We start from the raw sequence: 57671 nt of genomic DNA, 5'->3' as shown, positions 1-57671 counted from the left end.
AAAGCCGGCAGATTTGTGATGTGTTAATGTGGAATTGACAATACCGTTTACTTTTTCAGGAGCGATAATTTGCAACAACGGAAATGCCCCACGATAAATATCCCAAATGGATAGAGTAGAGTAGTATTCCTTATTTGGAGCTTTTGTTATAACATCATTTGCACCACGGTATCTTCCGTCAACATCTGCAATGTTTGAAGGTTGTAAAAACAAATGATACAATGAGGTATAAAAGATTTCTTTTTGCTTTTGTGGAGCTTCAATATCTATTCGATTAAGATAGGTATTCCAAGCATTGATATTCTCATTTTTTACTTTTTCAAAATCCCAATGCGGAATTTCGGTTTGCAAATTATTTTTGGCACCTTCTACTGAAACCGTTGATAAGGCAATTTTGACTTTTAAAACTTTAGTTTCATTTAGGGTAAAAGACAAATTGTATTTAGGTGCATTCTCTTTTTTGCCCATTGGTAGTTTTTCTTGTTCAAAAAAAGGAGTATCAAACTCTATAGTAAAAAAGTATTTTCTGGTGACCCAATTTTTGGTTTTACAATAGCCTGAAATAGTGTGATTGTTTTCAATTTTAACATCGCTTTCAAGTACTAAACTATCCGTTAAAAAACGTAAACCATGTTGTAAATCAACTAATACATATGCATTTTTAGTGGGATAGGTATATTGATGAAAAGCTACTCTGTCCGAGCAAGTGAGTTCTACTTTTACATCATCTTTTTTGGTAACGGTATAATAACCAACACTGGCTTTCTCGGTTTCTTTATAATAATAACTTTGCATTTTTGGTTTAGTCTTTGAATAAGGTAATAGTAGAATATCGCCCATTTCACCTATGCCTGTTCCGCTAAACCGTGTTTGTGAAAATCCCATCAATAAAGTGTCTTTGTATTGATAACCGCTCGTATGGTTCCAACCCTCATCACGATTATCTGGACCAGGTTGTACCATTCCGAATGGTTTTGATGGTCCAGGAAAAGTATGTCCCGTTCCGTCTGTGCCTATAAATACATTGACGAAATTGGCATTGTTTTGTGCAAAGCATAAAGAAGTAGAAAGGAAGAAAAAGAATGAAATAAAACTTTTTTTATTGATTGTCATAGATAAACAATTTGAAATATATCCAAAAATAGCTTTTATACACTTAATTCAATAGTACAAAAAATGAAATTTATAATACTATATTGTTTAGTTTTGATGCAATAGTTAAGTATTAAGATAAATTCGGTGTTATGAAAGCCTTTTTAGAAACGATTACTGTTGAAAATGCCATTCATGCTTTCGCTTTTGAAATGCCTTTTTTTGAATTCAAATGGCATTATCATCCTGAATATGAATTGACTTTAATTGTAAAAGGAAATGGAATGCGGTTAGTAGGTGATAGCTATCTGCCTTTTCAAGCTGGCGATTTAGTTTTGTTAGGTTCTGGAATACCACACACATGGGAAAGCGATGCTAACTCACATGAAGCTGTGTCAGCCGTAGTTATTCAGTTTTCGGAGGATTTCATTGCAAACTATATGAATAGTGAGGCATTTTATAAAATAAAAAAGTTGTTGCAAACGAGTTTAAGAGGATTATTTTTTCCAAATCCATTGGCAAAGAATATAGAACAACAAATGATGTCCATTGCTACTGAAAAAGGAGTAAAACAAATTATAGCTTTACTGAATGTTTTAAATGATTTAACTTTTGAAAATTATGAACCATTAGCGTCTGCGTTTTATTCGCCAAAGAATTCAAAAGAAAACGAAACCCGCATTAATATGGTGTTTAATTATATTAAACAAAATGCGGCTTCTACTATTTTGTTAGAAGAAGCAGCGGAGACTGTTCATTTAACTACAGGAGCATTTTGCAAGTTTTTCAAGAAAATGACGGGAAAAACTTTTTCAGATTATGTAAATGAAATTAGAATTGGCAATGCTTGTACTCTTATTGCGCAAACGGATAAAACAATTGCCCAAATTGCTATTGAGTCGGGTTTTGAAAATCAAACCTATTTCAATAGAGTTTTTCTTAAAAAGAAAAATTGCACCCCAAAACAATTTAGGATGCAATTGAGATAGTATGTTGTATTAGTTTTACTTTTTATCCTGCATAGCAAAAACTTGCTGTAACAAAGGTGATGTTCTCGCTTTGATATCGGTACGGATATTTTTTTCTTCTATGGCTATCATTTTAAAAACTCCTTCCAAAGCTTTATTGGTAGTATAATCCGTTAAATCTGGGTTCACTTTTTGAACCAACGGAATACTATTGTATTTGGTAATAATGCTTGTCCATACTTTATCGGCACCCACTTTTGAAAAGGAATTTTTAATTACAGGATTAAATTTGGCATACAATTGTGTTGTCGTAGTGGTTTGTAAATACGTAGTTGCGGCACTTTCGTTACCCAACAAGATATTTTTGGCATCGGTAAAACTCATATTTTTTACTGCATCCACAAAAATAGGAGTTGCCTCTTTTACAGCATCTTCGGCAGCACGATTGAGCATCAAAATTCCTTGATCTGCTAGAGAACTTAATCCTACTCTTCTCAAAGCCGTATCTACTTTTTTTAATTCATCGGGCATCAAGATTTTTACAGCCGTGTTTTTATAAAAACCATCAACAGCAGTTAGTTTTGTCACTTGATTTGTAATCCCATTGTTGAGTGCTTCTTTTAAACCTGCACTAATATTTACGCCACCAATAGTATTTAATTCAGGAAATTGATTAGCCATTTGCTGCATTTCTGCACAACCCATAAAGCTGAAGGATAAAACAAAGGCAAGAGTTAGAGAAAGGAATGTTTTCATAAAAATGTTTTTTTTCTTGGAGTAACAAAAATGAAGCCAATAAATTTTTTTAAGAAAACACCACCGTTTTATTATTGTACACTATCGTTTTTCTTTCGGCATGTAATTTTATTGCTCTTGCCAGTACCATACGTTCTAAATCTCTTCCTTTCATAATAAAATCATCGATGGAATGAATGTGCGAAACTCGTGTAATATCTTGTTCAATTATTGGACCTTCATCCAATTCAGCAGTAACATAATGACTGGTTGCACCAATAATTTTAACCCCACGATTAAAGGCAGAATGATAGGGTTTTGCACCTGGAAAAGCAGGTAAAAAGGAATGATGAATATTAATAATTCGGTTTTTATAATGTTGAATTACAGTAGGTGTAACGATTTGCATATACCGCGCCAAAACAATAAAATCAATGCTATAAGCGGCTAATATTTCTAATTGTTTTTTCTCTGCTTCATCTTTAATTTCTTTGGTAAACGGCACATGATAAAACGGAATATCAAATCTAGTAGCAATGGATTGTAAGTCTGGATGATTACTTAAAATTAAAGGAATTTCTACATGCAGTTCTCCGGTACAATAGCGAGATAAAATATCATACAAACAGTGATCGTATTTTGAAACTAATAATGCCATCTTGGGTTTTTGATTACTTTCATAAAGTTCCCAAGACATTTCAAATTGGTTTGTAAATTGGGTTTCAAAATCTTTTTGAATACTTTCAACTGTGAAACCATTTTCTTGAAATTCACATTCCAATCGCATAAAAAATACGTTTTGATCAGCATCTACATGTTGGTCTAGGTAAACAATATTGCCCTTACTTTGCGCTATATAATTGGTTATCGTAGCAATAATCCCTTTTTGGTCTTTGCAGTGAATGAGAATAATTATCTTTTTCATTAAGTTCAAGTTTATGGTTTTGAATTTCTTACCTATTGTTATCAAAACTACAGTATTTTTTTAGATAACAAAATGCTTGAATTATTTTTATGTTTTCTACGAAATCGTTGTAACAATTTTTATTTATTGCGTAAATTGCGCACTCAAAATTATCATATTCTCAAAATGGAACCACAAACGCCTTATATTCCAAAAAACAAAGTTCGAATTGTTACTGCCGCTTCTCTTTTTGATGGTCACGATGCTGCCATCAATATCATGCGTCGTATCATTCAAGCGACTGGAGTTGAAGTCATTCACCTTGGTCATGACAGAAGTGTGGAAGAAGTCGTGAATACTGCGATACAAGAAGATGCGAATGCCATTGCTATGACTTCCTATCAAGGTGGACACAATGAGTATTTCAAATACATGCACGATTTGTTGAAGGAAAAAGGCGCAGGACACATCAAGATTTTTGGTGGTGGCGGTGGTGTAATTTTGCCTTCAGAAATAAAAGAATTGCAAGATTACGGAATTACAAGAATATATTCTCCAGATGATGGTCGTGCGATGGGATTGCAAGGCATGATTAACGATTTGGTTAAACAATCCGATTATCCTGTTGGCGATGTTTTGAATGGTGAAATCAATCATTTGGAAGAAAAAAATCCAACGGCAATTGCGCGCGTGATTTCTTCGGCTGAAAATTTCCCTGAAGTAGCTAAAGAAACTTTAGATAAAATCCACACGAAGAATGAAACTTCACATATTCCTGTTTTGGGAATTACTGGAACTGGTGGTGCTGGAAAATCGTCTTTGGTGGATGAATTGGTGCGACGATTTCTTATTGATTTCCCAGAAAAAACTATCGGATTAATTTCGGTTGATCCTTCGAAACGTAAAACTGGTGGCGCTTTGCTTGGTGATAGAATTCGTATGAACGCTATCAACAATCCTAGAGTGTATATGCGTTCGTTGGCCACACGTCAATCCAATTTGGCGTTGTCAAAATATGTGAATGAAGCCATTCAAGTATTGAAAGCGGCTAAATATGATATTATCATTCTTGAAACTTCAGGTATTGGACAAAGTGATACTGAAATTATTGAACATTCTGATGTTTCGTTGTATGTGATGACACCAGAGTTTGGTGCAGCAACACAATTAGAAAAAATTGATATGTTGGACTTTGCTGATTTAGTAGCATTGAACAAGTTTGACAAACGTGGTGCGCTTGATGCATTGCGCGATGTAAAAAAACAATACCAACGCAATCATAACCTTTGGGATACCAATCCTGATGAAATGCCTGTTTTTGGTACGATTGCTTCGCAGTTCAATGATCCAGGAATGAATACGCTCTACAAGAAAATCATGGACAAAGTAGTGGAAGTAACTGGAGCTGATTTGAAATCGACTTTTGAAATTACCCGTGAAATGAGTGAGAAGATTTTCGTTATTCCACCACATAGAACGCGTTACTTATCTGAAATTGCAGAGAACAACCGCAAGTATGACGAAACCGTTTTAACGCAAGTTGAAGTAGCGCAAAAGTTATATGGTATTTATAAAACCATTGAAAGTGTTAGTAAAAAAACAGCCCAAATTGATAGAGCAGGAATTGACGCTAGTAGTTTGAATATCAATGAAGATAATAAAGATTTCTTAAACCTATTGGTGAAAGAATTTGATCGCGTAAAAATGAACCTTGATCCGTTTAATTGGGAAATTATTCTCACTTGGAACGATAAGGTCAACAAATATAAAAACCTTGTTTATAGTTTCAAGGTACGCGACAAGGAAATAAAAATCCAAACCCATACCGAAAGTTTATCGCACACTCAAATCCCTAAAGTGGCGTTGCCAAAATACCAAGCTTGGGGAGATATTTTGAAATGGAATTTGCAAGAAAACGTTCCCGGAGAATTTCCGTTTACATCTGGCTTGTATCCTTTTAAACGTGAAGGAGAAGATCCTTCGCGTATGTTTGCAGGAGAAGGCGGACCAGAACGAACTAACAAACGTTTTCATTATGTGAGTGCTGGATTGCCTGCCAAAAGATTATCAACTGCTTTTGATAGTGTAACTTTATATGGAAATGACCCAGATTTGCGCCCTGATATTTATGGAAAAATCGGAAATGCAGGCGTTTCTATTTGTTGCTTGGACGATGCCAAAAAATTGTATTCTGGTTTTGATTTAAGCCATCCGTTGACTTCGGTATCGATGACGATAAATGGTCCAGCGCCAATGCTACTGGGTTTCTTTATGAATGCCGCTATCGACCAGAATTGCGAAAAATACATACTTGAAAATAATCTTCAGGTTGAGGTTGAAGAAAGAATAAACGAAATCTATAAAAAGAAAGGATTACAGCGTCCAAAATACAATGGCGAATTACCACAAGGGAATAATGGTTTAGGTTTGATGCTTTTGGGCGTAACTGGTGACCAAGTATTACCGTTGGATGTGTATCAAGATATAAAATACAAAACATTATCGCAAGTTCGTGGAACTGTTCAAGCCGATATTTTGAAAGAAGATCAAGCCCAAAATACGTGTATTTTCTCAACGGAGTTTGCGTTGCGATTGATGGGTGATGTACAGGAATATTTTATTCAAAAAAATGTGCGCAACTTTTATTCGGTTTCAATTTCAGGTTATCATATTGCCGAAGCTGGAGCCAATCCTATTACGCAATTGGCATTTACGTTGTCAAATGGCTTTACGTATGTAGAATATTATTTAAGCCGAGGCATGAACATCAACGATTTTGGTCCTAACTTGTCGTTTTTCTTCTCTAATGGTATTGATCCAGAATATGCGGTGATTGGAAGAGTAGCGCGTAAGATTTGGGCAAAAGCCATGAAGCAAAAATATGGCGCCAATGAAAGAGCGCAAATGTTGAAATACCATATTCAAACATCAGGTCGTTCGTTGCATGCGCAAGAAATAGACTTTAACGATATTCGTACTACGTTGCAGGCGTTGTATGCTATTTATGACAACTGTAATTCGCTACATACCAATGCTTATGATGAAGCCATCACTACGCCAACCGAGGAAAGTGTGCGTCGTGCTATGGCAATCCAGTTAATTATTAATAAAGAATTGGGCTTAGCCAAAAATGAAAACCCGATACAAGGTTCGTTTATTATTGAAGAACTAACCGACTTGGTAGAAGAAGCCGTTTTGCTTGAATTTGATAAAATTACGGAACGTGGTGGTGTGCTTGGCGCTATGGAAACCATGTACCAACGCAACCAAATTCAAGAAGAAAGTATGTATTATGAAATGCTAAAACATACGGGTGAATTCCCAATCATTGGGGTGAATACTTTCTTGAGTTCCAAAGGTTCGCCTACGGTGTTACCGGCTGAAGTAATACGCGCTACCGAGGAAGAAAAACAATTCCAAATTCAAACTTTAGAGAATTTGCACAAAGTCAATGCCAATAGTGTAGAAGAACAACTCAACATACTGCAAGAAGCCGCCATCAACAATCAAAACATGTTTGAAAAACTAATGGATGCTACCAAGGTGTGTACGTTAGGACAAATTACGAGTGCGTTGTTTGAAGTAGGAGGGCAATACCGCAGAAACATGTAGATGTTATATTTTTATATAATTCAAAACCTCACAGTGATGTGAGGTTTTTTTGTTTCATGATATTATTGTAAATTTCCATGTGTAAAATTGTAAGTATGAACGATAAATTCCAAAATAAATACCGCATTCCTTCCGCACGATTGCAAAATTGGGATTATGGTTCCAATGGTGCCTATTTTATTACCATATGCACCCAAAACAGAACACATTATTTTGGAGAAATTAAGGATGCAGCCATGCAATTATCCACAATAGGGGAATTGGCAGAACAGTATTGGAAAGAAATCCCCAATCATTTTCCGTTTGTGGAATTGGGAAATTTTGTGGTGATGCCGAATCATGTTCATGGGATTTTGATAATAAATAAATTGCATGATGATATTGCGATAGAGACGCGATTAATCGCGTCTGTACAGAATGAAATCGCGACTGAAAATGATGATAATATGGCAGAGACGCGATTAATCGCGTCTGTACGGGATAATATTTCGCCATATACACGATTAATCGCACCAGAAAATGATGATAATACGGCAGAGACGCGATTAATCGCGTCTGTACGGGGTGATGAAATAAATATCGGGGGTTTTGCAGGTGATAAAAATCCCATGTTCCATGATTCTATTTCCAAAATTATCCGATGGTACAAAGGGAGGTGTTCTTTTGAAATCCGAAAATCCCATGCCAGTTTTGAATGGCAATCCCGTTTTCATGATCACATCATTAGGAATGCCCATTCTTTTGAAAACATTCAAAATTATATACGGGATAATCCCGAAAAATGGAAAGAGGATAAATTTTTCTAGCATATTTCTTCTTGGGATTATAAAAAATGGTGTGTAGTTTTTCTTTATGGGCGACTTTGTTAATTTATATTAAATGAAAACCTCACGGTGATATGAGGTTTTTGTTTTATAAATTTATCTTCTTGTTTTTAGGATATTTTACTTGATAAGCTAGTTGTTTTTTTGCAACTTGCTTTGGAGAAATTGGTAACTGCCAGTAGAGAATACCTGTTTTTTCGTCAAATGTTGCACCGTCTATATTTTCTTTTTCTACTTTTATTTCCTTGTTTTCACTAATTGGAATTCTGTCATAAACTTTCATCATAATGTCGTTGGCTTTGTTGTTTCTAACTGTTATTTCATAGTTGCGATCTACTATCCGCGTGCCACCAAGAAAAGATTTATCTTTTGTATTATTTAATTGTTTACGTTCGATAATCAAATTGCTATCTACTCCCATTGAAATAACTAATTCTTCTTCTGTTTGATAAGGGTCTATATAGGTAGTGCCTGCGTAGCTTCCTTCGGTATATATGCTTGCATCGCCAGGCAGCAAATCATATTTGTTCCAATCTTTTACTTTGGCTGTTAAGAATACATTTTCACTCAATATTGGCGCTGAATAATATTCGAACTCAGCTGGAATAGTAAAGTTATCAATCTCAATAATGGATGGTGTATCAAGCGATGGGATGCTGTAGTTCTTTTTAATTTTGAATGTTACGGTATTCATAATGATTTCTTTTTCATCACCAGAACCAGTAATTAGTTCTTCTTTTTTGGACTCTATATCTTCGGAAGAATCAATTGCTAAAGGCATAGATCTATATCCTTGTACAACCACTTCATCTAACTTAATTCCATCCATTAAAACTACATTCATGTTAGTACTATATATTGGGATAACTTTATTATCATATCCTGTAAAAGAATATACCAGTTCTTTTCCTTTAGGAATTTTTATGGTATATCTTCCATTAAAATCTGCTTGAGCAGAAATATTGGTTCCTTTCACAACTATGTTTGCACCAGGTAAAGGACCTGTTTTATCTGAAACAATACCAGTTACTTCTTTAACCATTGGGTTATAGACAAAGTTTTGACTTTCTTTATCTTTATTGCCACTATATGTATAGGGATTAATAAAGTTTAAGTATTGCGTTTCTAATTTAGGTTTATCATTATTGAAGTTTGGATTTCCTGTTGATAAGGTTAGTTTGATATCATTCCAATCTTCACCTGTATTTTGATATACTTGGGCTTTATATGCAAATTGCAGGGCATCTTTAGTATTCTTTGCTTTTATTTCGTAGGATGGAACCCATCCAGCATTAGAAACAATATATTTGACTGTTAAGTTTAACGCAACGGCATCGTTAGGATTGTTTAATTTTAAAACAATTTCACCTTTAGGTTCATCAATGTTACTATTAGTGTTATTTAATTCTTGTTGCATAGCATTTAACTCTATTTGCAAATCACTAATTTTTTTATTTAAATCAAAAATTTCAATTTTAATTACAGGTATTCTATCTCTATAAAGTTTACTATGTTGTAGCAATTTTTCTAAATTCACTGCTTGTTGTGAACTACTTAAATTTTTATTTTCTTTTAATATACTTTCTTCTTCTTCAAGTCCTTTTATTTGACTTTGTAAAACGGCAATTTCTCTTGATTTATTGAATATCTCTTTTTTTAATTCTTTTACTTTATTGGAAACTTCTTTTTTTGGATAAAATACTATATCAAATCCAATGGAAATAATAGACACTTCTTTTAAGCCGCTGATTTGTATAGTGTTTTGACTAATATATTGTGATAAATCTGTTATTCGTACTATACTACTTCCTTTAGGAATGGTAATAGCGACATCAGAAGTTATTTGTGCGCCTTCAGTATAAACAATGACTTCTTTTGGAGTAGCTTTTGTTTTAAGTTCTGTTGCAAAAGTAGAAGAGAAGCAAAGTAGGAATAAAATAATCTGTTTCATGGCTTATCAAATGTTAATTTTTAAAATAATACGTTTCAAAGAAGTCAAAGATAACTAATAAATAATTTTTTAATTTTCCCAATTACAAGAATCCTTTCGTTTGTTATATCAAATCCCCTCCCGCTAATATATAAAAAATACCACAAAAACTCAATTATAGTCAGTTCAAACCAAAAAAATACCTCATCGCACCAAAAAAATACCGGTGTAATCCAAAAAAAATGCAGTGAAAACCAAAAAAAATGCAGTTTAAACCAAAAAAATACCTGTGTAAACCAAAAAAAATGTGGTTATTTTTTCAAGCGTACTGAGAGAAATATAATATTTAACACTTTTTTAGTAAACTTCCTATACAATTTTTAAAATTCTTGCGTTATAGATTTATAACCTACTGTTGTAAAGCAGTCTATAACTAAATAAATTTTAATGAAGTGATAATTACTTGGTACAATCTCCTAGGAAAAGAACCCGCTATGTGGTAAAAAACATGCGGTTGCCAGCAGAGTTTTAAAAAGAATTAGTAACGAATTAAATTTATTAAGTATGAACAAATCGTATTTCCCGCAACAAGATGCGGCGTTGTTAGTATGGGCATTCAACTATGCTGAAAAAATTCCAAGTTTTGCTACTGAACTAGGCATGACCCCAGCGGAAGTAGAAGCAGAGGTTGCTATTTGCAGAAGCATAATCAACAGTATTAATCTGGTCAATACCCAAAAAAATCTATTAAAAGGTGCCGTGGATAGTCGCGATACTACCATTGCTAATGAAGGTGGTGTGTTGCGCTTAGACATAGCACGTCATAAAACTGCCAAAGATTACACTGAAGCCATTGGGCAGGATTTGGGTATTATTGGAACTTCTACAGAGTTTGACCCTGCAACCTATAAAGCAGAGATTTTCACAGAACTTTTTGGTGGAAACATTCGCATTAGGTTCAAAAAACTAGGTGTTGATGGCATCAATATCTACAAACGTCAGAAAGGAAACCCTGCGGGTGCTATTAACTCGCGCTACTAAAAGTCCGTATGATTTTCATCCGGTTTTAACCGAACCTAACAAACCAGAGCACTGGGAGTTTAGAGCATTTGGCGTGATTAACGATATAGAAATAGGGCTAGCCAGCGATATTGCTGAGATAGTGTATGGAGAATAAGATTTGCCATGGTCTTGTGTACTTGAAATGGATACCTACTAATGTTATTTCAAGGGGAAAAGTGAACGAAAGTTCACTTTTTTTATGTTGGCTAGTTACTCTTTTGCCTTATTCTCATTAAACTTTTTCACAATCGCTTTGAGTTGTTCGGCACGCGTTGCTTTTTTAGCTTTTTCCTTATCTTGCGCCTTGTGAAGTTTGTCGTTATGTGCTTTGATATTTCTTGGATTATTTCTTCCCATGGGTCAAAAGTACAAAATTTTGGCAAAAGTAATTTTTGGCACAACAATTGAATAGTAACTACTATTATCAATCATTAAATTATAAAATCATGAAAAGAATTACAATAGTTTTAGCGTTTATCGGGATGATATCGCTACAAGGTTGTACCACCAATGACGATATTGACAACGATACTATAAGTCAAGTTTTTGAGTTAAGAAATGTAAGTTTTGGTTATAATCCTAATGACGGTTATACTATTTACCAAACATTTAATCCACAAATTTTTTCTTCGGATGTTGTTTTGATTTATAGACTTACGGGTTTAATTAATTCAAATACGCCTATATGGCAATCCATTCCAAGAACTTTATATTTGCCTGAAGGTGAACTAGATTATGATTTTGATTTCAGTAGTGTTGATTTTACAATCTATGCAGGTGGGACTTATAATTTGGGATTAACTCCAAGTTTTATTACCAATCAAACGTTTCGAATTGTCATAGTTCCAGGATACTTTAGTAAAAACAGTTCATTAGACTATAATGATTATAATGCGGTAGTGAAAGCTTACAATATTGATGAAAGTAAGATAAAGAAATTGAATTAAAATTAATTTCTTTTCACATATAATTATTAAAAGCAGACGAAAGTCTGATTTTTTGGAGTTTTAATGAGGAATGATAAAAAAAACCTTGAAAGTATTTTACTTTCAAGGTTTACTGTGGAGTCGCCGAGTATTGCACTTTTTATTGTTTATTAATATGTTTATAACTGTTTAATGCGGTTTAAGCCCTATTAATAAAGAAATGTTTATCTTTGTTATCATTTAGTTTTATAATGATATATAACAAAAATGGCAACTAAAATGGCAACGATATGAAATACAGTTTTAAACTCAAAGAACCGAACTCAAAAAATGAAACCTTAATTTTGTTTTCATGCTTTTTTAAAAATGAACAAAAGAAATTTATCTTTTCAACAGGGGAGAAAATAAATCCTATTAATTGGGATAAAGAAAACAAAACACCTTTCACAAGTGGCAAGAATAAATCCAAGTTTGCAGAGAGTATTAAAATGCAAATGAATAGGTATTCAAATTTGATGCTGGAAACTGAAAGTTTATACAAAAGGATAAATGAAGAGTTTACTTCGAAAACTTTAAAAAAGGTTTTTGATGAAGAGTTTAAAGTAACACCCAAAGGAAAAAATATTTTCTTTGAAGCATACGATGAATTTACTTCATACAAAACAAAGGGTAAAGATTGGTCGCCATCAACTGTAAAACGCTATGAAAATATAAAAAACATTCTTAAAAACTTTGAAAGCAAAAAGAGTTATAAATTAACATTCAGTACAATAGATGAAACATTCCATAGAGAATTCACTTGTTATTGTATGGATGATTTAGGACATATAAACAACACCTATGCAAGAAATTTAGGTTTATTTAAATCTTTTATGTTTTGGGCAAAAGATATGAAATACACTTATAATGATGCTTTTGTAAAGTTCAAAAAAGTAGATAGAGTTATTACTAATCAAATTGCATTAACTATTGAGGATTTAAATAAATTAATGAAGCATGAATTCAAAAGCAATAGATTGGAAAAAGTAAGGGATGTTTTTGTTTTCGCATGTGTTACAGGGATGCGATTTGGAGAACTTTCTTTGATTAGTAGAAGTAATGTAACAGATAATTTTATCATTCTTAAAGAAGAGAAAGAAACCACAAAAGAAGCTCGAGAAATACCATTAACCGCCCTTTCAAGATACATTCTTTTGAAGTATGATTATCAACTACCATTAATAGCAAATCAAAAACAAAACGATTATATTAAAGAAGTTTTTGAAGAGCTGGAATATACTAATAAGGTGCAAAAGGTTACCACCAAAGGAAAAGAAAATATAAAAGTAGATATGATTTTCAAAGATAGGATTTCGACTCACACCGCTCGGAGAACCTTTATAACTATGATGAAACGACAAGGCAAATCAGATAAGTTAATCGCTTCAATTACAGGCCACAACGACATGAAAACCTTAAATCAATATTACCAAGTAAGCGAACCCGAAAAGAAAGAAGCGATGGATGAAGTATTTAATGTTGAAATCCCTTTGTTAAAAGCTAAATGATTTTATTATTTCTCTTTCGAACTTATAATTATAAAATATGCTTTTTTTAGTTTGAATTTCTACATTCATCAACCTATCAATATATCGTTTATTTGAATTTATTTTTTTAATAAATAACCATGCGGTTTTTTGTGTTATTTCATATTTCTTTGAAATAGCTATGCTGGATAAATATTCTTTTGAAGTTTGAATATCATAAACGATATTCATAGCTTTCACAATCCCAAATCTTACGTTTTCAAAAATAGTATTCTTAGTAGTACTATGTATCTTTTTACAGGAACTGCAAATCTTTTCGTAGTTGCTATTTAAGAAATAATCCCCATCTATTTTTTTACATTTTTTACAGTCAAAATTGGTAGTATTCATTGAATACAACACCCTAAAACATTTCTCTTTTGTATTAATATTTATTCTTTTCAAGTGGATTTAAGTATATAATTTTATGCAAAAATAATGATTTTATTTATTTATATATCAATTACTTATAAATAACATATAAAAAAATCAAAAAAAAATAAGTACTGTTTTTTCGCTTATATGATTAGAAAGAAGTTGATAATCAATTTCTATTAAAAACTATTTAAAATGAATAATCCATTTGAAGCATTAGAAACGAGATTAAGTAACATAGAAGCTATGTTATTTGAAATTAAAAACAGAGAGGCCAAAGAAGAGCCAAAACTTTATTCAGTTACTGAAATAGCAAAATATGCTGGAGTAAGTGATTTATCAATCCGTAATTGGATAATTGAAGGCAAAATTAAAGCAACACGAATTGGAAGGAGAATTTTTATCGACCAAAAACAATTTGATGAAGGGCTTAAAGAAGTGAAATCATTAAAGTATAAAAGATAAAAAAGAGCTATGAGTAACACAACCCAAAGCCCTGATTTATCGATAGTAACACAAGGCAAATATAAACAAATTGATTTAATATTGGAATGGAAAACCGAGTTTTCTATACGAATGAAATTATTAAGCAAAAGCACAAAGCAAACTTTCACTTTTACGGATGCGGTTAATAAAACCGATTTTCACACAAAACGAGATTTATGCTTTTTAGAAACATTTAGATTTTTAAATAAAAATCCTTTGCAAAATAATGACTATGTAAAATATGTTTCATGCTACATAAAAGAGGGGAGAAAATTAGATTTAAAATACTTTCGTAATAATATTGAAAAGCTAAACGATTATTACACCAAAGTTGATGAAACAAAAGCAAAAGGAATAAATTACAACCCTTTTAATTTGGTTTCTTACAGAAACTATGTTTTGTATATGGTTTTGAAGTTAAGAGGCGAATATATTAAAAGCGATGATATTCTTTTTAATGTTGAGTATATCGATAATAGAGAATACAACCCACTAAGCAAAACACCAAGCGTGATGCGTGGCGAATTACCTTTTAAGGTTAAAGAATATGATATAAAACGGGCTTATCCAACCTTTATTGATATTGAATTAAATACAAACCATAGAAGCACTATTTATGATAAAATTGATAAGCGAACTTTTGCTATTCTTTTAAATTCAAATAGAGAAAATCCAAAGAATAAAATTGATAGTTTACGAAATCAATTAAGCGTGGTTTATGGTAATGATGCTAAAAAGGTTTTGACTGATGAACGTTTCAATAAAAAAGGAAAAGCATTTTTAGACTTTTCAAGCTACGAAAAGAAATATATAAACCAATTTGTTAAAAAGAATGAATTAGTTAATTATGTTCGCCTACATGATGGAGTTTTTGTGCTTAATGATATTGACTGTAAAAATCTAAATTTTGATATAGTTGAATTTGCGATTAAAGAATGTATTAAGCCACCGATTGAAAATGAAACGATTAATTTTTATTCATTTGATGGATTTGGCGAAGTTGTAACTTCTCGAGTTATGTATGCAAATTTTTTTGTACAAGAAAAGTTCAAAAGAATTTCAACACCCGATGATAAAATTCAATTATTAGTTGATACAAATAATGTAATTGATTTTTTTAATCATAAAACTGATATAGTTTCTTTCTTAGAAAGCAATATAAACGAATGTAAGCACGAAACGGAATTAGTTAGAGAAACAATAGCTCGTGAATGTAATAGTTTAATATATCAATCCTATACGCTTATTCCACCAACTGAATTGAAATATTATTCAGATACTAAAAACAGTTTCGGTTTACCTTTTAAAAATGGTTTCTTTTACTTTGACGATGATACTTTTAAAATCAAAAGAAAAGAATATTCAGAGGTTAATGGTTTCTTTTCACCACATAAAATTCAAACCCGAGAATTTGAATATACAAAAGAGATTGGAATGTTTCAAGAATTTTTAACAAGGGCGGTTTTAAATGCTGATAATGATACAATCGTAAATGAAAACGATGATACAAAGTTCAGAACCCTTCTTGAATTTGGTAAAATGATTGGTTACTTGTGTCATTCTCACAAAAGCCAAATTAACAACCCTTGTATTATTTTAACAGATGAAAATGCAAACGATGAAAACCGAAATGGTCGAAGAGGTAAAACGCTAATTTACAAAGCTATAAATGAAGTAACCACCACAATGTTAAAAGGAGGTAATGAATTTGATGCTGGTTATACTCATGTATTTGCAGATTTACAAAGAAAACATAAAGTTTATGCTATTGATGATGTTCCAGCGGGTTTCAAATATGATGATTTATACACTAATATTTTAGGTGCAATTAATTGCCAAAGAAAAGGTTTAACCGCTGAATTAATCCCTTTTGAAGAAACGCCAAAATTTATGATAACTTCAAATTGGGTTGTTAGGTATGATGAAAAGAACGCTTCAACTAATAAACGTTTTTTAGAATATAAATTCACAAATTACTACAATCAACACCATTCGCCAAAGGATGATTTTAACTGCGAATTTTTTACTGATTGGGATGTTAAGGAATGGAATAGATTTTATTCATTCATTTTTAATTGTGTTTCAATTTATTTACAATTTGGTATAAAACAAATTTCATACGATAAAACAAGAGATAATTATTTGGTTGCTTTTGATAATAATTCCATGAGCGAGGAATTCGAAAGGATTATTAATGATTTGATTAATTTAAGAGATTCATTTTCGGTTAATGACTTCTTAAAAATCTACCAAGAATATGATAATCCGATGCGAAATGAACGTTTTTTTCATAGTAAAAACGTAAAAAAGCTAATTGAAACGTGGTTTTTGGAACAAATTAGACAGGGTAAATCGCTGGAATGGAGCTATTCAATAGGCAAAAGGCGATGGATTAAGTAGTTTATGTGTAACAAGTGTAATAGCTACACACATAGAATTACAAATAAATTAGGTTTTAAGTTATTGATAATTAGTTTATTAGATTGCTTTATTACACTTGTTACACATAATTACTATTGCAGAATTCAAAAGTCATTTTTTTTTATAGAATAAAATATCATCTTTTATTTTAGTATTAAATTTTAACTGTAACAAGTGTAATAAAGATAAACAAAATCAATAAAATAGATACTTAACAAGCTTTTCCAAGTGTAATTCCAACTGTAATAGCATTACACTTGTTACACTTAGAAATCTAAAAATGAATTTAAAAAAATAGTATAAAATGAAATCAGATATAACAGTAAAAAGAGCGAAAGAAGTTATTAATATTTTGGGATTGGTAGCAAAAATTGAATATTTAAAAGAGTATAAAAACATTGTACAATTAGAAAGGTATTCAGAAAACTATGTAAAAAAACGAATATTATATTTAGCTGAAAACGAAAACGAAATGAATTATTTGTTTGTCAATAAAGTATTAAAGCAAATTGATTTGATGCTACTATAAAAAAAGGGAGCTGACATCCAGTCAACCCCCAAAGCAAAGACCAATTTACTTATATCAAAGATAATAAATAAAATCTATAAAAATACTTTTTTGTATAAGAAATGTTTATTACATTTGAATAGTTAAAATGTAAGACAATGGAATTAATAACAATCAGATTGAGTGCATTGGATAAAGCAAAGTTAATTTATATCAGTAATAGAAAAAAGCAAACTTTGAGTAAAACGATAAGACAATCAATAAAAAAGATAATAAATGAAAACTAAAATTTACTATGATGAGTTAAAGCATATTACTCAAAAAAATGAAGTGTTTAAGTATGCTGAAATATATCGCAAGGCAAAAGAACATTTAGAGCAAATAACAAAACAACCTATTAACGATGCTTTCTATAATGATATGCAAAGCTATTCTATTGAGGCAATCAAACAAGCTTATCCAAAACCGTTTGAGTTAGGCCTTGAATTGGATGTTACTTTAAATATGATAAAGATTGATATTAAACCAATTATAGAGGCACAAGCTAAATTACTTCTTTGCAAGTTACCTACAAAGCTGGTTAACGGTGCGATTGAATTAGATAAAACCGAAGCGGATTTCTATGTTTATCTAAACCCAGCAAAAGCGGATGAGTATAACAATATCAAAACCATTATAGACACTTTTAAAATAGTAGATAGACACCAAAACGGACTGCATTTATTGAGAGCATTGGGAACTGACAGAGTTAACATTCAAGGTTATGATGTTAATATCAATCCGAGTTACTTCGCAAACTAAAATAGTTTTCAATAGTTTATAAAATGGCAAACACAACGGGACAAAAATTTGGAGGCAGAACCAAAGGAGCAGTAAATAAAACGACTGCAGAAATTCGGGATGCGTTTTCTTTACTTGTATCAAATAATTTAGATACGCTGGATGCGGATTTGAATAGTTTAGAACCTTTGCAACGTTTAAAAATGATAATTGAACTATCAAAATTTGTAGTACCTACATTGAAAGCTACTGAATTAACAGTAGAACCAAACAATAGATTTGAACCAATAATATTTGAATTTAGCTAAATGAAAATTGAAATTAACAACTATACGGATTTATTGGAGTTCATCAAACGTGGGGATGTAACAGTAAAACAAGCTACTCAAATAGTATGTAAGTGTCTTAAAGTATTAGTAATTTTTGAAATGACAAAAGAGAATTTAATCAAAGAAACCGAATATCATATTAACACCTTTTGCAATAACGGACAATTTGAAAGACCTATCTTTTTAGGCCAATTAGAATTGGATGTTAACATTAAAGATATTTTCAAAGCAAAAAACTAATTTTACTCATTTATTAGTTTTTTGCGATTAAAGTACTTCAGGGATGAGGTGCTTTTTTCTTTTAAGTAATAATTATAAACACCCTAATTGGCAACTAAAATGGCAACTGAAAAAATAAAACCCTATAAATCAAATACTTATAGGGTTAAAAGTGGAGTCGCCGAGAATCGAACTCGGGTCCAAACAAGCAACTAAAGAGCTTTCTACACGCTTATTTCCTGATTGGGTTTTCGTCATTTTGCTAGGCCAGAAACAGCCACAAAACACTTATCTTCTTAAATTTTCGTAACAGTCCCAAAGCGCAACTGTTCTTAGGTTCGTATTTACGATTTACCTTTATCGACCGCCACAAACCAAAGCTTTCGAGGTAAATCCTGCTTTCCTACCTTGTAGGACGAGGCTAATCTTACTTTAATTCAGATTATGCAGCAAGAGCGTAGTTTCCTTCGCCGTTTATGTTTTTGTACCTTTGGATTTACGAGCAAAAAAGTACAATGCTCGACGTGCTTACTGTTCAATTCGACTTGCTGTCAAAACCAGTCGACCCCAATAAAATATTAAATATTTGATATATAATTTCAGATATAAAACTTTTGCAAAGATATGCTATTTTGAAGGCTATGTCAAGTATTTTAAATGGGAAGCAATTTTATTCGTCGCTGTTGTCATTCAATTTGAATGGATAATCACCGAACAAACTAGAGAGTTTTTTTGTTTGGTATGTTTTTTTGGTAAACTTATTGGACAAAACTATCATGGTAACTTTTTCTTTTCTTAAGGTTATTAGAGAAGAAGTGTTGCCGTGCCACCATCCGTTGTGATAATAAAAAGGTTCGCCTTTTTCAAATTCAATTATTCTGACACCAAGACCATAATTTCTAGTGCCTTTACTTTCATAGCTGTATCCTTTATACACTTTTTTTAGCAATTCTGGATTAAGAAAAAATGGAGCATAACGCGCTTTATCAAATTTTAATAAGTCTCTTGGAGTGGAATAAATATTTTTGTCACCATAAATTCCATCGAGGTAATCTGTTCCAATCTCCACGTTATTTCCTTTATAAGATGGGACAATATTTTGGCTGTCTTTTTCAAAATCACATACATGCGTATTGGTCATACCTAGTGGTGCAAAAATCATTTCTTTGAGAGCCACTGGAAACTTTAACTTGGTAATTTTTTCTACAATCAATGCTAAAACGGCATAATTGGTATTGCAATAGCTAAATCTTGTGTCGGTTTTTGTTTCTAGTGGAATTTCTTTTTCTACCATAACCTTTATGATATCTTCATTGGTGAGTAGTTTTTTCTTATCCCAGTTGTTATTTTCATAAGTGAAATAGGCATAATTTTTCATACCACTTCTATGATTTAAAAGCGTTTGAATAGTAACATCGGGATAAGGAAAGTTTTTAATTAGGGTAACTACTTTTTGGTCAAGTTTGATTTTTTTAGCATCAATCAACATCAGAATAGCTGTTGCTGTAATCACTTTGCTTACCGATGCTATGTGAAGCGGAGTGTCTTTGGTGATTTTCTCATCGGTACTTTTGTTGGCAAACCCCATGTAATTTTCATAAATTATCTGACCATTTTTAGCAACCAGAAAACTAACATTATCGTTTCTTTCGGACCATGTTTTTTCAAAATATCTTGAAATACTAAATTTTTTGTCATTTATAAAAGCAGTAGAGAGTAATGGCAATTCTTCTTGCAAGGGTTGCATAACGGGAATTCCTTTATCATTAATTTTTATAATGCCATCATCTGTTTTTTCTTGTTTTGAACACGATACAGTTACAATAAGCAGTAATAGAACTAAGATTTTATGTTGGGAAATTTTTAATATCATTTTTGAAATAGTTGAGCAACAAATATAAATATTCATACAAAAGGTAAAGCAATATTTGCATAAAGCTATCAACAGGTTTTTCACAATTTTATTTTTGATAAAAGCTTTGAAATCGATTTCGTTACTGCTACTTTTGGTGCAATAAAAATTGGAATGATGAAATTTGGAATAGTTAAAGAAAGAAAAAATCCGCCAGACAGAAGAGTAGTTTTCACACCTGAAGAATTAGTCCGTTTGCAGCAAGAACATCCTGAGGCAAATGTAAAAGTAGAGTCTTCAGATATTAGAGTTTTTAGTGATGAAGATTATTCAACATTAGGTATTGAAGTGTCTAGTGATATATCAGATTGTGATGTATTTTTTGGAGTAAAAGAAATTCCAGTTGATGCATTAATTCCTAATAAAAAATATTTTTTCTTTTCGCATACTATCAAAAAGCAATCTCATAATCGAAAATTATTACAAGCTGTCCTTGCTAAAAACATTGAATTGTATGATCATGAAACTATAGTCGACAGTGATAATAAACGCTTAATAGGTTTTGGTCGTTATGCCGGAATTGTAGGAGCTTATAATGGTTTTAGAGCTTTTGGGATTAAATATGATTTATATAATTTGCCCAAAGCCGAATCACTTAAAAGCAAAGAGGACTTAATCATTCGATTGAAAAGACAAATTCTACCCAATATCAAAATTGTTTTAACCGGTTATGGAAAAGTAGGAATGGGCGCTAAAGAGATTCTTGACGGTATGAAAATCAAACAAGTTTCTACAGAAGATTTTTTGAACAAAATATATTCACAACCGGTTTATACTCAAATCGATGTTTTGGATTACAACAAACGTTTGGATGGAAAAGTTATAGATAATAACGATTTTTATAAAAATCCTCAAGATTATACTTCCAATTTTGGACGTTTTGCCAACGCAGCAGATATTTTTATGGCGGGACATTTTCACGGGAATAATGCTCCCGATATTTTAACAAAAGAAATGTTGCAGTCACCCAATTGTAAAATAAAAGTAGTTGCTGATATTTCTTGTGATGTTGATGGGCCAATAGCATGTACAATGAGAGCGTCAACTATTGCAGAACCTTTTTATGGTTATTTGCCTAGTGAGAATAAAGAAGTTCCTTATACACATCCAGGATCAATAATGGTAATGGCTGTTGATAATTTACCCTGTGAATTACCCAAAGATGCTAGTGAAGGTTTTGGTGAAATGTTTATGAAACATGTAATTCCAGCTTTTTTCAACAATGATAAAGACGGAATTCTTGCCAGATCCAAGATGACTGAAAACGGTAAACTAACGCCTCGTTTTGAGTACCTTCAGGATTATGTTGATGGAAAGTAATTTAATTTGAAGGGCATTTTTTCATGTTTCTTTTAAAATGAAGCTTTTCTACAATATCTTTTTTACATTTGAATTATAATTTTTAATTCGGTGAAAAAGATATTTATTAATTTTTCTTTACTACTTGTTTTTATTACTGTTCAATCTCAAGAACAGCTTCCTTTTGTTGAAAATTTCACCAAGTCAAATTATTCGGGTGACAATCAAGTGTGGAGCATTGCTCAAGGAAATGACAACGCTTTTTATTTTGCTAATAATCATTATTTTCTAAGGTATAATGGTGTTAGATGGGAAAAATATGATTTACCAAATAAAACAATAATACGTTCTGTTTTTGTTGATGGAGACCGAGTTTATTGTGGTTCATACAATGAATTTGGTTATTGGAGAAGAATAAATGGAAAAATGATTTATTCATCATTATCCAAAAATAGAAATCTCTTTTCCGGAGTTTCTATTAATGAAGAGATTTGGAAAATTTTTAAGCATGATGATGCTATTTATTTTCAATCTTTCAATGAACTTTTTATCTATAAAAATAATGATATACAGAAGGTTAGAATTCCATTTCAAATTTCCTATTGTTTTGTAGTAGACAATAAAATATATGCTGCATCAGTCAGAAACGGGGTTTATTTATATCAGAATAAAAAATTTAGTAAAATTGATAAATGGCAAGGTTTAGAAAATACTATTATACATGCCATTGCAAAGAATAATAATTCAAACTATATTTTCACCCAAAAAAACGGAGTTTTCGTTGAAGAAAATGGTAAACTTGTGCCTTGGCAAAATCCATTGAATGCCGTTTTAAAGAAAGAAATAATCATCACCGCTAAATTTATTGATAAAGATAGATTGGCTATTGGAACTGCTTTTCAGGGATTATATATCGTTGATTTAAAGATGAATAGTTTTAAGAATATCAATCGTAATAATTCCTTGAAAAACAATTCGGTTTTATGCATTGGATTTGATAAAGAAAATGATTTATGGCTGGGTTTAGACAATGGTATATCGCATATCGAAATCAATTCGCCTTACAATATTTTTTCAGACAATACGGGTGTTTTGGGCTCAGTCTATACAATGGCTTCTTTAGATAATGGTTATTTGTTGGGTTCTAATCACGGTGTTTTTAAGTACCAAAATAAAAAATTGCAGTTGCTTCCTAATTCGCAAGGGCAAGTTTGGGATATTCATAAAATTGGTACAAAATACATCATTGGTCACAATGATGGGACTTTTATATATGAAAATGGTTCGTTGCAAAAAGTAAATTCCATTAGTGGTGGATGGAAGTTTCAAGAAAGTGATTTTGATAATAAATATTTTCAAGCCAATTATTCGGGAATTATTTTATACAATGCACCAATAGATTTGACACGATATAGTATAATTGGAAATTTAACCAAACCAATTAAAAATATAGCTCAAAATCGCCCAAAAGAATTATGGGCTGTGGACAATTACAGGAGTTTGTACCGGATTACATTCAACAACTTGTATGAAGTAAATAAAGTGGAAAACATTACGCAACAAAACAAAATAGTGAATGATTATGGCGTAAAGATTTTTGATTTTAAGAATGAGATATTGTTTTTCATCAATGGTATTTGGTATAATTTTAATAGTATCTCAAACAAGCTGGAAAGAAATGAAATATTTAATAAAAATTTCGCCAACATTTCTGAGATTATACCAGTAAACACTTCAAATTTCATTGTACTAAAAGATAAACTACTCTACATTATACATCAGGTTGGTAATAAATTCATTTGGGAGTTGATTCCAGAGAAATATTATGAAGGAAAGATAATCAATCAGGATACGAAAGTTTTCATTGATGGCAACAAGTTGATGATGAATCTAGATGATGGATTCTTTTCTTTTTATTTGAATAATAACAAAATTAAAAAACAAAATATTTCAATTGAAGGTTTTTATCAAAGTAAGATTATCGATGAAAATACTTCAATACAGTACAATCAGTCTATAGAAATTGATATTATTTCCGAGTTTTATGGATACAATCATCTCGGATTGTTTTATAAATTGAATGACTCGAATGATTACACACCAATCAAGAATGGAACTATAATTTTAAATAATTTTTCTAGTGGAAAACAGAAATTAAAGGTTTATTATCATGATGGAGAAAATTATGTTTTCTTAGATGACTATCAATTTAGTGTCGATAAACCTTGGTATTTTTCTGCTTGGATGGTTTTGATATACTTCTTAATTATTTCAGGTATCTTTTATTTGTATTATAAATGGAATAAAATAAGATACGTAGAAAAATTAAAATTAAAAGAAGAGGAATTAAAACATCAAAAGGAAATTATTCAGTTGGAAATGGATGCTCAGAATAAATTAAAATTGCAAGAATATGAAAAACATATCCTTGAGGTTCAAATTCAAGCAAAAGCATCTGAAGTGGCAGGAAAGTCTTTATCTATTGCAAAACAATCAGAAATGATTGAAAGTATTTTAAAAGCGTTAGAACGAGAAAATGATATTAGCAACTTGAGAAGTAGCATTAAAAAAGCAATTAAAATAAATGCTATCAATAAGAATGAATGGGAAAGTTTTGAGAAAAATTTACTTCAAAGCAATGAAGATTTCGTGCAACGTTTATCAAAGAAATATCCAATTCTAACTTCAAAGGATATTAAATTATGCATTTATCTCAAAATGAATCTTTCTTCAAAAGAAATTGCTCCGTTAATGAATATTTCTTTCAGAGGCGTAGAGCTTCATCGCTATAGATTGCGAAAAAAAATTGGATTATCTCCAGATGATAGTTTGTCTAAATTTATGATTAACACATAAAATTATTATATTTTTTGTTGATATAATAATTTTAAACACCAATCTTTATTAATTATTAACTCATCATTGCTACATCATATTCAATTTGTTTAGATGTGTTTTTTAGTGCCTTTATATATCATAAAGTGATGTAAATCAATTTTTTGTATTTTATTATTTTTATTATGATGTAGATGTGTAGTGAATTTCATGTCATTACTACATCGATTTAGTTAGTATATTAGCACAAACAAAAAATAATACTCTCATGAAATTTATTTTTACTTATTTTTTATTATTTACTTTCTATTCATTTTCCTACGGTCAAGAAATCAAAGGAAAGGTTGTTGACGTTAACGGATTGCCTATGCCTGAGACAAATATTGTTGTTAAAAATAAAAATATCAGTACTAAAACTGACTTTGATGGAAACTTTGTTATAAAAGCTGAATTAGGAGATTTACTTGAGTTTTCAATGATTGGTTTTGAGACCGTGACTTCCAAAGCACAAATAAATATGGTTATTGTTTTAAATGAGAGTAATTTTTTATTGAAAGAAGTAGTAGTTGTTGGATATGGAACAAAAAAAGCGGGATCAATTACAGGTTCAGTGGCACAAATAAAAGCTTCCGAAATTGTTAAAACTCCATCGCAGTCTGCAATACAAGCTATTCAAGGTAAAGCTGCTGGTGTTAATATTGTGACCAATGATGAACCAGGCGCAAATCCTTCTATCAGAATAAGAGGTTTAGGAACTGTATTGGGTGGAAGAGATCCATTATATATTATTGATGGTTTAGAAGCCTCAAGTTTGAATGGTTTAAGTCCAAATGAAATTGAAACTATTGATATTTTGAAAGATGCTTCTTCTTTAGCTATTTATGGACAAAAAGGTTCGAATGGTGTTGTAGTTGTTTCTACAAAAAAGGGTAAGAACGGTAAATTAAAGATAAATTATGATACTTATTTTGGGATAAGATCAATTCAAAGAGAGGTTAAAATGTCTGAACCTTATCGTTATGTTTATTACAATAATACTGCTTTAGGTTCTTCTTCTTATTTTAATTTTACACAGCCATATGAAACCAATTGGTTAGATGAAATTACCAGTACTGGCGAAACATATAGTAATTACCTATCCATGTCTGGTGGTTCAGAAAATATTAATTTTTACTTTGGTGTTACCAATTTGAAAGATAAAGGAATTTTAAATGGGACTCAATTTGAAAGAACTAATGTAAATTCTCGCAATGAGTTTACGTTTCTTGAAAAACGATTAAAAATTTCCCAATCATTTAATTTATCTATTGTTAACAATACACCTAAACCTTTAAGTGCTTTTACTAATGCTTATAAACAAGCGCCAATTGTTCCTGTAAAATTTGAAAATGGACGATGGGGAGTTCCGCTACGAAATCCAGAAACTGGTCAAGTGGATATAAATGGAAGCGATAGGTTTAATAATGTTGGGAATCCTGTTTCTCAATTGTATTATACTTTTGAGGAAAATAAAAACGTTGTATTGTTTGGTAATATTGGTGCTGAATTATTAATAGTTGAAAACTTAAAATTTAATACCAATTTCGGTGCTACTTATGATACTTCAAAAGGTTACACCTACACACCAAGTAGAGATATTTGGTTATCTCAAAATCCAACTCAAGACGCTAGTGATTATCCTTCTTCAAACCCAATAAATACACTTCAACAAAGAAGAGGAGATAGTTATAGATGGAATTGGGATAATTTTTTCACTTACAGTAAAGTATTTGGAAAACATGATATCAAAGCTACTTTAGGTATGTCGAGAACTACTTCAAATGTAACCGAAAATCTTAGTGCTATTGGTTGGAATGTGCCAGAACAATCTAATTATTGGTCATTAGATTTAGCCACCTACAATGATGAAGTTCCACCAGACTCTTTTATTGATAACAGAAAAGAAACACCACTTGTTTCATTAGCCTATTTTGGTAGAGTTGATTATGAATATAATGATAAATATTTATTCAGTGCTTCTTTGAGAAGAGAAGGAATAAGTACTTTCCAAGAGTCAAAACGATGGGCTTTGTTCCCTGCTTTCTCTGGAGGTTGGATTATGTCTAATGAGGATTTTTTAAAAGATGTTACTTTTATTAATTTCTTAAAAGTAAGAGCTGGTTATGGTGAAGTAGGTAATGGAAATAGCTTATATGCACTAAATATTCCTGTTTTTGCCTCTGGTTTTAATTATACTTTTGGAGCAAATGAAACTATTTATCCAGGAAATAATCAACCTTATCAAGTAGACCCAAATTTAACTTGGGAAACCATGAAAGAAATTGATTTTGGTATTGATTTCAAGATTTTAGGAAATAAATTATCAGGTTCTATAGATGTATATGATAGAAAATCGGATAATGTAATATTACCTGTTGAATTGCCAGATGTATTGTCACCAGATCCAGTTACCTTAAATACGGGAACTGTTTCTAATAAAGGAATGGAGCTTTCCTTAAAATGGACAAAGGAAATTAATGACAATTGGAGCTATTCTATTAATGGAAATATTTCATTTAATAAAAACGAATTGACAGGAGTTAATAATGATTATTTCGCTGATTATATCGGCGGAAGTATTAATAATGGTCAATGGACAAAGCAAGTATTGGTAGGTGAAGCATTAGGAAGTTTTTATGTATATGATGTAACTGGCATTGATGGTGACGGAAATTTTACCTATAGTGATGAACGTGTAGTGGCAGGTTCTTATCTTCCTACTTACACTTATGGATTGAGTTTTGGTTTGAATTACAAGACGTTTGATTTCTCTGTTGATACTTATGGCGTTGGTGGAAATAAATTATACAACGGTAAAAAGGCACAACGCTTTGGTGGTGAAAATGTTGAATTTGATGTGCTTGAAGATTTTTGGACACCTTCAAATCCCGATGCATCAAATCCAAAACCATTTAATGAAGTACCTCGTTCTTCTACTTATTATATAGAAGATGGTTCATATCTTAGAATTAATAACATAACACTAGGATATACTTTGCCAAAGTTTTATGATAAGATTGATAAAGTGAGGATATACGCAACAGCACTCAATCCATTTATTTTCACAAAATTCTCTGGATATTCACCTGAATTATCAGGTAATAATAATGCTGATCCAATGGGAAGTGCCGGCATTGAATTGGATGCATATCCAACAAATAAAACATTTTTAATGGGTTTAAATGTTAGTTTCTAAAATGTACGTTATGAAAAGTATTTTAAAATATAAATTTTTGTTTTTAACATCAGTATTTTTTGTTTTCTCTGCATGTGAAGATGATTTGAATGTAGAACCAAATACAGCTTTATCTGAATTTGATTTCTTAAATAATCCTGAAAATGCCACTAATTTGGTTAATGGTGTTTACAATAAACAATTGGATTACAATATGTATTCCTTTTCTTGGATAGGCATTACAAGTATAACTTCTGATGATGCAGACAAAGGTTCCACATCTACTGATACGGGAACTGACAAGCACAAACTAGATAATCTAACTTTTGATGCTACCGATATTTCTTTTAATGATGTTTGGGAAGGAAGATATGCAGGCATTTATAGAGCCAATAATGCACTGTTTTATTTAGAGCAACTTACTATAGATGCCAATTTAAAAAATAGATTAATCGGCGAGGTAAAGTTTTTAAGAGCATTATACTATTTTGATTTAGTACGTTGTTTTGGAGGTGTTCCATTAGTAACCTCTAAAATTGATATTAATGATACCGAAACTATTAATGACGTTGTTTTTAATAGAAAAACAAAAGAACAAACCTATGCTTTAATTGAAACAGATTTATTAGATGCTATTGAAAGATTGCCTCTAAAATCGCAATACAGTAATAATGATTTGGGAAGAGCTACAAAAGGATCAGCCCAAGCATTATTAGCCAAAGCCTATTTGTACCAAACAAAATGGCAATCAGCCTATGATATGTCTGGTAACGTAATTGCTTCAAGTCAATATTCCTTATTAACAGATTACGCTAAAGTATGGAGAGAATCAGGGGAAAATGGCACCGAGTCAATTTATGAAGTTCAAGCCTCTTTAACAAATGGACTTAGGGATTATACTAATGTTCAAGGACCAAGAGGAACTCCAGATTTAGGTTGGGGTTTTAATACACCTTCTTTAAATTTAGTCAATTCTTATCAATCTGGCGATGTTAGAAAAGCAGGAACGGTTATGTTTGTTCCTTCCACACTTTGGGATGGTTTCCAAGCGCCAACATCGTGGACAAATCCTAGATATAACTACAAAGCTTACCAAAGTCAATCTGCCGAATCTTGGAACGGAGATAAAGGAAATACAGCCAAGAATCTACGAATTTTAAAATACAGCGATATTTTGCTTATTAGAGCAGAATCTGCTTTTCAATTAGGTTTTTCAGGGGAAGCTAAGGACAGAGTGAATGAATTAAGAACAAGAGCAGGTTTAGATCCACTTACAAGTGTTGACTTGGCACAAATACTAAACGAAAGAAGATGGGAAATGGCAATGGAACACGATAGATGGTTTGATTTAGTTAGAACGGGTCGAGCACAGTCTGTAATGGCATTGGATGGAAAAACATTTATTATTGGTAAACATGAACTATTTCCAATCCCTAGTGAACAAATTATAGCAAGCGGTGGAAGATTGACTCAAAATCCTGGATATTAAAATTAAATAACTTAAATATTAACATTAAACAAATTATTAAACACTAAATTTTATTATTATGAAAACGAACAAAATTTTTATTTCGGCAATTGCCCTAACTTTTGGACTTGCAGCATTAAACAGCTGTAGCAGTGATGACTCAAGTTCTTTACCTCCAATTGGTGGTTACAACAATGCAGACGAAGTTGCAGCAACTTCTCTAAAAGCCTATTGGCCTTTAAATGGAAATGGAAAAGAGTCTATCTCCAATACCTCGCCAACATCAACAGTTGCTACAACCTATGTAGAAGGAATTAAAGGACAAGCAGCTAGCTTTAACACTGGTTTTATGGCATATCCTGCAATTACTGCTTTAAACACAACTTCTGGAAGTGCTTCAATTAGTTGTTGGGCAAAAATTTCAAATACAAAATTGGTAGCTGGTGGTCCAAGTAATATTTCACCAATTTTCTCTTTGACAAGAACAGGGGAAACTTTTGGAAATCTTAATTTATTGGCAGAAACACATGGTTTAGTAACTAGTGATTCCATCCAAATGAAAGGGGTTTTTAGAATCAAAAATGCAGATGGATCTGAATTTGGTGGAGATGCTGTAAACATGCTTAAACAAGAGCCATGGATGGATGCAACTCACACATGGGCAGCTAATAAAATTGGCGGTCAATGGGCACATATCGTTTATATTTTTGACGGACCAACTGGAACAAACAAACTTTATGTAAACGGTGTGAAAATTTCCAATTCAGCATGGGAAGTTAGAAATGGTGGAGCTGCTAAACCTTTGAATCATTTTTTACCAACAAGACCAGTAATTGGTGCTCTTGAAACGGTTGCAAATGGAACAAATACAGATGCTTGGAATGCAGCATTGAAAGGTCAAGTAGATGAATTAAGAGTTTATGACAAAGCATTAACTCCTTCTGAGATAGGAGCTTTATATGAATTAGAATTAGCAGGAAGATAATTTATCTAATATTTTAATGAAGTCTGGCGGTCAAACCGTCAGACTTTTTAATTCTGAATGAAACATAATTCACAATCATGAAATATATTTTCAAATCACTTTTTATTTTACATTTTTTTCTCATCTCTTGTTCGTGTTCAGATAAAGGTACATCAACATCAGAAATTCCTACTCAACTTACTGATGATGAACTACTAGATTTGGCACAAAAAGATGCTTTCAAGTATTTTTGGGATTACGCTGAGTTTAATTCAAAGCTTGCTCGCGAAAGATACCATACTGATGAAACGTATGTTGATGCAAATCTTGTTACTACAGGTGGTTCAGGATTTGGTTTAATGACAATTCTTGTTGGTATTGAACGTGGCTTTGTGTCAAGAGGAGAAGCAGTTTCGAGACTAACTACTGCACTCACATTTCTTGAAAATGCGGATAGATTTCACGGAGCATGGCCACATTGGATGAATGGAACAAATGGTGATGTCGTTCCTTTTGGAACTATCGATAATGGAGGTGATATAGTTGAAACTTCATTTCTATGTCAGGGATTAATTTGTATTAGAGAATATTTCAAAAATGGAACTCCAGAGGAACAAGCACTCGCACAAAAGGCAGATAACTTGTGGAAAGGAGTTGAATGGAGTTGGTATACTAGAGGTGAAAACGCTATGTATTGGCATTGGTCTCCTAATTATGGATGGCAAATGAATTTTAAACTTGAAGGATATAATGAATGTTTGATTACCTATGTAATGGGCGCCTCTTCACCAACGCATCCAATTCCCTCAGCGGCCTATCATCAAGCTTGGGCAAGAAATGGTGCAATTGTAAATCCTGGATCTAGTTATAACATTCCTTTAATACTAAAATATAATGGTACGACTTCTGTTGGACCCATGTTTTGGGCACATTATTCTTATTTGGGACTTGATCCTAGAGGACTAACAGATCAATATGCTAATTATTGGGAACTTACTAAAAATCATGCTCAAATTATGTATACCTATTGTTCAACAAATCCAGTTGGATGGATTGGTTATAGTCAAGATTGTTGGGGATTAACGGCTAGTTATACTAGAAACCCAAATGGAACGGTTGGTTATACTGATCATCGACCTGGTAATGATAAAGGAATAATATCACCAACAGCGGCATTATCTTCTTTTCCATATACGCCTGAAGAATCAATGAGAGCTTTGCGATTTTTTTATGAAAATGCCGACTGGAAAGACAAATTAATTGGTGTCGCCGGACCATATGATGCTTTTTCGCCTCACTATGATTGGGTGACCAAAAGATATTTAGCCATAGATCAAGGCACGATTGTTCCAATGATTGAAAATTATAGAACTGGTTTTCTTTGGAACTTATTCATGCAAGCACCAGAAGTACAAACAGGATTGCAAAATTTAGGATTTTCATCCACTCAACACGGATTTTAAAATTAAAAATAGTTAGTTTCGTCATTTTTTCGATAAATCGCAATCAAACCCTAGAATAGATTATAATGAAATTTAAGTTTAGCCTTATACTATTAGTATTTGTTGGGATATTTTTATCCTATGGACAAAAAAGTAAAATAGCTACTATTGCTCCAAAAGAAATCTTTGTTTCCGAATTGATTTCAAAAATGACTTTAGAAGAAAAGTTAGGTCAGTTAAATTTGCCAACTTCTGGTGACATAACCACTGGTCAAGCTAATAGTTCAAACGTTGCCAAAAATATCGGGCAAGGCAAAGTGGGCGGTTTGTTCAATATCAAATCGGTTCAAAAAATTAAAGAAGTACAAAAAATTGCCGTAGAAAGAAGTCGTTTGAAAATTCCATTACTTTTTGGAATGGACGTCATTCACGGGTACGAAACAACCTTCCCAATTCCGCTTGCCTTATCGTGTACTTGGGATATGAATTTAATAAAAAGAAGCGCTCAAATTGCTGCCCAAGAAGCCAGTGCCGATGGAATCAACTGGACATTTTCACCGATGGTTGATATTTCCCGTGATCCTCGTTGGGGAAGAGTTTCTGAAGGTTCTGGTGAAGATCCTTATTTAGGAAGTCAAATTGCAAAAGCCATGGTAACAGGTTATCAAGGCGATGATTTATCAAAAAATAACACCATTTTATCGTGTGTCAAACATTTTGCTCTTTATGGTGCGCCCGAGGCAGGACGTGAATATAACACGGTTGATATGAGCCGAATTAGAATGTACAACGACTATTTTCCACCCTACAAAGCCGCAGTAGATGCAGGTGTTGGAACCGTGATGGCTTCCTTTAATGAAGTTGATGGCATTCCTGCCACTTGCAATAAATGGTTAATGACCGATGTACTCAGAAAACAATGGGGTTTCAAAGGTTTTGTTGTTACAGATTATACTGCAATTATGGAATTGACCGAACATGGAATGGGCGATATGCAAACAGGTTCTGCATTATCATTAAATGCTGGTACAGAAATGGATATGGTTAGCGAAGGATTTTTAAACACACTACAAAAATCATTACAAGAGGGAAAAGTTACGATAGATGAAATAGACAATGCTGTTAGACTGATTTTAAACGCTAAATATGATTTAGGATTATTCCATGATCCTTATAAATATTGTGATGAAAATAGAGCTAAAACAGAAATTTTTACCAATTCGAGTAGGAGTGAAGCTAGAAAAATTGCTACAGAATCATTAGTTTTATTAAAAAATGAAAACCAACTTTTACCGTTAAAAAAATCGGGTACAATTGCCATAATTGGTCCTTTGGCTGATGCCAAAGAAAATATGGCAGGAACTTGGAGTGTAGCCACAAAACAGGAAAACTCTATCTCGTTACTAGCCGGAATAAAAGCTATTGTTGGAACTTCTGCTAAAATTCTTTATGCTAAAGGAAGCAATTTAGATTATGATGCTGCACTTGAAGAAAAAGCCACCATGTTTGGCAAAACTTTGAACAGAGATAATCGAACCAATGAAGCAATACTAGCTGAAGCTTTGAAGATTGCCAATCAATCTGATGTAATTGTTGCAGCACTTGGAGAATCGGCTGAATTCAGTGGAGAATGCAGCAGCAGAACCAATATTGAAATTCCACAAGCCCAAAAAGATTTATTAGCGGCATTATTGAAAACAGGAAAACCTGTAGTGTTGGTTTTATTTAATGGAAGACCGCTAGTTTTAACCGATGAAAATGCTACCGTTCCAGCTATTTTAGATGTGTGGTTTGCTGGTAGTGAAGCAGGTTATGCTATTGCTGATGTGTTATTTGGAAATGAAAATCCATCAGGGAAATTAACCACAACATTTCCAAGAAGTGTTGGTCAAGTGCCTATCTATTATGCCTCAAAAAATACAGGAAGACCATTAGGCAACAAAGAAGGAAAATTTGAAAAGTTCAAAACCAATTATATCGATGAAATAAACGAGCCATTATTTCCTTTTGGTTATGGTTTGAGTTATACTACTTTCGAATATACTAATTTTAAAGTGTCCGCTTCAAAAATTAATTTTAATGAGTCTTTGATGGTTACAGTTGATGTAACTAACACAGGAATTTTTGACGGAAAAGAAGTGGTTCAATTGTATACTAGAGACTTGGTAGGTTCAGTAACAAGACCAATAAAAGAGCTCAAAGGCTTTCAAAAAATTGCTCTTAAAAAAGGAGAAAAACAAACCGTTACCTTTAAAATTTCGGCAGAGGATTTGAAATTTTACAATTCCGAATTGCAATTTGTTGCTGAGCCAGGAGAATTTGAAATTTTTATTGGGAAAGATTCTAATACAGCTATTAAAACTAAAATTGAGTTAGTTAAATAGATTTTTGGTTTAATTAGTTAAAAACCCTTTGGTAATTACTAGAGGGTTTTTAAAATTCAATGTTATTTTTATCTTAGCAAAAAAAATATATTATGAAAAATTGGATTACCATTGCCTTACTTCTTTTTACTTATACTTTTTCGGCACAAACAGCATTTTCTCCGTCAAAACAAATCACACTTACTTTTTTTTTAACCGCTAATGGAGAACCAGTTTATGAAGTTTTGTATAAAAACAAGTCAATAATTAAAACAAGTTCTTTGGGTATAAAACTAAAAGAAGGAAATGATTTAACTTCCGGTTTTAGCATCGATAGTATAGGAAATTGGACTGTTAATGAAGCGTGGAAACCTGTTTTGGGCGAACAATCAACTATTAAAAATCATTATAATGAAATGTCTGTTGCGCTTTCACAAAAAGCATCAGAAAGAAGGATGAATATCATTTTTAAGGTATTTGATGAAGGTGTAGCTTTTCGTTATGAGTTTCCAAAACAAAAGAATTTGAATTACTTCATCATAAAAGACGAAAAATCAGAATTCAACTTAACAGGAAATCACAAAACGTTTTGGATACCTGGAGATTATGACAGTCAAGAATATCCTTATATGGAAACTAAATTTTCTGAAATTAACACCGATAATCTCAACTTAAACAATGGTATTGGTTTAAAAACTATTTTCAGTAAATATGCTGTACAATCGCCTTTGATGATGAAATCGGAAGATGGAATTTATATTAATATTTTTGAAGCTGCAGTTGTCAATTATCCTGTCATGCAATTGGATGTAATTCCAAGTCAATACAAATTGACATCACATCTTGTTCCCAATGCTATTGGCGATAAAGCCTATTTGCAAACACCTTGCGTTTCGCCATGGAGAACGATTATGGTTAGCGATGATGCTCGAGATATTGTGAGTTCCAAAATGATTTTAAACCTTAACGAACCTTCCAAAATTGAAGATACTTCTTGGATAAAACCCATGAAATATGTGGGTGTTTGGTGGGAAATGCATGTCGGAAAAGCTACTTGGGATTATGCAGGTTCACAAAATGCACAAAACGTATTGACCAAAGATTTAATTCCTTCTGGAAAACATGGTGCCACTACTGCCAATACAAAACGCTACATTGATTTTGCTGCCAAGCACGGTTTTGATGGTGTTTTAGTCGAAGGTTGGAATGTAGGATGGGAAGATTGGTTTGGCAATTGGAAAGAAGACGTTTTCGATTTTACCACACCGTATCCGGATTTTAATTTGGATGAAATCAATGCCTATGCCAAGTCAAAAGGCGTGAAAATGATAATGCATCATGAAACTTCGGGTTCTGTAGCCAACTATGAAAGACACTTGGACAGAGCATTGGAATTGATGAAAAAATATGGTTATTCTGCTGCCAAATCAGGTTATGTAGGTAGAATTATTCCTCGTGGCGAATTTCATGACGGACAAACCATGGTCAACCATTTCAACTTTGTTGCTCGTCGATTTGCCGATTATAAAATGATGGTCAATTCACACGAAAGTTCTCGACCAACAGGTTACAGCAGAACGTATCCCAATTATATTGCTGCAGAAGCAGCAAGAGGTAACGAATTCAACGGTTGGAGTAACGGAAATCCGCCTATGCACGAGACCATTTTGCCATTTACCAGATTGCTTGGCGGACCAATGGATTATACTCCAGGGATTTTTGAAGTGAAAATGAGTTTGTATGACAAAGCTAAAAAAGAGCAAGTTCATACGACTTTAGCAAAGCAATTGGCTTTATATGTTACTATGTATTCGCCACTACAAATGGCTGCCGATTTACCTGAAAACTATGAAAAATATCTCGATGCTTTTCAGTTTATCAAAGACGTAGCAGTTGATTGGCAAGAAAGCAAATATCTCGAAGCTGAACCAGGCGATTATTTAACAGTAGCTCGAAAAGATAAAAAATCTGAAAACTGGTTTCTTGGTGCCATCACCGATGAAAATGCAAGAACTTCGGAAATAAAATTAGATTTCCTTTCACCCAATAAAAAATACAAAGCCACTATCTATCAAGATGGGAAAAGCGCTCATTGGGAAAAAAATCCAATCAATTATGAGATAAAAACAATGAATGTCACTTCTAAAAGCAAACTGAAATTAGTTTTGGCGGCTGGAGGAGGAACGGCTATAAGTTTTGTACCTATTAATTAAAACCTCTTACAGATGAAATATCGGATAGCATTGCTTTTACTGATGGTTATTTCAAATTATGGAATTGCCCAGCAAAGAACGTATTGCAATCCGATTAATATTGATTATGGGTATTGCCCGATTCCCAATTTTGTTACGCAAGGAAAACATCGCGCCACTGCTGATCCGGTAATTACTTTTTTCAAAGGAGAATATTATCTTTTTTCTACCAATCAATGGGGTTATTGGCACAGTAAAGATATGTCGAATTGGAAATTTATTTCCAAAAAATTCCTTCGTCTTGAGCATAAAGTCTATGACGAATTGTGCGCGCCGTCGTTGTCTTTTGTTAATGATACTTTGTTAGTGGTTGGTTCTACTCACGGCAAAGAATTTCCGCTTTGGATGAGTACCAATCCGTCGAAAGGCGAGTGGAAAGAACTCATCCACAAATCAGAAGCTGCCGCTTGGGATCCACAAATTTTTTGGGACAAGGAAAAAGACGAAGTCTATGAATATTATGGTTCGAGTAATTTATATCCATTGTATGGCATGAAACTCAATCGCAAAACTTTTCAACCCGAAGGAGATAGGATTCCAGTTTTGGCTTTGAATGACGATGAACATGGTTGGGAACGCTTTGGTGAACATAATGACAACACTTTTTTGCAACCGTTTACTGAAGGTGCCTTTATGACAAAACATAACGGTAAATACTATTTGCAATATGGTGCGCCAGGAACAGAATTCAGCGGTTATGCTGATGGAGTTTACGTCGGAAACAATCCGCTTGGACCTTTTGAATACCAATCTCACAATCCGTTTTCGTATAAACCTGGTGGATTTGCTCGCGGTGCCGGACATGGTGCCACTTTCACCGACAATAACAATCAATATTGGCATGTTTCCACCATTGGTGTTTGTGTAAAAAACAACTTCGAACGCCGATTAGGCATTTGGCCAGCTGGTTTTGACAAAGATGACATTTTATATTCTAATACGGCTTATGGTGACTATCCAACGTTCTTACCTTCGGAAAATAAAGGACATTTAAGTGAAAGCTTTGCCGGTTGGATGTTGCTGAATTACAACAAACCAGTTCAGGTTTCTTCAACGCTTGGTGGATTTCAACCTAATCTTGCTGTTGATGAAGACATCAAAACCTATTGGTCGGCAAAAACGGCTAATAAAGGCGAATATATACTTTCTGATTTGGGTGAAAAAAGTACTATCAACGCGATACAAATCAACTATGCCGATCAAGATGCTGACATTATGGGCAAACCGGATACAACTTCTGGACATAAATACATCATTTACACTTCAGACGATAACAAGAATTGGAAAGTAGCGATTGATAAAAGCAAAAGCACCAAAGACGTGCCGCATGAATATATCGAATTGCAAAAACCACTCGTTGCGCGTTATTTGAAACTAGAAAATATTGGAATGCCAACGGGTAAATTTGCTATTAGCGGTTTTCGTATTTTTGGAAAAGGTAACGGCGAAAAACCATCTGAAGTAAAAGGATTTGTTCCTTTACGTTCTGGACCAAGAGTGAAAGGCGAACGCAGGAATGTGTGGTTCAAATGGCAACAAGAACCTAATGCCGATGGTTATGTGATTTACTTTGGTAAATCGCCTGATAAATTATACGGTTCTATCATGGTTTATGGTAAAACCGAATATTATTTCAACGGATTAGACCGTTCGGATGCGTATTATTTTCAGATAGAAGCGTTTAATACTAACGGAATAGGACCAAAAAGCGAAATTAAGAAATCAGAATAAATTCGTTAATAACTAATCGGAATTTTCCAAAAGTAATTTGCAGATAACTGTATATTTATAAAATCAAGATAAACTTTTAATACAAACAAAAATAGTAACTAACCAAACCAAAACTAAAACAATGAATACAGAAAATTTAAAAACCAATTGGGCACAATTTATTCCATTAGTAACCGTATTTTTCTTCTGGGGATTTGTTGCAGCGAGTAACGATATTTTAATTCCCGTTTTCAAGAAAGCTTTTGATTTGTCTCAAGGCGAAAGTCAATTAGTATCCGTTGCTTTCTATGTAGCTTACACAGTTGGGTCTATTATTTATATGATAATTTCGTATTTAACAAAAGGTGATTTAATCAATAGAATTGGGTATAAAAATTCCTTAGCATTAGGTCTTGTAATTTCAGCTCTAGGAACTTTATTATTTTATCCGGCAGCTAATACTGGATCGTTTCCACTAATGCTTTCAGGCTTATTTATAGTTGCACTTGGCTTTTCATTGCAACAAACGGTTGCTAATCCTTTGGCAATTGCATTAGGACCAATAACAACTGGTTCACAACGATTGACTTTGGCAGGTGGAATTAATAATCTTGGGACAACTATTGGACCGTTAATTGTGAGCTTTGCTATTTTTGGCTCTGCTATTTCTGGCAATACCGAAATGAGTATTGAGAGTGTTAAAACACCTTATTTGGTTCTTGGTGCCGCTTTTTTATTGGTAGCTGTTCTGTTAAAATTCTCGTCATTACCAGACAAACCACAAGCGGTTGTTGAAGTAGAAGGCGAAACGAATACTACTAGAAGTTCTGCTTTAAAATATCCTCAATTGGTATTGGGAATGATTGCTATTTTTGTTTATGTAGGTGTTGAAGTGTCAACAGCCAGTAATTTACCAGCTTATATGGAGAAAAATTTAGGTTTCTTGACAAAAGATATTGCGCCTTACATCTCCTTATATTGGGCTAGTTTGATGATTGGTCGTTGGACAGGTGCCGTTGAAGCTTTTACAGATGATATGAATTTGCAAAAAATATTGCGTTTTATTGCTCCTTATTTAGCATTTGGAGTTTTCTTAGGTGTTAATAAATTTATGAATCACGATTTAACACCATTCTATGTTTATGGATTGATTATTTTAGTTTTAATAATAGCTGACATGGCAAGTAAAGGAAATCCAGCTAGAATGTTATTGATATTTTCCATTTTGGGAATTGTTGCATTATTAACAGGAATGGCTACCAATGGAATGGTAAGTGTTTATGCGTTTACAAGTGTTGGGTTATTCTGTAGTACGCTTTGGCCTTGTATTTTTACATTAGCCATAAGTGGATTGGGTAAACATACCAGTCAAGGTAGTAGTTTTTTAATCATGATGATTATGGGTGGTGGAATTGTAAGTTGGCTACAAGGTTACGTTGCCGATATGTCTAACATTCACGTAAGTTATATTGTTGGCGTTATTTGTTTTGCTTATTTGGCCTTTTATGCATGGAAGGTTACTGGAATTTTAAAAGCTCAAGGAATTAATTTTGACAAAAAAGTGAGCAACGGACATTAATACCGTTTTTATAAAATTAAAAATCCCGTATTGTTTTTCAACTTTACGGGATTTTTTTGCAAAACGTAACCAACAAATTTAACCAACCTTAACTATTTTTTTTCTTTATTATCTTCAAATTTTGCTCTACTACCATCTGGTTTATAGTAATAGTAATCATCATCTTGAAAGTTTGAAGCATAATTATTAACGTAATAATCATTGTAATAATTTTGATATGAATAGGCATAACCTTGATTTCTATATCCTTTTACGCTTCCTATAGTATCTATAATTTCACCACTTCGGTTATACACAATTTGCATTCCACCAATTTGGGTAAGTGCAAATCTGTTGTATCTCATGTAAACAGTTCCAATTCTGTTTACCCTATCACGGTTGTCATAGTTGATAAAAGTGTTACCAATTCTTCGTACTCTACCAAAACTATCATGTTCAATTAAAGTACCATAATTTATTGGTCTTCCAATGGCTACTGTTGTTCCTCTTTTTCCAGCAGTTTTATAGTAATAATCACCTTGACTATCTTGAGGTCGAGTGTTAAAATCAAATTCTCCATTTGGAAAAACAAAAAACTCAATGCCTCTTTCTACAAATGAGATTGGCTCATCGAAACAAAAATTTGTATTGTTTGAAGTAAATCGTGTTACTTCTTTAGCGTTTAAAATACCAGTTGTCATTAAAACGCTTGCTACTAAAAAGGTAATTTTTTTCATGATCTTTATATTTATGCGTTTTGCTTACTCTTTCGATTTTCGGCTTCTTCGAACAGTTATTTTTGCTGTTGTAAGGCATATTCCAATACGTGTGCCAAAACCAGAAAGTAATTTCTTAAGGTTTGATTAAGAAGTTTCAACTTCCAGATTTATAATCGTTTATAAAGATGTTTTGTTTAAATATTTTAAGATTTTGAATTATGTATATGCATTCTATTTTAGTACATTTGCTAATAATTTTTCAATTTAAATTAAATTATAGTATCAAAACACCAATGAAAAACCTACTATTTTCATTTTCATTCTTTTTATTAACATCTATTGGTTACAGTCAAACCTATATTCCTTATTACGGAAGTATTGTGGATCAAGTATCAGCTTCCAATGTTCTTATCAATCTTACTGAGTTTGAAAATTTAGGTATAAAAAGAAGAGGTACAGCTCCGTTACAAAACACACTCGATTGGTTAAAAGCAGAATATATTAGTTATGGTTACAGTAGTAATCAGTTGCAAGAGTATAGTTTTACAAATGGTTCTACTACGTGTAAAAATCTAGTAGTTACAAAAGTGGGAACACTTTATCCCAATACGTTCATCATTTTGTGTGGACATTATGATACCATAACTGGTAAAGGCACAAACGACAATGGAAGTGGAGTAGTGACTATTTTTGAGGTGGCTCGTTTATTAAAAGATATTCCCACAGAGTATTCTATAAAATTCATTAATTTCAGTGGAGAAGAAGATGGTTTGATAGGAAGTCAACACTTTGTTTCGACTGTCGTAAATGGTACTTCTCCTAAAATGGATATTCGCTTAGTTTTTAACATTGATGAAGTAGGAGGAAGAGCCGATATGACTAATGACACCATAACTTGTGAACGAGACACTGGCAGTCCAACTTCTAACAATGCTGCTTCAAACACAGTAACGAATGAGTTGATTAATTGCGTTGAACTGTATTCTACTTTAAACACTTTTTTGTCTTATGCTTATGCGTCTGATTATATGCCATTTGAAGACAACAACGAGATTATTACGGGTTTTTTTGAAAAGAACGAAACACCACATAGGCATACAGCTAGTGATTTATTAATTAATATGGATCCTACGTATGTTTATAATATTGCCAAAGCAGCAACTGGAGCGATGCTTCATTTTGCCAAAGCGTCTACAACACTTTCAAATGCTAATTTCAACGACAATCAAGTTAGTTTTTATCCGAGTCCAGCTAAAGATAGTTTGAATATTAATTTGGGGTCAGTTGATGCCACTGATTATACTTTTTCATTTATTGATATGCAAGGTAAAGTGGTTATGAAGAAACAAATTGTAAATGCCCAGCTAATTGAAACGGTTTCATTAGTTGGATTAGCTAAGGGAATGTATTTAGCTGTTTTTGAAACAGAAGCAATAAAAATAACAAAGAAAATTGTTGTTGAATAATATCTTTTATAACTTCTCTTTTAAATAATAACCCGTAATTGATTTTTTGTTTTTAATAATATCTTCTGGTGTACCTACGGCTAATAATTGACCACCATTTTCGCCACCTTCTGGTCCTAAATCAATAATCCAATCCGCACATTTTATCAAATCAAGATTGTGCTCAATGACAATGATTGAATGACCTTTTTCTATCAACGCATCAAACGAAGCTAAAAGTTTTTTTATGTCGTGAAAATGCAAACCGGTTGTTGGTTCGTCAAATACAAAAAGTGCTTTTTCTTTGGTCACTCCTTTTACCAAAAAAGAAGCCAGTTTAATGCGTTGTGCTTCACCACCAGAAAGAGTAGAAGAGGATTGTCCCAATTGTACATAGCCTAAGCCAACATCTTGAAGCGGTTGCAGTTTTTGTGTAATTTTTGTTTGTTTATGTTCTGAGAAGAAAGCAATAGCATCGTCAATTGTCATTGTTAGAATATCGTCTATGTTTTTACTTTCAAAAGCGACTTCTAAGACTTCTTTTTTGAAACGTTTTCCGCCACAAGTTTCACAAGGCAAAGAAACATCTGCCATGAAAACCATTTCTACATTGATGGAACCTTCACCTTTACAAGTTTCACAGCGTCCGCCATCTACATTAAACGAAAAATGTTTGGCTTGATAACCTCGAACTTTGGATAACTTTTCTTTGGCATACAAATCTCTAATGTCATCATAGGCTTTGATGTATGTTACTGGATTGGAACGAGAACTTCTGCCAATAGGATTTTGATCTACATATTCAATATGCTTTATGTGTGAAAAACTTCCCGAAATTTCGGAAAATTGCCCAGCTTTATCTCCAATGCCTTCTAGCTTTTTTTGCATGGCAGGAAACAATATTTTCTTCACCAAAGTACTTTTTCCGCTTCCTGAAACGCCAGTAATAACTGTTAAACTTTCTAAAGGAAAAGCAACATTTACATTTTGTAAATTGTTTTCGCGCGCGCCTTTTACTTCAATGAAATTCTTTGAAACTCTGCGTTTTTTTGGAACTGCAATTTCTAGTTTTCCGTTAAGGTATTTTGCGGTTAATGAATCAGCTTTTAAAATTTCTTCGAAAGTACCTTCGGCAACTAGTTCACCACCAAAAGTTCCTGCTTCTGGACCAATATCAATAATTCTATCGGCTGCTTTCATTATATCTTCATCATGTTCGACCACAATCACGGTATTGCCCAAATCACGAAGGTTTTTTAATACTTTAATTAATCTTTCTGTATCTTTTGGATGTAGACCAATACTTGGTTCGTCAAGAATATACATCGAGCCAACCAAACTGCTTCCGAGTGAAGTTGCTAGATTAATTCGTTGTGATTCTCCTCCCGATAAGGTAGCCGAATTTCTATTTAAAGTCAAATAATCCAAACCAACATCACTAAGGAAAGCCAATCGATTATTGATTTCAATTAAAAGTCTTTTGGCCACTTTTTGGTCGAATTCCAAGAGATTAAGTTCGCTAAAGAATGGAATTAATCTTTTGATAGATAGATCAACTAATTCAGAGATAGTTTTGCCACCAACAGTAATATAATTAGCTTCTTTACGTAATCGTTTTCCTTTACAAGTGTTGCATTTTGTTTTACCTCGATAGCGAGATAACATCACTCGATTTTGAATTTTATAATTTTTTTCTTCTAATTCTTTGAAGAAATCATCTAATCCAGTAAAGTATTTATTTCCTTTCCATATCAGTTCTTTTTGCTCTTCTGATAATTCAAAATAAGGTTTGTGTATAGGAAAATCAAACTTATAGGCATTGTTTACCAATTGGTCGCGATACCAGCCCATGCTTTCACCACGCCAAGGATAAATGGCATTTTCATATACAGAAAGTGTCGTATTAGGAATAACTAATTCATCATCTATACCAATTATGTTTCCATAACCTTCGCAAGTAGGACAAGCACCATAAGGATTATTAAAACTAAAAAGATGAATGTTAGGTTCTAAAAAAGTGATACCATCCAATTCGAAATTAGCACTAAACTCCAAACGTTTTTTGGTGTCAACTTCTTGTAAGTAGCAAATTCCTTTTCCTTCAAAAAATGCAGTTTGTACCGCATCGGCTAATCGATTATAAAAATCTTCTTCTTCTTTGATGACAATTCTGTCAATTATGAGTAGAACATCTTTATTATCTAATGCATGTTGGTCAATTTCATCCAATCGTACCATTTCGTTGTTGACTAAAATACGAGCAAATCCTTGTTGTAACAATACTTTTAGTTTGTCTTCTAATTGTCTACCTTCTTCAAGATGAATTGGTGATAAGAGTAACCATTTACTGTTTGAGGTAAAAGTTTTTATTACATTGATTACGTCAGAAACCGTATCTTTTTTTACTTCATTTCCAGAAATAGGGGAAAATGTTTTTCCTATTCGTGCGAAAAGCAATTTCAAATAATCATAGATTTCTGTTGAAGTTCCAACGGTTGAACGCGCATTAGTCGTGTTTACCTTTTGTTCAATAGCAATAGCAGGTGCAATACCTTTGATATATTCCACTTTTGGTTTGTCTAGTCGTCCCAAAAATTGTCGCGCATAACTTGATAAACTTTCTACATAACGACGTTGACCTTCGGCATACAAAGTATCGAAAGCTAAACTAGATTTCCCTGAACCAGATAGTCCAGTAATGACCACTAATTCATTGCGAGGAATGACAACGTCCAAATTCTTCAAGTTGTGAATCTGTGCGCCTTTGATTAAGATATTTTTCTTGGGTTCTAACGTAGCAATTTCTGAACTCTTCATAGCAAAAAAGTAAATGAGTGCAAATGTAATCATTTCTCAAAAGAGAAATAGTACTATCTAATTCTCATTTTTATAAACTATGAATATGATAATTTATTAATACTTAATTTATTTGTTTATTTTTTATAAAAAATGGTATTTTGGATTGACTTCGTTGAAGAAGATATAATATAAAACTTCTAATTTAATCGAATATTATTATTTTAACTATACATTACCACAACATTTACTTAATTACGCATTTGTATTTTGATCTCCAAATAATACGTTAAGCATTGATTTAATTAAGAATATCAATCGTTTGAGTAGTATTGTTTGATGTATAGTTTTTATATATCAATGTTGTTGAATGTGTTATTTAAATACTTTAAATTTGTATTTCAACTTAAATTTTATAATTATGAAAAAAATTACTTTCTTATTTTTCCTATTGGCTACTACAGTAGGATTTTCACAACAACAACAATATAACTTAGGTTTTGAAACTGGTTCTCCCTCTGGTGTTTTGACGAATTGGACAACTTTTGAAAATCCTAATCCTGGTGCTGAGATTGTTACAAATCCAGATCCAGATGGTGTTAATACTTCTGCTACAACAAAGGTTTTAAAAATTAATGCTACACAAGGTTCAGCTTGTTATGCTGGTATTATTAATTTTCATGGTACTTTAGGAACTTGGCAATTAGATTCTGCTGTACCTAGCAATCAGACTTTAAGCATGAAAGTAAATAAAAGTATTGCTGGGAAAGTTGGAATTAAATTTGTTAATGCAACAAACGGAACTGTATTTGAAATTACAGACAATCAAGGATTGGTTACAACTACAAACCAATGGGTAACATTAACTTGGAACATATCTGGATTTAATGTTGGTGAAAATGTTAACATTGACCAAGTGGTTGTTTTTGTTGACTTCACGTGTGGTGGTCCTGACAGAACATCTGATGTTCAATTGTTAGTTGATGATATTACTTGGGGAGCAAACAGGTTAACAGATCCAGTTTCTTGTTCTGATGGTATTCAGAATGGAAGTGAAACAGGTGTTGACTGTGGTGGTACTTTGTGCGCACCTTGTCCTGGACAAGAACCTTTAGTTGCTGCACCAAATCCTCCTGCAAGAAATCCAAGTGATGTTGTTTCTATCTACAGCAATGCTTATTCAAATGTAACTTTGAGTGAATTACCAACAGGTTGGTCTCAATTAGGGACATTTACCCCAATTCAAATTACTGGTAACGATACATGGAAAATTCTAGGTTGTGAATTTATTGGAATGGTAACAAATTATGCTACAGGTGTTGATTTATCGACTATGGAAAATTTTCACATCGATTATTGGACCCCAAGTACTAATCCAATTTCTGTAAAAATAGTTAATACTGTTGATGGTGGCGAGGCTTTAGCCCCTCTAGGTCCAGTTGTTACTGGTTCATGGCAGACAATTGATTTGCCTATGTCAACTTTTACGGGTAATATCACAAATAAAACAAAAATCACTCAGCTTCTTATAGATCCATCTGCTCCATCCACTTTATTTATTGATAATTTTTATTTTTACAAAGGTTTACCATTGAGTACAAATAATTTTCAAGCTTCAAATGTAAAGTTATATCCAAATCCTGCAACAAACGTTTTAAATATTGTATCAGCTCAGACAATTGAAAAAGTTACTATTTATAACCTGTTAGGTCAATCCGTAATTTCTCAAACTCCAAATACTGAGTTAGTGACTTTAGATGTTGAAAGTCTTCAAGTAGGTGTTTATGTTGTAAAAACTTCTATTAATGGAAATGTTTCGTCAACAAAATTTATAAAAGAATAAATTTAAGTTAATTAGTTTTGAAAAGCACGGGATTTATTCCGTGCTTTTCTTTTTTATAAATCAGTTATATATTCTGAAGTAGATAAATAAATCAATTTGTCATTAAAATTTAATTTATTATCCATTTATATGATAATTTTTTAAATGTTTCATTATATATAATACCACAACATTAGAACTAAAATTTTTCATAGAATGATATTATACACCCATATTTCAAACGTTTGAGTTTAATTACTACTTGTATAGTTTTTATATACTACTCTAATTTTATAATACAATGTTTATTGTCTAGTTTTGTGTTCAACTTAAATCAATTTATTATGAAAAAAATTATTTTATTTGTATTCCTTATGATTTTCTCATTAGGATATTCACAAGACCTTTTGTTAGGATTTGAACCTGGAGAAAGTGGCTCAGTGGGTGCGGCATTTGGTGATTTCCCAGCTCCTGTAGTTGAAACAGGTACTGGCACTAACACAACTCAGGTTCTTAAATTAGTTGGAAACACAGCAGGTCAACCATGGCAGGGTGTTAATTTAACTTTAACCTCTTTAGTTAATTTGACAACTACCAAAACAATGACTATGGATGTATATTCGGACACTGCTATTACATTTTTAGTTAAAGTAACAGGAGGTGTTGGTGGACCAGCTATAACTGCAGCTTCTGCTTCGCATCCTGGTGGAAGCACATGGCAAACAATTTCATTTACATTTAATACTGAATTAGACGGCCAACCAACACCAGCAAATGGCATATATTCAGGTTTTGTTATACATGCCTATTGGGCTCCAGGTGCAGTAGGATTTTTTAATCCAACCGTTCCTACACCTGCAAGAACTTTTTATGTAGACAATATCAAAGGACCGCTTGGAACACCTCCTGTAATTCCAGCTCCAACAACTGCTGCTCCAACACCACCAAATAGACCTGCCGCTGACGTAAAAGCTGTATTTACTGATGCTCCCTATCCTAATGTTGGTGTATTAGGTTATTCAGGTGGTGACGATAATACTTATAATACTTCATGGTGTGGAGCCTCAACTAGTTTGGTAGTAATTGATGGTAATAACACAAATAAAATTACAGGTTTAGGATGTGAAGGAATATCCTTTTTAGCAGGAAGATTTGACGCAAATGAATTTACACGTTTCCATATGGATATTTGGACACCTGAACCCACAACTATAGGTAAAGTTTTTAGTTTTAAATTTTCTAATTGGAATGGAACAACTGGAGAGACTAATGCCTTTGAATACACTGGGAATAGTTCCAACTTTTTAACACCAGGATCTGAAGGTACTTGGATTTCAATAGACATACCAATGACTAGTCTTAACTGTATAAATACACCTCCAGGTAATTCTTGCCCGAGTAAAAATGATTTTGTGCAATTTGTTATAACTTCTAATTTAGGAACAGTTTATTATGACAATATTTATTTACACAAAAACACTACTCTAGGAACAGCAGATTTTGATACTTCAAATGTGAAATTGTATCCAAATCCTGCAACTAACGTTTTAAATATAGAATCAGCTCAGACAATTGAAAAAGTTACTATATACAATCTGTTAGGTCAATCCGTAATTTCTCAAACTCCAAATACAGAGTTAGTTACCTTAGATGTTGAAAGTCTTCAAGTGGGTGTTTACATTGTTAAAACATCTATCAATGGAAATGTTTCTTCAACAAGATTTATAAAAGAATAAGTTTAAGTTAATTAGTTTTGAAAAGCACGGAATTTATTCCGTGCTTTTCTTTTTTATAAATCAATTAAATAAATTACTTTTAGATTTTAATACTATTTTTAGAATTTGTAATATTGTGTAACTATGGATGACAAGATTTTATTTAACAAAAGATTTTTAAGTATGATACTACTGGTGTTTTTTACTGGTATTATTTGTGCTCAGGATTTACCACCAATTGTTAAATATAGTTCCACCACCTATAGCGCTGGAAATCAAAACTGGATGGTTTCACAGGATAAAAATCATTTTGTATATTTTGCCAATAATGAAGGATTGTTAGAATTTAATGGTTCTAATTGGACGCTATATAAATCACCAAACGAAACAATAGTTCGTTCTGTTAAAGTTATTGGAGATAAAGTATTTACAGGATGTTACATGGAATTTGGCTATTGGATTAGAGAAAAAAATGGAAGGCTAAAATATTCTTCTTTAAGTCAGAAGATTAAATCTAAAATCAATGTAGATGAACAGTTTTGGAATATTTTGAATTATGATCAATGGGTTATTTTTCAATCCCTTGACAAGATTTATATTTATGATACTAAAACTAAAACGTTCAAAATCGTTACACCAAAAAATAATATTTTAAAATCTTTTAAAACCTCAAGTTCTATTTATTATCAAACTGTAAATTATGATTTATTTGAAATAGAAAATGGGTCAAGTAGGTTGGTTTTAAACAATGCAATACTTAAAAATAATAAAATTGTAAATATTTTTGATGTTACTGATGGTTTGCTTATTCATACTCAATTTGATGGTTTTTATAAATTCACAAATGGGAGTTTAGTGAAATTTAATACTGAAGCCGACTCAGATATTTCATCAAGCAGTATTTACAGTAGTCAAATGATTGAAAATGGGAACTTTGCTATTGGAACGATTTCTAATGGTGTTTTTATTTTAACAAAAGAGGGGAAAGTAAAATATCATATTACTCAAAGAAAAGGATTGAGTAATAATACCGTCTTATCCATTTTTGAGGATATTGATCACAACATATGGCTTGGATTAGATAACGGAATTAATTGTATCAATTTACAATCTCCGATTCGAAGTTTTTTTGATGATACGGGTACTTTAGGAACCGTTTATGCTTCTGTACTTCATAAAGGAAAATTGTATATCGGAACTAATCAAGGGTTGTTTTATAAAGATTTTTTGAATGACAATCAATTCAAATTTATCAAAGGAACGAAAGGTCAAGTTTGGTCTCTGTTTGTTCATGATGGAAATTTGTTTTGTGGTCATGACTCTGGTACATTTATTATAGAAAATGAGTCTTCAAAGCAAATTTTTTCTCAATCGGGAACTTGGAAACTCGAAGTTGTACCCAATAGAAAAAACTTATTACTTCAAGGTAATTATTACGGAATATCTGTTTTAGAGAAAGTTAATAATCAATGGATATTTAGAAATAAAATTTCTGGGTTTAATTATTCCTCTAAACATTTCGAAATCACCAATTCAAATGAAATATATGTAAGTCATGAATATAAAGGAATCTTTCGTTTTCAATTAGATTCTGATTTTAGAAAAGGTTCAAAACTTTATACTTATACCAAACCTGAGAAAGGGAAAAATTCCGGTCTTTCTAAATTTAATAATGCAATATATTATGCTTACAAGGAAGGAATTTTTAAGCTAAATCAAAAGACAAAAGAGTTTGAAATTGATAAAACATTAAGCTCAGTTTTTGAAAATAATGAATATACTTCTGGAAAATTAATAATTGATAATTCAAATAGATTATGGTTATTTTCTAAAAATTATATAAACTATTTCACAGTAAATAAATTAAATTCTGAATTAAAGAAAAATGTGATTTCTATACCTTCTTCAATTACAAATTCTATGTTGGGATATGAAAATATCACACAGTTGAATAATTCAAATTATTTAATCGGAACTACTGATGGATATTATACCTTTAAAATTGATGAATTAAATTTTAAAAACAATAATTTAGTTCTCTCTAACATTAGTATCAATAAGCTCAACGGCAAGTTAATTAGCTTTCCAATAACAGAGAATGGGAAGTTTTCCCACGATGAAAATAACATTACTTTTAGTTATACTGTTCCTGGATACAACAAATATATTATTACTGAATATCAATACTTATTAGAAGGATTTCAAGATGAGTGGAGTGATTGGAGCTCTAAGTCAACTGTTAACTTTAAGAATTTATCACCAGGAGACTATACTTTCAAAGTAAGATCAAAGTTTATCAATTCACAACCAGAAAATAGTGTAGTATATACTTTTACAATATCAAAACCTTGGTATAGTACAAATTTTGCTCTAATTATTTATTTTCTCTTAATGTGTGTTTTTGCCTATTACATTAACAAAGCTTATGGAAATTATTATTCCAAACAAAAGCAGAAATTGATAGAAGAAAATAATTTACTGCTTGAAATTAAAGAGTTGGAAAATGAGCAGCAATTAATGAAATTAAGAAATGAGCAACTTTCATTGGATGTAAATGAAAAGAACAGAGAGTTAGCTCTATCAACTATGAACTTAATTAAAAAGGATGAGTTATTATCACTAATTAGAGAAGATTTGAAGAAATCATCAGACGAGTCTAGTTCTAGAAGTATTAAATCAATTATAGCTACAACTATAAATAAAAACGTATCGGTTGACAATGCTTGGAATGTTTTTAAAGAAGCATTTGACTCCGCTGACAAAGATTTTTTAAAGAAAGTAAAACAAGCTCATCCTACATTAACTCCTAATGATTTAAGACTTTGTGCGTATCTTAGATTGAATTTATCGTCAAAAGAAATTGCTCCTTTGTTAAATATTTCTGTTCGTAGTGTAGAAATTAAACGATATCGTTTGCGCAAAAAAATGGATTTACCGCACGAAACTGGACTAGTTGAATATATTCTTTCGATATAAAAAAAGTATTATTTAAGTAATTTACCTATACATAAACTATACAAACTGCTTTATCTGTATTTGACGTTATTACTTATTTTGCTTTTTTTTCACTCTATTTATCTGCTTTAAGCCATTTTTTTTATTTTAAAGTAATCTTGTATAGTTTCTTTAATGTATATTTTGGGAGTGAAATTATAAAAAATGTAAATTTACAATATCACAATTTGTGTCTTTAATTTTTATAGAAAAACTAAAAAACGCAATGGATAATTAAGTTAATCGCAATAAATTTATCTAAATTGTATTGCTTTCAAATTAAATATAGAAATACACTAACAAACCAAACAATTAATATTATGAGAAATTTTATTTTACTATTTACTGTTCTGTTTTTTTCAACTTCAATTTTTTCACAAGCCAATAAAATTACTATTGACAATTCAAGTGATGGAATTAAATTTCAAGTTGATGGAAAAGATTTTATTGTAAATGGGATGAACTGGGATTATGTTCCTATTGGTACAAATTATAGCTACAGTTTATGGAAACAACCTGAAAGTGTTATTCAAAAAGCTTTGGATGATGAAATGGGTTTGTTAAAAAATATGGGTGTAAATACCATTAGAGTTTACACGGGAATGCCAAAAAAATGGATAGAATATATTTACACTAATTATGGTATTTATACAATGCTTAATCATTCATTTGGTCGTTATGGTTTAACCATAGATGGTACTTGGACTGTAAATACTGAATACTCTGACCCTAAAACAAGAGAGTTACTTCTTAAAGAGGTAAAAGAAATGACTTCAGAATATAAAGATACCAAAGGATTACTATTATTTTTATTGGGAAATGAAAATAATTATGGTTTGTTTTGGGATGGAGCAGAAACAGAGGATATTCCTATAGAAGACAGAAAATCTACTATCCGAGCTGAGTCTATGTACAAGTTATTCAATGAAGCGGTTGTTTCAATGAAAACTATTGATAACTCTCATCCAATTGCAATATGTAATGGTGACTTACTTTTCCTCGATATAATATCAAAAGAATGTAAAAATGTTGATATTTTGGGTATTAATGTATACCGTGGTATTTCATTTGGAGATTTATATCAAAGAGTGAAAAAAGAATATGGTAAACCTGTTTTATTAACCGAATTTGGTACTGATGCATTTAATGCTGTTACTAATGAGGAAGATCAAAACGCACAAGCCAAAATTTTGAAAGGGAATTGGAAAGAAATCTATGAAAATGCTGCAGGTTTAGGGAAAAGTGGCAATAGTTTGGGAGGATTTACTTTTCAATTTAGTGATGGTTGGTGGAAATTTGGACAAACAAAAAACTTAGACATTCACGATACAAACGCTTCTTGGTCAAATGGAGGTTATAGTTTTGATTATGTTGAAGGTAATAACAACATGAATGAAGAATGGTTTGGAATTTGCGCCAAAGGACCAACTAGCGTTAATGGAACCTACCAGTTATATCCACGATCAGCTTATTATGTTTTAAAAGATGTTCATGAATTAAGTCCATTTACAAATGGAAAATCATTGAGTGACATTCAAAATCACTTTGATAAAATTCAGATTTTAGATGCATCACTCAGAGCTAGAGGTGACAAAGCCGCTTTAGATAGCCAAAAAAACAGTAAAATTAGGTTTTCAAGATTAACTGCAGAATTCACAACTTTTAACACAGGTGGTGATTTAATAACAACTCCTGATGAACCAGATCCAAATGGTACTACATATCCTAATCAATTAGGTTTTGATAGTATGCAATCATTTTACGTTGGAGTGGAAGGAAGTCCTACTTCAAATATGACAGCAAATGTGGAGTTTAATATTTTAGGAAATGTAGCATTGAATCCAATTGATGAAATATTCTATGAAAATAGAGGTCGTCCAGTTGTTGTTGAAAGTCCTGATGGAAATGTAACATTAGAAGATAACAATCGTGTAGAAGTTTATAGAGCTAGTTTTAGATGGGATGAAAAATTATTTAAATTAGATGGTTTCTACAGAACTGGGCATTACCACTGGGGATACGAGGGAGATTTCTTTGGTTTATATCCTGAAGCAAATTACGGACCAAATCTTGACATATATAGAGGTAGAGCTCCATTAGGACTAGAAATTGAAGGGAAAAAGTTATTCAAAGGATTTAAGTTGGCCATGGGACCAGAATTATGGTGGGGTGCGAATCCAGCTATTTTATTAAAATATTCTAATACTTTTGGTAAAATTAATCTAACGAGTATTTTTCATGAAGATTTAACTCAACGAACTAATACGCAAACTTCTTATGCTATTCCACAACCAAAAACAAGACGTTTCACATTACATTTAAATAGAAAATTTGATAAAATTAGTATTGATTTAGGTGGTATTTGGGCAGGACAACCTTTAGAAGGTAGAGAATACCAAGTTGTTAGAGGTGAAGAAGGAAATGAACAAGTTTATACCAACAAAATAGAATCTAAAGACAATTTAGGTGGTAAAATGAAGATTACTTACACCGGAGGAACTATTAACTGGTATGCTCAAGCTGCTGCTCAAGGATTAGTTGCTGGTGGTGGTGCAGATTTAACACAAACTTTTACTGGTTGGAGACTGAAAGATAGCGGCAGTGGAAATCAATATAATTTCCTAACAGGTATGACCTACAATGTTGGTAAATTACAAATCGCGCCTAATTTTTTATGGCAAAAACCATTAGAAGGACCAATTTCAAGTACTGTACCAGCACCAGGACGACCAAGAAATATTCTAGAAGACCCTTTTATTGTGAGAGCCAATAGAGAACAAGTTGCAGGTGAACTATTATTTACTTTTGACCCAACTCCAGGAACATGGATGTATGATTGGGATAACGATCGTTCTGAAGATTCAAAATTTGCAGTGAGCGCTGGTTTCGTTTACCGTCATTTGCCTACTACTCAAGATGCCGCAATCGGGTTTTTAGCTAACAGAACAGCTTTTGCTTTTGAAGGAGCACCGCCTGCTAAAGATTTATGGGAAACAAATGTTAGACTTGTTTCAAAGTTTAATTCTGATTTTGGTATCATAACAAATATATATGGTGGACCTGCACAATCTAACGGTAGCGACGCTAGAACTATTGATCGTTTCGGTTTAGACGTAAAAATGATTTACAACAGACTTAAGTTAACTTCATTTGTAAAAGTAAATGATTGGGGACCTTTTGATTACCACAGAGATTTCAATTTAACTTACCCTTTACAATTAATGGCAGATTTATCTTTTGGAATTGGTAAACCGGACTGGTTTATACTTCCAGGAACAAGAATTGGTCTTAGAGGAACTTGGCGTTCTTTAGATCAATATTCTCCAAGATACAATCCAACTCAAGTATTGGACGCAACAGGAAACTTAGTTCCAGATCCTACGGCTATTGGTTATTCTAATGGTGTAGAGTGGGAAATCAGAACTTATGTTACAATTAATATTGGAAATTAAAAAAAAAAAGATAATACTATGAAAACAAATTTTATTAACGCTCGTTGGATGACTCTTTTATCAACTTTGGTAATTGCAGTTGTATTTTTTGGATGTGAAAACGATTCAAATGACTTTAAAGAAGCAAGCTATTCTAAAAATCCTGATGTGTTTATTGACACTTTCAGTGCAGGACTAAATTATGCTGCTTTTAGTAACACAGTGCTTACAGCCTTTCAGGTTGATTCTGATGTTACTTATAATAATTCTAGCGCTTCTATGCGTTTTGATGTACCTAATGAAAATGACCCAGAAGGAGCTTATGCTGGCGGTGCTTTTTTTACAACGGTAGGAAGAGACTTGTCAGAATATGACGCTTTAACTTTTTGGGCAAAAAGTTCTGTAGCTGCAACCTTGGATGTAGTTGGTTTTGGAATTGATTTAGGAGAAAATAAATACCCTGCTTCTATTAATGGAACACGATTGAGTACGACATGGAAAAAATATATTATTCCTATCCCTGATGCTTCAAAATTGAAAAACCAAAAAGGATTATTTTATTTTTCTGAAGGTCCAGAAAATGGTAATGGATATACATTTTGGATTGATGAAGTAAAATTTGAAAAATTAGGAACTATTTCTCATGGAGTTGCCTCTATTATGAATGGTGCAAATGTATCAGAAACAACTTTTACTGGAGTTAATTCTCAAATTGATGGTGTTGTATCAACATTTAATTTACCAACTGGAGTTAATCAAGTAGTTACTATGAGTCCTTCATACTTACAGTTTTCTTCTTCAAACCCAAGTGTAGCTAGTGTTGATGCTACTGGTTCTATAACATCTTTAAGTACTGGAACTGCTGTTATCACTGCAAATTTTGGTGATGAACTTGCTACAGGTAGTTTAACTATTAATTGTGTTGGTACATTTAGTCATGCACCAACACCTACAAGAAATGCTGCAAACGTAATTTCTATTTTTTCAGATACCTACACCAATGTTCCCGTGAACTATTATAATGGGTATTGGCAACCATGGCAAACTACTGTTTCAAATGACTTTTCAGTGCAAGGAGATAATATCTTAAATTATACTATTTTTAATTTTGTTGGGATTGAATTTAGTAGTCCAACTATAAATGCCACTGCTATGACTCACGTTCATTTAGATGCCTTTATTCCAGGGCCAATTGCTCCAGGAAGACAGCTTAGAGTTATTGTTGTAGATTTCGGTGCTGGTGGTGTATATGGTGGAGGTGATGATACGAGACATTCTACCACTTTTACTGCTCCAACTTTAGTTTCACAAAATTGGATTTCCATAGACATTCCTTTCTCTGCAATGCCTGGTTTGCTAAGTAGATCACATCTTGCTCAACTTATTTTAGAAGGTGGTGATGGTTCAGTGCTTTATGTTGACAACATCTATTTTTATAACTAATAAGTTTTCATAATAACTTTAATTTAATCATGATGAATAAAAAAATAAAATCAGTTAAAAGCACTTTCATTTTAGCTAGCGTCTCTTTATTTCTTGCAGGATGTTCTGTAGATGATAAACAAACTGTTATCACCAAAACACAATTGGTTTTACAAGATGAGTTTGATGTAAATGGAGCGCCAAATTCAAGTTTTTGGAGTTACAATATAGGAACAGGAACAAATGGTTGGGGAAACAATGAATTGCAATATTACACCGATAGACCGCAAAACATAGTTGTTGAAAATGGTAATCTAAAAATAACTGCTATTGAAGAGTTGTATTTAGGTTCTTCCTATACTTCTGCGAGAATCTATTCAAAAGGAAAGATTGAACAAAAATATGGTCGAATTGAAGCACGTATTAAACTGCCTTGGGGAAAAGGTATTTGGCCTGCCTTTTGGATGTTAGGTGCAAATTCTGATACTGTTGCTTGGCCTCAATGTGGAGAGATAGATATCTTGGAATACATAGGAAATCAACCAACAGAAATATTTGGTTCTGTTCATGGTCCAGGTTATTCTGGAGGTAGTGCAATTACTAAAACTTTTTCATTGTTAAACGACAGATTTGATAATGATTTTCACATTTTCGGAATAGAATGGGGAGAAAATTATATCAATTATTATGTTGATGATGTATTGTACAATCAAATTACTCCAGCTGATGTTCCGGGTGAATGGGTTTTCAATCAACCTTTTTACATCATCCTTAACGTGGCAGTAGGTGGAAATTTACCAGGTTCACCAAACAGCGAAACTGATTTTCCTCAAACTATGTTAGTTGACTATATTAGAATTTACGAATAGAATAATTTCTCAAACAATTCTTAAAAATAAATTGAATTTAGAAAGATTATGAGCCAAAGCCAAACAATTATGGATAAACATGATTCTAAAATTGTAGATAAAACTGTTTCTTTAGAAATCGTCGTTATTGATAATGAAAATTATTATAAAATTGCCAATAATGATAGCATGAGACCATTTTTCATGAGTATTGTTAGTGATTCAAATCATTGGCTTTTTATCTCAAGTAATGGAGGATTAACGGCTGGAAGAAAAAATGCAGATTTTGCTCTTTTTCCTTATTATACAGATGATAAAATAACAGAATTCGCCGACATAACGGGTAGTAAATCAATTTTTCAAATTCATTCAGATGATGAGACATTTATTTGGGAACCATTTTCTGAGCGTTTTAATGACAAATATTCTATTAGCAGAAATTTGTATAAAAATAGCTATGGGAATAAAATTATTTTTGAAGAAGTTCATCATGATTTTCAACTTACCTATCGTTATCAATGGAGCAATAGCAATGCATACGGTTTTATTAAAAAATCGGATTTAATCAATAATTCAGATAAAAAATATGCAATTACTCTTTTGGACGGAATTCAAAATGTTTTACCACAAGGAGTTAGTAGTGATTTACAAGCAACCACGAGTAATTTAGTAGATGCCTACAAAAGAAATGAGCTTCATTCTGAGAGTGGACTTGGAATTTTTGCT

Annotated in this window: 40 protein-coding genes and 1 other RNA gene (2 of these 41 running past the window's edge); 31 read left to right on the top strand and 10 right to left on the bottom strand. The window is 32.3% G+C overall.

Going from position 1 to position 57671, the window contains the following annotated elements:
* Positions 1 to 1113, bottom strand: partial view of a GH92 family glycosyl hydrolase gene (locus tag ACSVH2_RS07295; RefSeq protein ID WP_438092506.1) — the 5' portion only. The gene continues 1044 nt to the left of window position 1, outside the view; the window shows 1113 of its 2157 coding nt (coding positions 1-1113); the start codon lies at positions 1111 to 1113; its stop codon lies off the left edge, out of view.
* A gap of 131 nt (positions 1114 to 1244) precedes the next feature.
* Here ACSVH2_RS07295 and ACSVH2_RS07290 point away from each other — a divergent pair, with 131 nt between their 5' ends.
* Positions 1245 to 2081, top strand: coding sequence for an AraC family transcriptional regulator (locus ACSVH2_RS07290; protein ID WP_438092505.1), 837 nt, complete (start codon positions 1245 to 1247; stop codon positions 2079 to 2081).
* 15 nt (positions 2082 to 2096) lie between these two features.
* Here the strand turns inward: ACSVH2_RS07290 and ACSVH2_RS07285 are convergent, their stop codons facing one another.
* Both ACSVH2_RS07285 and purU read right to left on the bottom strand, forming a co-directional pair.
* Positions 2097 to 2816 carry a DUF4197 domain-containing protein gene (locus ACSVH2_RS07285; RefSeq protein WP_438092504.1) on the bottom strand — a complete coding sequence of 240 codons (720 nt, stop codon included), beginning with the start codon at positions 2814 to 2816 and terminating at the stop codon, positions 2097 to 2099.
* A gap of 49 nt (positions 2817 to 2865) precedes the next feature.
* The gene (gene purU / locus ACSVH2_RS07280) at positions 2866 to 3720 is read right to left on the bottom strand and encodes a formyltetrahydrofolate deformylase (protein WP_438092503.1); all 855 of its coding nucleotides are present in this window, start codon (positions 3718 to 3720) and stop codon (positions 2866 to 2868) included.
* 165 nt (positions 3721 to 3885) lie between these two features.
* Between purU and ACSVH2_RS07275 the strand changes: the two genes are divergently transcribed.
* Both ACSVH2_RS07275 and ACSVH2_RS07270 read left to right on the top strand, forming a co-directional pair.
* Positions 3886 to 7311: a methylmalonyl-CoA mutase family protein gene (locus ACSVH2_RS07275; protein ID WP_438092502.1), complete on the top strand. Its 3426-nt coding sequence runs from the start codon at positions 3886 to 3888 to the stop codon at positions 7309 to 7311.
* Between the two features lie 95 nt (positions 7312 to 7406).
* A complete protein-coding gene (locus ACSVH2_RS07270) occupies positions 7407 to 8117 on the top strand; it encodes a transposase (protein ID WP_438092501.1) in 711 nt (236 codons plus the stop codon).
* 106 nt (positions 8118 to 8223) lie between these two features.
* Here ACSVH2_RS07270 and ACSVH2_RS07265 read toward each other — a convergent pair whose 3' ends face one another.
* Positions 8224 to 10086, bottom strand: a complete 1863-nt coding sequence (locus ACSVH2_RS07265; RefSeq protein WP_438092500.1) for a mucoidy inhibitor MuiA family protein — start codon at positions 10084 to 10086, stop codon at positions 8224 to 8226.
* A 543-nt stretch (positions 10087 to 10629) separates the two neighbouring features.
* On the opposite strand from ACSVH2_RS07265, the gene ACSVH2_RS07260 reads away from it, so the two are divergent.
* Positions 10630 to 11106 carry a hypothetical protein gene (locus ACSVH2_RS07260; protein ID WP_438092499.1) on the top strand — a complete coding sequence of 159 codons (477 nt, stop codon included), beginning with the start codon at positions 10630 to 10632 and terminating at the stop codon, positions 11104 to 11106.
* Positions 11084 to 11242 (top strand): hypothetical protein, encoded by a 159-nt coding sequence (locus ACSVH2_RS07255; RefSeq protein WP_438092498.1) that lies wholly within the window; start codon positions 11084 to 11086, stop codon positions 11240 to 11242. The genes ACSVH2_RS07260 and ACSVH2_RS07255 overlap by 23 nt, the downstream gene beginning before the upstream one ends.
* 95 nt (positions 11243 to 11337) lie before the next feature.
* Here ACSVH2_RS07255 and ACSVH2_RS07250 read toward each other — a convergent pair whose 3' ends face one another.
* Positions 11338 to 11484 (bottom strand): hypothetical protein, encoded by a 147-nt coding sequence (locus ACSVH2_RS07250; protein WP_438092497.1) that lies wholly within the window; start codon positions 11482 to 11484, stop codon positions 11338 to 11340.
* An 89-nt stretch (positions 11485 to 11573) separates the two neighbouring features.
* On the opposite strand from ACSVH2_RS07250, the gene ACSVH2_RS07245 reads away from it, so the two are divergent.
* Together ACSVH2_RS07245 and ACSVH2_RS07240 are read left to right on the top strand one after the other, a co-directional pair.
* Positions 11574 to 12074 carry a hypothetical protein gene (locus ACSVH2_RS07245; RefSeq protein WP_438092496.1) on the top strand — a complete coding sequence of 167 codons (501 nt, stop codon included), beginning with the start codon at positions 11574 to 11576 and terminating at the stop codon, positions 12072 to 12074.
* 269 nt (positions 12075 to 12343) lie between these two features.
* The gene (locus ACSVH2_RS07240) at positions 12344 to 13600 is read left to right on the top strand and encodes a tyrosine-type recombinase/integrase (RefSeq protein WP_438092495.1); all 1257 of its coding nucleotides are present in this window, start codon (positions 12344 to 12346) and stop codon (positions 13598 to 13600) included.
* Here ACSVH2_RS07240 and ACSVH2_RS07235 read toward each other — a convergent pair.
* Positions 13586 to 14023: a hypothetical protein gene (locus tag ACSVH2_RS07235; RefSeq protein WP_438092494.1), complete on the bottom strand. Its 438-nt coding sequence runs from the start codon at positions 14021 to 14023 to the stop codon at positions 13586 to 13588. The two genes, ACSVH2_RS07240 and ACSVH2_RS07235, sit on opposite strands and share 15 nt — an antisense overlap.
* 165 nt (positions 14024 to 14188) lie before the next feature.
* On the opposite strand from ACSVH2_RS07235, the gene ACSVH2_RS07230 reads away from it, so the two are divergent.
* The 6 genes from ACSVH2_RS07230 (at position 14189) to ACSVH2_RS07205 (ending at position 18757) form a co-directional block, all read left to right on the top strand.
* The gene (locus ACSVH2_RS07230; protein WP_438092493.1) at positions 14189 to 14458 is read left to right on the top strand and encodes an excisionase family DNA-binding protein; all 270 of its coding nucleotides are present in this window, start codon (positions 14189 to 14191) and stop codon (positions 14456 to 14458) included.
* 9 nt (positions 14459 to 14467) lie between these two features.
* Complete coding sequence (locus ACSVH2_RS07225) at positions 14468 to 16879, top strand: hypothetical protein (protein ID WP_438092492.1); 2412 nt, start codon at positions 14468 to 14470, stop codon at positions 16877 to 16879.
* Positions 16880 to 17204: 325 nt separating this feature from the next.
* Complete coding sequence (locus tag ACSVH2_RS07220) at positions 17205 to 17429, top strand: hypothetical protein (RefSeq protein WP_438092491.1); 225 nt, start codon at positions 17205 to 17207, stop codon at positions 17427 to 17429.
* 255 nt (positions 17430 to 17684) lie between these two features.
* A complete protein-coding gene (locus ACSVH2_RS07215; RefSeq protein ID WP_438092490.1) occupies positions 17685 to 18209 on the top strand; it encodes a hypothetical protein in 525 nt (174 codons plus the stop codon).
* 23 nt (positions 18210 to 18232) lie between these two features.
* Positions 18233 to 18496 carry a hypothetical protein gene (locus ACSVH2_RS07210; RefSeq protein WP_438092489.1) on the top strand — a complete coding sequence of 88 codons (264 nt, stop codon included), beginning with the start codon at positions 18233 to 18235 and terminating at the stop codon, positions 18494 to 18496.
* Positions 18497 to 18757: a hypothetical protein gene (locus tag ACSVH2_RS07205; protein WP_438092488.1), complete on the top strand. Its 261-nt coding sequence runs from the start codon at positions 18497 to 18499 to the stop codon at positions 18755 to 18757. It abuts the gene before it with no gap.
* 149 nt (positions 18758 to 18906) lie between these two features.
* Here the strand turns inward: ACSVH2_RS07205 and ssrA are convergent.
* Together ssrA and ACSVH2_RS07195 are read right to left on the bottom strand one after the other, a co-directional pair.
* Positions 18907 to 19305, bottom strand: a transfer-messenger RNA (tmRNA) gene (ssrA, locus tag ACSVH2_RS07200).
* A gap of 101 nt (positions 19306 to 19406) precedes the next feature.
* A complete protein-coding gene (locus ACSVH2_RS07195) occupies positions 19407 to 20609 on the bottom strand; it encodes a serine hydrolase domain-containing protein (protein WP_438092487.1) in 1203 nt (400 codons plus the stop codon).
* Between the two features lie 156 nt (positions 20610 to 20765).
* On the opposite strand from ACSVH2_RS07195, the gene ACSVH2_RS07190 reads away from it, so the two are divergent.
* The 10 genes from ACSVH2_RS07190 (at position 20766) to ACSVH2_RS07145 (ending at position 39774) form a co-directional block, all read left to right on the top strand.
* Entirely contained in the window at positions 20766 to 21968 is a 1203-nt protein-coding gene (locus tag ACSVH2_RS07190) for an NAD(P)-dependent oxidoreductase (RefSeq protein ID WP_438092486.1), read from the top strand.
* Positions 21969 to 22058: 90 nt separating this feature from the next.
* Positions 22059 to 24803 carry a histidine kinase gene (locus ACSVH2_RS07185; protein ID WP_438092485.1) on the top strand — a complete coding sequence of 915 codons (2745 nt, stop codon included), beginning with the start codon at positions 22059 to 22061 and terminating at the stop codon, positions 24801 to 24803.
* Positions 24804 to 25050: 247 nt separating this feature from the next.
* Positions 25051 to 28017: a SusC/RagA family TonB-linked outer membrane protein gene (locus ACSVH2_RS07180; RefSeq protein ID WP_438092484.1), complete on the top strand. Its 2967-nt coding sequence runs from the start codon at positions 25051 to 25053 to the stop codon at positions 28015 to 28017.
* Positions 28018 to 28027: 10 nt separating this feature from the next.
* A complete protein-coding gene (locus ACSVH2_RS07175) occupies positions 28028 to 29485 on the top strand; it encodes a RagB/SusD family nutrient uptake outer membrane protein (RefSeq protein ID WP_438092483.1) in 1458 nt (485 codons plus the stop codon).
* Positions 29486 to 29543: 58 nt separating this feature from the next.
* The gene (locus ACSVH2_RS07170) at positions 29544 to 30449 is read left to right on the top strand and encodes a LamG-like jellyroll fold domain-containing protein (RefSeq protein WP_438092482.1); all 906 of its coding nucleotides are present in this window, start codon (positions 29544 to 29546) and stop codon (positions 30447 to 30449) included.
* A gap of 77 nt (positions 30450 to 30526) precedes the next feature.
* The gene (locus ACSVH2_RS07165; protein WP_438092481.1) at positions 30527 to 31891 is read left to right on the top strand and encodes a glucoamylase family protein; all 1365 of its coding nucleotides are present in this window, start codon (positions 30527 to 30529) and stop codon (positions 31889 to 31891) included.
* Positions 31892 to 31956: 65 nt separating this feature from the next.
* Positions 31957 to 34254: a beta-glucosidase BglX gene (gene bglX / locus ACSVH2_RS07160; RefSeq protein ID WP_438092480.1), complete on the top strand. Its 2298-nt coding sequence runs from the start codon at positions 31957 to 31959 to the stop codon at positions 34252 to 34254.
* 92 nt (positions 34255 to 34346) lie between these two features.
* A complete protein-coding gene (locus ACSVH2_RS07155) occupies positions 34347 to 36446 on the top strand; it encodes a glycoside hydrolase family 97 protein (protein WP_438092479.1) in 2100 nt (699 codons plus the stop codon).
* A 12-nt stretch (positions 36447 to 36458) separates the two neighbouring features.
* Positions 36459 to 38216 (top strand): family 43 glycosylhydrolase, encoded by a 1758-nt coding sequence (locus tag ACSVH2_RS07150; protein WP_438092478.1) that lies wholly within the window; start codon positions 36459 to 36461, stop codon positions 38214 to 38216.
* A gap of 121 nt (positions 38217 to 38337) precedes the next feature.
* Positions 38338 to 39774, top strand: a complete 1437-nt coding sequence (locus ACSVH2_RS07145) for a sugar MFS transporter (protein WP_438092477.1) — start codon at positions 38338 to 38340, stop codon at positions 39772 to 39774.
* A 92-nt stretch (positions 39775 to 39866) separates the two neighbouring features.
* On the opposite strand, the gene ACSVH2_RS07140 is transcribed toward ACSVH2_RS07145, so the two are convergent.
* A complete protein-coding gene (locus ACSVH2_RS07140; protein WP_438092476.1) occupies positions 39867 to 40490 on the bottom strand; it encodes a hypothetical protein in 624 nt (207 codons plus the stop codon).
* A 275-nt stretch (positions 40491 to 40765) separates the two neighbouring features.
* On the opposite strand from ACSVH2_RS07140, the gene ACSVH2_RS07135 reads away from it, so the two are divergent.
* A complete protein-coding gene (locus tag ACSVH2_RS07135) occupies positions 40766 to 41938 on the top strand; it encodes a M28 family peptidase (RefSeq protein WP_438092475.1) in 1173 nt (390 codons plus the stop codon).
* A gap of 6 nt (positions 41939 to 41944) precedes the next feature.
* Here ACSVH2_RS07135 and uvrA read toward each other — a convergent pair whose 3' ends face one another.
* A complete protein-coding gene (uvrA, locus tag ACSVH2_RS07130; protein ID WP_438092474.1) occupies positions 41945 to 44734 on the bottom strand; it encodes an excinuclease ABC subunit UvrA in 2790 nt (929 codons plus the stop codon).
* A gap of 400 nt (positions 44735 to 45134) precedes the next feature.
* Here uvrA and ACSVH2_RS07125 point away from each other — a divergent pair, with 400 nt between their 5' ends.
* From ACSVH2_RS07125 to ACSVH2_RS07095, 7 genes are all read left to right on the top strand, one after another.
* Positions 45135 to 46556: a T9SS type A sorting domain-containing protein gene (locus ACSVH2_RS07125; protein ID WP_438092473.1), complete on the top strand. Its 1422-nt coding sequence runs from the start codon at positions 45135 to 45137 to the stop codon at positions 46554 to 46556.
* A gap of 323 nt (positions 46557 to 46879) precedes the next feature.
* Positions 46880 to 48271, top strand: coding sequence for a T9SS type A sorting domain-containing protein (locus ACSVH2_RS07120; protein WP_438092472.1), 1392 nt, complete (start codon positions 46880 to 46882; stop codon positions 48269 to 48271).
* A gap of 162 nt (positions 48272 to 48433) precedes the next feature.
* Complete coding sequence (locus ACSVH2_RS07115; protein WP_438092471.1) at positions 48434 to 51226, top strand: triple tyrosine motif-containing protein; 2793 nt, start codon at positions 48434 to 48436, stop codon at positions 51224 to 51226.
* Positions 51227 to 51564: 338 nt separating this feature from the next.
* On the top strand, positions 51565 to 54696 hold the full coding sequence (locus ACSVH2_RS07110) for a glycosidase (protein ID WP_438092470.1): 3132 nt from the start codon (positions 51565 to 51567) through the stop codon (positions 54694 to 54696).
* A gap of 18 nt (positions 54697 to 54714) precedes the next feature.
* Complete coding sequence (locus tag ACSVH2_RS07105) at positions 54715 to 56118, top strand: Ig-like domain-containing protein (RefSeq protein WP_438092469.1); 1404 nt, start codon at positions 54715 to 54717, stop codon at positions 56116 to 56118.
* 32 nt (positions 56119 to 56150) lie between these two features.
* Entirely contained in the window at positions 56151 to 56966 is an 816-nt protein-coding gene (locus tag ACSVH2_RS07100) for a glycoside hydrolase family 16 protein (RefSeq protein ID WP_438092468.1), read from the top strand.
* A 69-nt stretch (positions 56967 to 57035) separates the two neighbouring features.
* A protein-coding gene (locus ACSVH2_RS07095) for a hypothetical protein (protein ID WP_438092467.1) crosses the window boundary here: on the top strand, positions 57036 to 57671 show its beginning. The gene runs 2817 nt beyond the window's last position; only the first 636 of its 3453 coding nucleotides appear in the window; its start codon is at positions 57036 to 57038; its stop codon lies beyond the right edge, outside the window.

It is taken from the genome of Flavobacterium sp. RSB2_4_14 (genome assembly GCF_051547085.1).
Taxonomy (GTDB): domain Bacteria; phylum Bacteroidota; class Bacteroidia; order Flavobacteriales; family Flavobacteriaceae; genus Flavobacterium.
The sequence above is the reverse complement of the archived record's forward strand: the minus strand, read 5'-3'. Positions and strand labels throughout refer to the sequence as shown.

Coding starts and splice junctions, on each gene's coding strand:
- ACSVH2_RS07215 (WP_438092490.1), top strand. CDS start 17,685: ATGAAAACTAAAATTTACTATGATGAGTTAAAGCATATTACTCAAAAA.
- ACSVH2_RS07150 (WP_438092478.1), top strand. CDS start 36,459: ATGAAATATCGGATAGCATTGCTTTTACTGATGGTTATTTCAAATTAT.
- ACSVH2_RS07140 (WP_438092476.1), bottom strand. CDS start 40,490: ATGAAAAAAATTACCTTTTTAGTAGCAAGCGTTTTAATGACAACTGGT.
- ACSVH2_RS07125 (WP_438092473.1), top strand. CDS start 45,135: ATGAAAAAAATTACTTTCTTATTTTTCCTATTGGCTACTACAGTAGGA.
- ACSVH2_RS07145 (WP_438092477.1), top strand. CDS start 38,338: ATGAATACAGAAAATTTAAAAACCAATTGGGCACAATTTATTCCATTA.
- uvrA (WP_438092474.1), bottom strand. CDS start 44,734: ATGAAGAGTTCAGAAATTGCTACGTTAGAACCCAAGAAAAATATCTTA.
- ACSVH2_RS07210 (WP_438092489.1), top strand. CDS start 18,233: ATGGCAAACACAACGGGACAAAAATTTGGAGGCAGAACCAAAGGAGCA.
- ACSVH2_RS07195 (WP_438092487.1), bottom strand. CDS start 20,609: ATGATATTAAAAATTTCCCAACATAAAATCTTAGTTCTATTACTGCTT.
- ACSVH2_RS07230 (WP_438092493.1), top strand. CDS start 14,189: ATGAATAATCCATTTGAAGCATTAGAAACGAGATTAAGTAACATAGAA.
- ACSVH2_RS07135 (WP_438092475.1), top strand. CDS start 40,766: ATGAAAAACCTACTATTTTCATTTTCATTCTTTTTATTAACATCTATT.
- ACSVH2_RS07165 (WP_438092481.1), top strand. CDS start 30,527: ATGAAATATATTTTCAAATCACTTTTTATTTTACATTTTTTTCTCATC.
- bglX (WP_438092480.1), top strand. CDS start 31,957: ATGAAATTTAAGTTTAGCCTTATACTATTAGTATTTGTTGGGATATTT.
- ACSVH2_RS07180 (WP_438092484.1), top strand. CDS start 25,051: ATGAAATTTATTTTTACTTATTTTTTATTATTTACTTTCTATTCATTT.
- ACSVH2_RS07175 (WP_438092483.1), top strand. CDS start 28,028: ATGAAAAGTATTTTAAAATATAAATTTTTGTTTTTAACATCAGTATTT.
- ACSVH2_RS07245 (WP_438092496.1), top strand. CDS start 11,574: ATGAAAAGAATTACAATAGTTTTAGCGTTTATCGGGATGATATCGCTA.
- ACSVH2_RS07220 (WP_438092491.1), top strand. CDS start 17,205: ATGAAATCAGATATAACAGTAAAAAGAGCGAAAGAAGTTATTAATATT.
- ACSVH2_RS07250 (WP_438092497.1), bottom strand. CDS start 11,484: ATGGGAAGAAATAATCCAAGAAATATCAAAGCACATAACGACAAACTT.
- ACSVH2_RS07205 (WP_438092488.1), top strand. CDS start 18,497: ATGAAAATTGAAATTAACAACTATACGGATTTATTGGAGTTCATCAAA.
- ACSVH2_RS07105 (WP_438092469.1), top strand. CDS start 54,715: ATGAAAACAAATTTTATTAACGCTCGTTGGATGACTCTTTTATCAACT.
- ACSVH2_RS07155 (WP_438092479.1), top strand. CDS start 34,347: ATGAAAAATTGGATTACCATTGCCTTACTTCTTTTTACTTATACTTTT.
- ACSVH2_RS07120 (WP_438092472.1), top strand. CDS start 46,880: ATGAAAAAAATTATTTTATTTGTATTCCTTATGATTTTCTCATTAGGA.
- ACSVH2_RS07115 (WP_438092471.1), top strand. CDS start 48,434: ATGATACTACTGGTGTTTTTTACTGGTATTATTTGTGCTCAGGATTTA.
- ACSVH2_RS07285 (WP_438092504.1), bottom strand. CDS start 2,816: ATGAAAACATTCCTTTCTCTAACTCTTGCCTTTGTTTTATCCTTCAGC.
- ACSVH2_RS07275 (WP_438092502.1), top strand. CDS start 3,886: ATGGAACCACAAACGCCTTATATTCCAAAAAACAAAGTTCGAATTGTT.
- ACSVH2_RS07100 (WP_438092468.1), top strand. CDS start 56,151: ATGAATAAAAAAATAAAATCAGTTAAAAGCACTTTCATTTTAGCTAGC.
- ACSVH2_RS07260 (WP_438092499.1), top strand. CDS start 10,630: ATGAACAAATCGTATTTCCCGCAACAAGATGCGGCGTTGTTAGTATGG.
- ACSVH2_RS07170 (WP_438092482.1), top strand. CDS start 29,544: ATGAAAACGAACAAAATTTTTATTTCGGCAATTGCCCTAACTTTTGGA.
- ACSVH2_RS07290 (WP_438092505.1), top strand. CDS start 1,245: ATGAAAGCCTTTTTAGAAACGATTACTGTTGAAAATGCCATTCATGCT.
- ACSVH2_RS07240 (WP_438092495.1), top strand. CDS start 12,344: ATGAAATACAGTTTTAAACTCAAAGAACCGAACTCAAAAAATGAAACC.
- ACSVH2_RS07270 (WP_438092501.1), top strand. CDS start 7,407: ATGAACGATAAATTCCAAAATAAATACCGCATTCCTTCCGCACGATTG.
- ACSVH2_RS07190 (WP_438092486.1), top strand. CDS start 20,766: ATGAAATTTGGAATAGTTAAAGAAAGAAAAAATCCGCCAGACAGAAGA.
- ACSVH2_RS07225 (WP_438092492.1), top strand. CDS start 14,468: ATGAGTAACACAACCCAAAGCCCTGATTTATCGATAGTAACACAAGGC.
- purU (WP_438092503.1), bottom strand. CDS start 3,720: ATGAAAAAGATAATTATTCTCATTCACTGCAAAGACCAAAAAGGGATT.
- ACSVH2_RS07110 (WP_438092470.1), top strand. CDS start 51,565: ATGAGAAATTTTATTTTACTATTTACTGTTCTGTTTTTTTCAACTTCA.
- ACSVH2_RS07265 (WP_438092500.1), bottom strand. CDS start 10,086: ATGAAACAGATTATTTTATTCCTACTTTGCTTCTCTTCTACTTTTGCA.